This is a genomic window from Streptomyces sp. NPDC002790, from assembly GCF_040295505.1.
In the GTDB taxonomy this organism is placed as follows: Bacteria; Actinomycetota; Actinomycetes; order Streptomycetales; family Streptomycetaceae; genus Streptomyces.
Genome location: NZ_JBEOVM010000037.1, coordinates 1 through 55,349 on the forward strand (window position 1 = coordinate 1; position 55,349 = coordinate 55,349).

The 55,349-nt window shown below is 71.2% G+C and carries 51 protein-coding genes, 1 other RNA gene, 3 pseudogenes and 1 riboswitch (1 of these 56 running past the window's edge); of the genes and pseudogenes, 27 read left to right on the forward strand and 28 right to left on the reverse strand.

Features of this window, described 5'->3' with window-relative positions:
* Window positions 1-82 precede the first annotated feature (82 nt).
* The 3 genes from ABT004_RS18580 to ABT004_RS18590 are packed head-to-tail and all read right to left on the reverse strand — an operon-like array spanning window position 83 to window position 3,546.
* Window positions 83-1,060 carry a small ribosomal subunit Rsm22 family protein gene (locus ABT004_RS18580; protein ID WP_351337861.1) on the reverse strand — a complete coding sequence of 326 codons (978 nt, stop codon included), beginning with the start codon at window positions 1,058-1,060 and terminating at the stop codon, window positions 83-85.
* A 42-nt stretch (window positions 1,061-1,102) separates the two neighbouring features.
* Window positions 1,103-2,227 carry a serine hydrolase domain-containing protein gene (locus ABT004_RS18585; RefSeq protein WP_351337979.1) on the reverse strand — a complete coding sequence of 375 codons (1,125 nt, stop codon included), beginning with the start codon at window positions 2,225-2,227 and terminating at the stop codon, window positions 1,103-1,105.
* Window positions 2,224-3,546, reverse strand: a complete 1,323-nt coding sequence (locus tag ABT004_RS18590; protein WP_351337864.1) for a multidrug effflux MFS transporter — start codon at window positions 3,544-3,546, stop codon at window positions 2,224-2,226. Before ABT004_RS18590 ends, ABT004_RS18585 begins: the two co-directional genes overlap by 4 nt.
* 107 nt (window positions 3,547-3,653) lie before the next feature.
* Between ABT004_RS18590 and ABT004_RS18595 the strand changes: the two genes are divergently transcribed.
* A complete protein-coding gene (locus ABT004_RS18595) occupies window positions 3,654-4,649 on the forward strand; it encodes a Gfo/Idh/MocA family protein (RefSeq protein ID WP_351337867.1) in 996 nt (331 codons plus the stop codon).
* A 23-nt stretch (window positions 4,650-4,672) separates the two neighbouring features.
* Here the strand turns inward: ABT004_RS18595 and ABT004_RS18600 are convergent, their stop codons facing one another.
* Window positions 4,673-6,301 carry an alkaline phosphatase D family protein gene (locus tag ABT004_RS18600; RefSeq protein ID WP_351337870.1) on the reverse strand — a complete coding sequence of 543 codons (1,629 nt, stop codon included), beginning with the start codon at window positions 6,299-6,301 and terminating at the stop codon, window positions 4,673-4,675.
* Between the two features lie 109 nt (window positions 6,302-6,410).
* On the opposite strand from ABT004_RS18600, the gene ABT004_RS18605 reads away from it, so the two are divergent.
* The 5 genes from ABT004_RS18605 to ABT004_RS18625 all read left to right on the forward strand — a co-directional run bounded on the left by ABT004_RS18605 (window position 6,411) and on the right by ABT004_RS18625 (window position 9,898).
* The gene (locus ABT004_RS18605; RefSeq protein ID WP_351337873.1) at window positions 6,411-7,181 is read left to right on the forward strand and encodes an SDR family oxidoreductase; all 771 of its coding nucleotides are present in this window, start codon (window positions 6,411-6,413) and stop codon (window positions 7,179-7,181) included.
* 111 nt (window positions 7,182-7,292) lie between these two features.
* Complete coding sequence (locus ABT004_RS18610; protein ID WP_351337876.1) at window positions 7,293-7,856, forward strand: DoxX family protein; 564 nt, start codon at window positions 7,293-7,295, stop codon at window positions 7,854-7,856.
* A gap of 11 nt (window positions 7,857-7,867) precedes the next feature.
* The gene (locus ABT004_RS18615; RefSeq protein ID WP_351337878.1) at window positions 7,868-8,218 is read left to right on the forward strand and encodes a MazG-like family protein; all 351 of its coding nucleotides are present in this window, start codon (window positions 7,868-7,870) and stop codon (window positions 8,216-8,218) included.
* A 147-nt stretch (window positions 8,219-8,365) separates the two neighbouring features.
* A complete protein-coding gene (locus tag ABT004_RS18620; protein WP_351337881.1) occupies window positions 8,366-8,938 on the forward strand; it encodes an MOSC domain-containing protein in 573 nt (190 codons plus the stop codon).
* Window positions 8,939-8,992: 54 nt separating this feature from the next.
* Complete coding sequence (locus tag ABT004_RS18625; RefSeq protein WP_351337884.1) at window positions 8,993-9,898, forward strand: glycosyltransferase family 2 protein; 906 nt, start codon at window positions 8,993-8,995, stop codon at window positions 9,896-9,898.
* 28 nt (window positions 9,899-9,926) lie between these two features.
* Here the strand turns inward: ABT004_RS18625 and ABT004_RS36405 are convergent, their stop codons facing one another.
* The 3 genes and pseudogenes from ABT004_RS36405 to ABT004_RS18635 form a co-directional block, all read right to left on the reverse strand.
* The gene (locus ABT004_RS36405; RefSeq protein WP_502966959.1) at window positions 9,927-10,691 is read right to left on the reverse strand and encodes an HtaA domain-containing protein; all 765 of its coding nucleotides are present in this window, start codon (window positions 10,689-10,691) and stop codon (window positions 9,927-9,929) included.
* Between the two features lie 213 nt (window positions 10,692-10,904).
* A pseudogene (locus ABT004_RS36410) lies at window positions 10,905-11,468 on the reverse strand (HtaA domain-containing protein); the annotation flags it as partial.
* Between the two features lie 38 nt (window positions 11,469-11,506).
* Entirely contained in the window at window positions 11,507-12,916 is a 1,410-nt protein-coding gene (locus tag ABT004_RS18635; protein ID WP_351337889.1) for an HtaA domain-containing protein, read from the reverse strand.
* Window positions 12,917-13,071: 155 nt separating this feature from the next.
* Here ABT004_RS18635 and ABT004_RS18640 point away from each other — a divergent pair, with 155 nt between their 5' ends.
* From ABT004_RS18640 to ABT004_RS18650, 3 genes are read left to right on the forward strand one after another with little or no spacing between them, the layout of a single operon-like run.
* The gene (locus ABT004_RS18640; protein ID WP_351337890.1) at window positions 13,072-14,148 is read left to right on the forward strand and encodes a heme/hemin ABC transporter substrate-binding protein; all 1,077 of its coding nucleotides are present in this window, start codon (window positions 13,072-13,074) and stop codon (window positions 14,146-14,148) included.
* Between the two features lie 2 nt (window positions 14,149-14,150).
* Window positions 14,151-15,350: a FecCD family ABC transporter permease gene (locus ABT004_RS18645; RefSeq protein ID WP_351337893.1), complete on the forward strand. Its 1,200-nt coding sequence runs from the start codon at window positions 14,151-14,153 to the stop codon at window positions 15,348-15,350.
* Window positions 15,347-16,189, forward strand: a complete 843-nt coding sequence (locus tag ABT004_RS18650; protein ID WP_351337895.1) for a heme ABC transporter ATP-binding protein — start codon at window positions 15,347-15,349, stop codon at window positions 16,187-16,189. Before ABT004_RS18645 ends, ABT004_RS18650 begins: the two co-directional genes overlap by 4 nt.
* Window positions 16,190-16,210: 21 nt before the next feature.
* On the opposite strand, the gene ABT004_RS18655 is transcribed toward ABT004_RS18650, so the two are convergent.
* The gene (locus ABT004_RS18655) at window positions 16,211-17,620 is read right to left on the reverse strand and encodes an MFS transporter (protein WP_351337896.1); all 1,410 of its coding nucleotides are present in this window, start codon (window positions 17,618-17,620) and stop codon (window positions 16,211-16,213) included.
* 196 nt (window positions 17,621-17,816) lie between these two features.
* Window positions 17,817-18,245: pseudogene (locus tag ABT004_RS18660) on the reverse strand (hypothetical protein); the annotation flags it as partial.
* Between the two features lie 289 nt (window positions 18,246-18,534).
* Here ABT004_RS18660 and ABT004_RS18665 point away from each other — a divergent pair.
* Window positions 18,535-18,663: a DUF6408 family protein gene (locus tag ABT004_RS18665; RefSeq protein WP_351337898.1), complete on the forward strand. Its 129-nt coding sequence runs from the start codon at window positions 18,535-18,537 to the stop codon at window positions 18,661-18,663.
* Window positions 18,664-18,716: 53 nt separating this feature from the next.
* On the opposite strand, the gene ABT004_RS18670 is transcribed toward ABT004_RS18665, so the two are convergent.
* From ABT004_RS18670 to ABT004_RS18685, 4 genes are all read right to left on the reverse strand, one after another.
* Entirely contained in the window at window positions 18,717-20,834 is a 2,118-nt protein-coding gene (locus tag ABT004_RS18670; protein WP_351337982.1) for a DUF2075 domain-containing protein, read from the reverse strand.
* Window positions 20,835-21,011: 177 nt separating this feature from the next.
* Window positions 21,012-22,922: a DNA/RNA helicase domain-containing protein gene (locus ABT004_RS18675; RefSeq protein WP_351337900.1), complete on the reverse strand. Its 1,911-nt coding sequence runs from the start codon at window positions 22,920-22,922 to the stop codon at window positions 21,012-21,014.
* Window positions 22,923-23,464: 542 nt separating this feature from the next.
* Window positions 23,465-23,872, reverse strand: an RNA gene (rnpB, locus tag ABT004_RS18680) — RNase P RNA component class A.
* A 29-nt stretch (window positions 23,873-23,901) separates the two neighbouring features.
* Window positions 23,902-24,480 carry a Uma2 family endonuclease gene (locus ABT004_RS18685; protein ID WP_351337902.1) on the reverse strand — a complete coding sequence of 193 codons (579 nt, stop codon included), beginning with the start codon at window positions 24,478-24,480 and terminating at the stop codon, window positions 23,902-23,904.
* Window positions 24,481-24,721: 241 nt separating this feature from the next.
* Here ABT004_RS18685 and ABT004_RS18690 point away from each other — a divergent pair, with 241 nt between their 5' ends.
* A complete protein-coding gene (locus ABT004_RS18690; RefSeq protein WP_351337905.1) occupies window positions 24,722-25,486 on the forward strand; it encodes a MerR family transcriptional regulator in 765 nt (254 codons plus the stop codon).
* Window positions 25,483-26,265: a hypothetical protein gene (locus tag ABT004_RS18695; RefSeq protein WP_351337908.1), complete on the forward strand. Its 783-nt coding sequence runs from the start codon at window positions 25,483-25,485 to the stop codon at window positions 26,263-26,265. Before ABT004_RS18690 ends, ABT004_RS18695 begins: the two co-directional genes overlap by 4 nt.
* Here ABT004_RS18695 and ABT004_RS18700 read toward each other — a convergent pair.
* Window positions 26,252-27,697 carry an RNB domain-containing ribonuclease gene (locus ABT004_RS18700; RefSeq protein ID WP_351337910.1) on the reverse strand — a complete coding sequence of 482 codons (1,446 nt, stop codon included), beginning with the start codon at window positions 27,695-27,697 and terminating at the stop codon, window positions 26,252-26,254. The two genes, ABT004_RS18695 and ABT004_RS18700, sit on opposite strands and share 14 nt — an antisense overlap.
* Before the next feature lie 91 nt (window positions 27,698-27,788).
* On the opposite strand from ABT004_RS18700, the gene yaaA reads away from it, so the two are divergent.
* Window positions 27,789-28,571 (forward strand): peroxide stress protein YaaA, encoded by a 783-nt coding sequence (yaaA, locus tag ABT004_RS18705; protein ID WP_351337913.1) that lies wholly within the window; start codon window positions 27,789-27,791, stop codon window positions 28,569-28,571.
* A gap of 97 nt (window positions 28,572-28,668) precedes the next feature.
* Window positions 28,669-29,313 carry a bifunctional 4-hydroxy-2-oxoglutarate aldolase/2-dehydro-3-deoxy-phosphogluconate aldolase gene (eda, locus tag ABT004_RS18710; protein ID WP_351337916.1) on the forward strand — a complete coding sequence of 215 codons (645 nt, stop codon included), beginning with the start codon at window positions 28,669-28,671 and terminating at the stop codon, window positions 29,311-29,313.
* A gap of 10 nt (window positions 29,314-29,323) precedes the next feature.
* Here the strand turns inward: eda and ABT004_RS18715 are convergent.
* The 3 genes and pseudogenes from ABT004_RS18715 to ABT004_RS18725 form a co-directional block, all read right to left on the reverse strand.
* Window positions 29,324-30,055 (reverse strand): annotated as a pseudogene (locus ABT004_RS18715) (histidine phosphatase family protein); the annotation flags it as partial.
* Window positions 30,056-30,799 carry a zinc ribbon domain-containing protein gene (locus ABT004_RS18720; protein ID WP_351337985.1) on the reverse strand — a complete coding sequence of 248 codons (744 nt, stop codon included), beginning with the start codon at window positions 30,797-30,799 and terminating at the stop codon, window positions 30,056-30,058.
* Window positions 30,796-31,707, reverse strand: coding sequence for a Nif3-like dinuclear metal center hexameric protein (locus ABT004_RS18725; RefSeq protein ID WP_351337919.1), 912 nt, complete (start codon window positions 31,705-31,707; stop codon window positions 30,796-30,798). Before ABT004_RS18725 ends, ABT004_RS18720 begins: the two co-directional genes overlap by 4 nt.
* A 251-nt stretch (window positions 31,708-31,958) precedes the next feature.
* Here ABT004_RS18725 and ABT004_RS18730 point away from each other — a divergent pair, with 251 nt between their 5' ends.
* Both ABT004_RS18730 and ABT004_RS18735 read left to right on the forward strand, forming a co-directional pair.
* Window positions 31,959-33,128 carry a hypothetical protein gene (locus tag ABT004_RS18730; RefSeq protein ID WP_451192841.1) on the forward strand — a complete coding sequence of 390 codons (1,170 nt, stop codon included), beginning with the start codon at window positions 31,959-31,961 and terminating at the stop codon, window positions 33,126-33,128.
* Between the two features lie 55 nt (window positions 33,129-33,183).
* Window positions 33,184-33,354 carry a hypothetical protein gene (locus tag ABT004_RS18735; RefSeq protein ID WP_351337921.1) on the forward strand — a complete coding sequence of 57 codons (171 nt, stop codon included), beginning with the start codon at window positions 33,184-33,186 and terminating at the stop codon, window positions 33,352-33,354.
* A gap of 93 nt (window positions 33,355-33,447) precedes the next feature.
* On the opposite strand, the gene ABT004_RS18740 is transcribed toward ABT004_RS18735, so the two are convergent.
* From ABT004_RS18740 to chsH3, 3 genes are all read right to left on the reverse strand, one after another.
* The gene (locus ABT004_RS18740; RefSeq protein ID WP_351337922.1) at window positions 33,448-34,386 is read right to left on the reverse strand and encodes a 3-oxoacyl-ACP reductase; all 939 of its coding nucleotides are present in this window, start codon (window positions 34,384-34,386) and stop codon (window positions 33,448-33,450) included.
* Between the two features lie 257 nt (window positions 34,387-34,643).
* Window positions 34,644-35,720, reverse strand: coding sequence for a Zn-dependent alcohol dehydrogenase (locus tag ABT004_RS18745; protein WP_351337925.1), 1,077 nt, complete (start codon window positions 35,718-35,720; stop codon window positions 34,644-34,646).
* Between the two features lie 41 nt (window positions 35,721-35,761).
* The gene (gene chsH3, locus ABT004_RS18750; protein WP_351337928.1) at window positions 35,762-36,616 is read right to left on the reverse strand and encodes an enoyl-CoA hydratase ChsH3; all 855 of its coding nucleotides are present in this window, start codon (window positions 36,614-36,616) and stop codon (window positions 35,762-35,764) included.
* A 279-nt stretch (window positions 36,617-36,895) separates the two neighbouring features.
* On the opposite strand from chsH3, the gene ABT004_RS18755 reads away from it, so the two are divergent.
* From ABT004_RS18755 to ABT004_RS18770, 4 genes are read left to right on the forward strand one after another with little or no spacing between them, the layout of a single operon-like run.
* Window positions 36,896-37,798, forward strand: coding sequence for an ABC transporter ATP-binding protein (locus ABT004_RS18755; RefSeq protein WP_351337990.1), 903 nt, complete (start codon window positions 36,896-36,898; stop codon window positions 37,796-37,798).
* 1 nt (window position 37,799) lies between these two features.
* Complete coding sequence (locus ABT004_RS18760; protein ID WP_351337931.1) at window positions 37,800-38,516, forward strand: ABC transporter permease; 717 nt, start codon at window positions 37,800-37,802, stop codon at window positions 38,514-38,516.
* A gap of 22 nt (window positions 38,517-38,538) precedes the next feature.
* The gene (locus tag ABT004_RS18765; RefSeq protein ID WP_351337933.1) at window positions 38,539-39,813 is read left to right on the forward strand and encodes a sensor histidine kinase; all 1,275 of its coding nucleotides are present in this window, start codon (window positions 38,539-38,541) and stop codon (window positions 39,811-39,813) included.
* A gap of 46 nt (window positions 39,814-39,859) precedes the next feature.
* The gene (locus tag ABT004_RS18770) at window positions 39,860-40,492 is read left to right on the forward strand and encodes a response regulator transcription factor (protein ID WP_351337993.1); all 633 of its coding nucleotides are present in this window, start codon (window positions 39,860-39,862) and stop codon (window positions 40,490-40,492) included.
* A gap of 83 nt (window positions 40,493-40,575) precedes the next feature.
* On the opposite strand, the gene ABT004_RS18775 is transcribed toward ABT004_RS18770, so the two are convergent.
* The 4 genes from ABT004_RS18775 to ABT004_RS18790 form a co-directional block, all read right to left on the reverse strand.
* Window positions 40,576-42,027 carry an MFS transporter gene (locus ABT004_RS18775; RefSeq protein ID WP_351337935.1) on the reverse strand — a complete coding sequence of 484 codons (1,452 nt, stop codon included), beginning with the start codon at window positions 42,025-42,027 and terminating at the stop codon, window positions 40,576-40,578.
* 107 nt (window positions 42,028-42,134) lie between these two features.
* Window positions 42,135-43,349 carry a lipid-transfer protein gene (locus tag ABT004_RS18780; RefSeq protein ID WP_351337938.1) on the reverse strand — a complete coding sequence of 405 codons (1,215 nt, stop codon included), beginning with the start codon at window positions 43,347-43,349 and terminating at the stop codon, window positions 42,135-42,137.
* 52 nt (window positions 43,350-43,401) lie between these two features.
* Window positions 43,402-45,159: an acyl-CoA dehydrogenase family protein gene (locus ABT004_RS18785; protein ID WP_351337940.1), complete on the reverse strand. Its 1,758-nt coding sequence runs from the start codon at window positions 45,157-45,159 to the stop codon at window positions 43,402-43,404.
* 157 nt (window positions 45,160-45,316) lie between these two features.
* Complete coding sequence (locus ABT004_RS18790) at window positions 45,317-46,219, reverse strand: LysR substrate-binding domain-containing protein (protein WP_351337943.1); 903 nt, start codon at window positions 46,217-46,219, stop codon at window positions 45,317-45,319.
* A 79-nt stretch (window positions 46,220-46,298) separates the two neighbouring features.
* A riboswitch (guanidine-III (ykkC-III) riboswitch) is annotated at window positions 46,299-46,364 on the forward strand.
* Window positions 46,365-46,378: 14 nt separating this feature from the next.
* On the opposite strand from ABT004_RS18790, the gene ABT004_RS18795 reads away from it, so the two are divergent.
* Both ABT004_RS18795 and ABT004_RS18800 read left to right on the forward strand, forming a co-directional pair.
* Window positions 46,379-46,693 carry a DMT family transporter gene (locus ABT004_RS18795; RefSeq protein WP_351337946.1) on the forward strand — a complete coding sequence of 105 codons (315 nt, stop codon included), beginning with the start codon at window positions 46,379-46,381 and terminating at the stop codon, window positions 46,691-46,693.
* Between the two features lie 2 nt (window positions 46,694-46,695).
* Window positions 46,696-47,100 carry a DMT family transporter gene (locus ABT004_RS18800; protein ID WP_351337949.1) on the forward strand — a complete coding sequence of 135 codons (405 nt, stop codon included), beginning with the start codon at window positions 46,696-46,698 and terminating at the stop codon, window positions 47,098-47,100.
* Here ABT004_RS18800 and ABT004_RS18805 read toward each other — a convergent pair.
* Complete coding sequence (locus ABT004_RS18805) at window positions 47,057-49,237, reverse strand: acyl-CoA dehydrogenase family protein (RefSeq protein WP_351337952.1); 2,181 nt, start codon at window positions 49,235-49,237, stop codon at window positions 47,057-47,059. The genes ABT004_RS18800 and ABT004_RS18805 overlap by 44 nt on opposite strands.
* Before the next feature lie 310 nt (window positions 49,238-49,547).
* Between ABT004_RS18805 and ABT004_RS18810 the strand changes: the two genes are divergently transcribed.
* On the forward strand, window positions 49,548-51,281 hold the full coding sequence (locus tag ABT004_RS18810) for an MFS transporter (RefSeq protein ID WP_351337954.1): 1,734 nt from the start codon (window positions 49,548-49,550) through the stop codon (window positions 51,279-51,281).
* Between the two features lie 41 nt (window positions 51,282-51,322).
* On the opposite strand, the gene ABT004_RS18815 is transcribed toward ABT004_RS18810, so the two are convergent.
* A complete protein-coding gene (locus ABT004_RS18815; protein ID WP_351337957.1) occupies window positions 51,323-51,763 on the reverse strand; it encodes an ATP-binding protein in 441 nt (146 codons plus the stop codon).
* An 85-nt stretch (window positions 51,764-51,848) separates the two neighbouring features.
* Here ABT004_RS18815 and ABT004_RS18820 point away from each other — a divergent pair, with 85 nt between their 5' ends.
* Genes ABT004_RS18820 through ABT004_RS18830 form a run of 3 tightly spaced genes read left to right on the forward strand, consistent with a single transcriptional unit; the run spans window position 51,849 to window position 53,478 of the window.
* Complete coding sequence (locus ABT004_RS18820) at window positions 51,849-52,700, forward strand: helix-turn-helix domain-containing protein (RefSeq protein WP_351337960.1); 852 nt, start codon at window positions 51,849-51,851, stop codon at window positions 52,698-52,700.
* On the forward strand, window positions 52,660-52,932 hold the full coding sequence (locus ABT004_RS18825; RefSeq protein WP_351337961.1) for a DUF397 domain-containing protein: 273 nt from the start codon (window positions 52,660-52,662) through the stop codon (window positions 52,930-52,932). The genes ABT004_RS18820 and ABT004_RS18825 overlap by 41 nt, the downstream gene beginning before the upstream one ends.
* A gap of 48 nt (window positions 52,933-52,980) precedes the next feature.
* Entirely contained in the window at window positions 52,981-53,478 is a 498-nt protein-coding gene (locus ABT004_RS18830) for a GNAT family N-acetyltransferase (protein ID WP_351337964.1), read from the forward strand.
* A gap of 6 nt (window positions 53,479-53,484) precedes the next feature.
* Here ABT004_RS18830 and pepE read toward each other — a convergent pair whose 3' ends face one another.
* Window positions 53,485-54,210, reverse strand: coding sequence for a dipeptidase PepE (pepE, locus tag ABT004_RS18835; protein ID WP_351337966.1), 726 nt, complete (start codon window positions 54,208-54,210; stop codon window positions 53,485-53,487).
* Between the two features lie 46 nt (window positions 54,211-54,256).
* A complete protein-coding gene (locus ABT004_RS18840; RefSeq protein WP_351337969.1) occupies window positions 54,257-55,078 on the reverse strand; it encodes an IclR family transcriptional regulator in 822 nt (273 codons plus the stop codon).
* A 130-nt stretch (window positions 55,079-55,208) separates the two neighbouring features.
* Here ABT004_RS18840 and ABT004_RS18845 point away from each other — a divergent pair, with 130 nt between their 5' ends.
* Window positions 55,209-55,349: the beginning of a DUF1177 domain-containing protein gene (locus ABT004_RS18845; RefSeq protein ID WP_351337972.1), read on the forward strand. Its footprint extends 813 nt past the window's final position; only the first 141 of its 954 coding nucleotides appear in the window; the start codon lies at window positions 55,209-55,211; the stop codon falls past the right edge of the window.

Consider the following 55,349-nt stretch of genomic DNA (forward strand, 5'->3'; position numbering starts at 1 on the left):
GGGCCCGGGGGCGCCCCCCCGAGGCGCCGGCCCGGGAGCCGCCTGCTCAATCGCCGCAGGGGCTTGAAGAGGCCGCAGGGGCCTAAAAGGCGTCGCCCCACTCCGCCTTCCGGGCCTCGCGGTAAGCGGATCCGTGGCGCTTGGTCACCGTGATCCGGTCCAGGGCCCCCCGGGACTCGCAGAGGTCGAGGAGGACCTGGCCCTTGCGGAGTTGGGGTTTGCGGACGATTCGGGACGCGGCCGGGTCCGGCGCGAAGCGGGTCGCCGCGACGTAGGCGAACTTCTCGTCCTCGTACGCGAGGGAGCCGCCCTTGATCTGACGGTGCAGCGAGGACCGGGCGACCCGCGCCGAGAAGTGGCACCAGTCCGTGCCCGGCACGATGGGACAGGCGGCACTGTGCGGGCAGGGCGCCGCGACGTGGAACCCGGCCGCGATGAGCCGGTCCCGGGCCTCGATGACGCGCGCGTAGCCGTCAGGGGTGCCGGGCTCGATGATGACCACGGCGCCGGTGGCGGCCCGCGCGGCGGCGTCGACGACCACCGCGCGGTCCCCCTCGGTCAGCTCCTTGAGCACGTACGAGACGGTGACGAGGTCGGCCTCGGGGGTGTCGTGCGCGCCGATCCGTCCCCGTTCCCAGCGCACCGAGTCCGCCAAGTCACCCTGTGACGCGGCCAGTTCGCGGCCGAGGTCGAGCGCGGGCTGCGACCAGTCGACGACCGTCGTGGTCCGCTCCCCCGGCCACACGTCCCGCGCCGCCCACACGGCCGCGCCGGTGCCGCCCCCGATGTCCAGGTGCCCGGTCGGCCGCCAGTCGGCCGCGGCGTCCAGCGCGTGCAGCGCGGAGCGCACCGCCTCGAACGTGGCCGGCATCCGGTACGCCGCGTACGCCACGACGTCCGCCCGCTCGCGCAGGATCGGGGCGTCGGTCGGGGTGGTCCCCCGGTAGTTCGCGATGAGCCGCTCGACGGCCTTCGTCGCCTGCGTGGGCGGGAGGCCGTCGAGGAGCGCGGCGAGGGTGGACCGGAGGGTGTCGGAGGTCGACTGGAGGGGGGCGTTCACCCCGTGATTCTACGAAGTGGTGACGCCGGCTACGGGTCCGCCTCAGACCACGGCCCGCGCCACCCGGTTCGCCGCCGCGACCCGCGGACCGTTCGCCGGGCCCCGGCGGCGCGGGTGCACGGTGTTGGCGAGCAGGACCAGGAAGGTGTCGGTCGCCGGGTCCATCACCAGGGACGTTCCCGTGAAACCGGTGTGGCCCGCCGCGCCGCGCCCCGCCAGTTCGCCCATGAACCAGGACTGGTCGAGGCGGAACCCGAGGCCGGGCGGGGTCAGCATCAGGTCGACGAAGTCGGGGCCGAGGATGCGGGCCGTGCCGTAGGAGCCGCCGGTGAGGAGCGTGCGGCACAGGATGGCCAGGTCGTACGCCGTGGAGAAGAGGCCCGCGTGACCGGCCACGCCGCCGACCGCCCAGGCGTTCTCGTCGTGCACCTCGCCGCGCAGCATGCCCCGGTCGGCCTTGGCCCAGGGGCGGCGCTGGTCCTCGGTGGCGGCGGCGTCCGGGCACGGACCGTACGACGTGGCGGTCATGCCGAGGGGGCGGGTGATGCCCTCGCGGATCAGGACGTCGAGGGGGCGGTCCGTGATCCGTTCGAGGACGTGCTGGAGGAGCAGCATGTTCAGGTCGGAGTAGAGGTGGTCGCCCGGTGGGGAGGACGGCGCCTCCGCGCGCAGGAGGGCCAGGCGTGCGGTCGCGTCCGGGGCGTCGTACAGCGGGAGTTCGGGGCGCAGGCCCGAGGTGTGGGTGAGCAGTTCGCGGACCGTGATGCCGTGCCGGGCGGCGGCCGTGAACTCGGGGACGTAGGCGCCGACCTTCGCGTCGATGCCGAGTCTGCCGCGCTCGATCTGCTGCACGGCGGCGATCGAGGTGAAGATCTTGGTGAGCGAGGCCAGGTCGAAGGGGGTGTCCGCCGTCATCGGGACGCGGGCCTCGGCCGGCAGCTCGATTCCCGTGTCCGTCGCCTCGTCGTACGACGCGTAGCGCGCCGCCCAGCCGTGCGCCGCCTCCACCGCGATCACCGGGCCGCGCCCCGCGAGCGCGACGACCCCCGCGCACCAGGGCCGCGCGCCCTCGGGCAGCCGGCGCACGTCGGAGACGAGCCCGGCGAGGTGCTCGGCGTCGAGCCCTGCCCGCTCGGGGGTGTCGTGGCGCAGTCTCGGCGCGTTCAGCGCTGCTCACCCGCCGCACGCTGTTGCCAGGGGCGGCACAGGGTCACGAAGGCGAGCGCGGCGACGAGTCCGCAGACGAGCTGGACCAGCGCCATCGGGACGGCCGTGTGCTCGCCCGCGATGCCGACGAGCGGGGAGGCGATCGCGCCGATCAGGAACGAGGACGTGCCGAGCAGCGCGGACGCGGAGCCCGCCGCGTGCGGGGTGCGCATGAGGGCGAGGGCGTTGGTGTTGGGCGTGGTCAGGGCCATGCAGGCCATGAGGACGAAGAGGCCGGCGGCGACGGGGGCGAGGCCGAGTTCCTCGGGTGTCCCGAAGACGCCGGTCGCGGCGAGGAGGAGGAAGGCGGCGGCGAGGACGACCAGGGTGAGGCCGATGCCGAGCACCTTGTCGAGGTTGACCCGGCCGACGAGCACCTTGCCGTTGAGCTGGCCGACGGCGATCAGGCCGATCGAGTTGAGCCCGAAGAGGAGGCTGAACGTCTGCGGGGACGCCCCGTAGATCTCCTGGATCACGAACGGGCTGGCGCTCACGTACGCGAAGAGCGCCGCGAAGGCGAAGCCGCCGACGAGCGTGTAGCCGAGGAAGACGCGGTCGGCGAGCAGGCCTCGCATCGTGCGCAGCGCCTCCGCGGTGCCGCCGCTGTGCCGCCGCTCGGGTGCGAGGGTCTCCGGCAGGAACTTCCACACGACGGCGGTGAGCGCGATGCCGATGCCGGTCAGTACGACGAAGACGCCGCGCCAGTCGGTGAACCGCAGCACCTGGCCGCCGATCAGCGGCGCGATGATCGGGGCGATGCCGGAGATCAGCATGAGGGACGAGAAGAAGCGGGCCATCGCGACGCCGTCGTAGAGGTCGCGGACCACGGCGCGGGCGATCACGATGCCCGCCGAGCCGGCGAGGCCCTGCGCCAGCCGGAAGGCGATGAGCAGCGTGGCGTTCGGTGCGAAGGCGCAGATCGCGGTGGCCACGATGTAGATCAGCAGGCTGATGATCAGCGGTCGGCGCCGGCCCCACTTGTCGCTCATCGGGCCGACCACGAGCTGCCCGAGCGCCATGCCGGTCAGGCACGCGGTGAGGGTGAGCTGGGCGGTGGCGGCCGAGGTGTGCAGGGCCTCGGTGACCTCCGGCAGGGCCGGCAGGTACATGTCCATGGAGAGCGGCGGTACCGCGGTGAGGCCGCCGAGGATGAAGGTGACGAGGAGGCTCGCGCCGGCCCCGACCACCGCCTTGGGAACGGGCGTTGGGGTCGCGGCGTGGACCTCACCGGTCGCGTCCTCCCCCGTGGTGCTCCCGGTGGAACATCCGCTGTCCTTCATCCCGCTGCCCCTCGTTTCCCTTCGCCTCTCCCGGCCACCTGTGCGATTCCCTATGCTCTCAGCTCGGTGGTGCGGTCGAGACCAATTTCTGGAGTGGGTGGGACGCGGTGACAGAGCGGGTGCGTTGGGGAATCCTCGCGACGGGAGGGATCGCCGGGTCGTTCACGGCCGATCTGCTGGACCTGCCGGACGCCGAGGTGGTGGCGGTGGCCTCGCGCACGGAGGCCTCCGCGAAGGCGTTCGCGGAGCGCTTCGGGATCGAGCGGGCGTACGGCGACTGGGCCTCGCTCGCCGCGGACGAGGACGTGGATGTCGTGTACGTCGCGACGCCGCACGCCGCGCACCGGGAGGCGGCCGGGCTCTGTCTGGAGGCGGGGCGCGCGGTGCTGTGCGAGAAGGCGTTCGCGCTGAACGCGCGGGAGGCGGCGGAGCTGGTGACGCTCGCGCGCTCGCGGGGCGTGTTCCTGATGGAGGCCATGTGGATGTACTGCAATCCGCTGGTGCGGCGGATGAAGGCGCTCGTCGACGACGGGGCGATCGGTGAAGTCCGCACGGTGCAGGCCGACTTCGGCCTCGCGGGACCCTTCCCGCCCTCGCACCGGCTGCGTGATCCGGCGCAGGGCGGCGGCGCGCTCCTCGACCTCGGCGTGTACCCGGTGTCGTTCGCGCAGCTGCTGCTCGGGGAGCCCGCCGCCGTGACGGCGTCCGCGCAGCTCTCCGAGGAGGGCGTCGACCTCCAGACCGGGATGCTGCTCTCGTGGGACAACGGCGCCCACGCGCTGCTGCACTGCGCGCTCAACGCCGGTACGGGCGTGACCGCTTCGGTCACCGGGTCGGCCGGGCGGATCGACGTGCCGGGCGGGTTCTTCTGCCCGGAGCGGTTCGTGCTGCACCGGGACGGGCGGGATCCGGAGGAGTTCGTGGCGGCGCCGGAGGACGGGCCGCACGACTCCATGCGGCACGAGGCGATCGAGGTGATGCGGCGGGTCCGGGCGGGCGACACGGAGTCGCCGCTGGTGCCGCTGGAGGGTTCGCTCGCCGTGATGCGGACGCTCGACGCCGTCAGGGAACGGGTCGGCGTCCGCTATCCCGGCGAGGACTGAATCCCGGCAAGGACTGAGGCCGGCTACGCGGGCTTGAGGCCCGGCTCTCCCACGGCCGTCACGAACGAGGCCGCCGTGGTGAGGGCCGCCCCCGGCGTGGTCACCGCGGACACCGTCTTGAAGTCGGCGCGCGCCGCCTCCTGACCCAACTCCACGGTCACGTAGCCACGTTGACCGTTGTAGTGCTTCATGTGCGGGTTGCGGGCGAGGTACCCGGCCCAGTTGGCCGGCTTCGCGGAGCCGTCCTTGCCGCTGGTGATCGACGTCGTGACGATCTCGGTGCCGACGGTGCGCGAGCCCTGGTCGTCGGCGTCCCGCTTGATGTCCATGGCGTACGAGACGTGGACGTCGCCGGTGAGGACCATCAGGTTCTCGACGCGGGCGGCATCGGCGCCCTTGAGGATCCGCTCGCGGGAGGCCGGGTAGCCGTCCCAGGAGTCCATGGAGAGCGTGCCGTCACCCGCGGGGTTGGCGCGGCGCGCGAACGTGACCTGCTGCGGCACCACGTTCCACAGCGCCCGCGAGTCGCGCCAGCCGTCGGTCAGCCAACGCTCCTGGGTGGCGCCGGGCAGCGTCTGCGAGGCGGCCTCGGACTCGGGCGTCGGCGCCTTCCAGCCGTCGCCGTTGGCCTGGTCGGTGCGGTACTGGCGGGTGTCGAGGATGTCGAACTGGGCGAGCCGGCCCCAGTGCAGGCGCCGGTAGAGCCGCATGTCGGGGCCGCTCGGGGTCTGGGGGCGGCGCAGCGGCTGGTTCTCCCAGTACGCGCGGTACGCGGAGGCGCGGCGCAGCAGGAACTCCTCGGGCGGGTTGCCGTTCTCGTCGGTGTCGCCCGCGTAGTTGTTCTCGGTCTCGTGGTCGTCCCAGGTGACGACGAAGGGGTGCGCGGCGTGCGCGGCGCGCAGGTTCTCGTCGGACTTGTAGAGGGCGTACCGCAGCCGGTAGTCCTCCAGCGTCATGGTCTCCCGGTTGAAGACGTCGGGCAGGACGCGGTCGGTGTAGTTCCGGGCGCCGCCGACGGAGGTGACGGCGTACTCGTAGAGATAGTCGCCGAGGTGGAAGACGACGTCGACATCGTCCTGCGCCAGGTGCTTGTACGCGGTGTAGTACCCGTCGTGGTACGCCTGGCAGGAGACGGCGGCGAGGGTGAGCGCTCCCGTACGCGCGTTGGTGGCGGGCGCGGTGCGGGTGCGGCCGGTCCCGCTCACCCAACTCCCCACGCGGAAGCGGTAGTAGTACACGCGCCCGGAGGCGAGCTTGTCGACCTCGACGTGCACGGTGTGGTTGTACTCGGGGTGCGCGGTGGCGGTGCCACGCCTCGCGACGCGCCGGAACTTCTCGTCGAACGCCAGCTCCCAGGCCACCTCGACGCGGGCGGCGGGCAGCCCGCTGCCGGTCTCGTACGGGGACGGGGCGAGCCGCGTCCACAGCAGCACGGAGTCGGGGAGCGGGTCGCCGGAGGCGAGGCCGAGGGTGAAGGGGTCGCTCTTGATCTTCCGGGCGTCGAGCTCGGCGGCGGCCGCGGTGCCCGCGGTCGGCAGGTTGGTCGCGAAGGCGAGCGCGGCGGCGGCGCCGGTGACGGTGAGGAAACGTCTGCGGCCCAAGTGCTGGGCGGCGACGCGGAGTTCGGCTGCGTGCTGCGGCATGTGAGGCATGAAGCGTTATTGCAGTGGCACGGGACGACCGTGGACTGTCACGTACACAACAGCCACATGGCGGATCGATGATCTCCGCGTGGCCCGGCGACCCGTACGCTGCGGCCTCATGAACGCTTCGCAAACGGACACCGCTTCGCGCACCGCCGTCGTCACCGGCGCGGGTTCCGGCATCGGCCGGGCCGTCGCCCTCGAACTGCTGCGGGCGGGCTGGCGGGTGGCGCTCGCGGGCCGCCGCACGGAGACGCTGGAGGCGACCGCGAACCTCGCGCCGGACGGCGACTCCCTCGTGGTCCGCGCGGACGTGTCGGACGCCGAGGCTGTGGCGGCACTCTTCGCCGCCGTCCGGGACCGTTTCGGCCGCCTCGACCTGCTGTTCAACAACGCGGGGACGTTCGGCCCCGGCGGCGTGGGCATCGAGGACCTGGAGTACGACGCGTGGCGCCACGTCGTCGACGTCAACCTCAACGGGGCGTTCCTGTGCGCCCAGGCGGCGTTCCGGCAGATGAAGGAGCAGGACCCGCACGGCGGACGGATCATCAACAACGGCTCCATCTCGGCGCACGCGCCGCGCCCGCGCTCGATCGCGTACACGACGACGAAGCACGCCCTGACGGGCCTGACGAAGTCGCTCTCCCTGGACGGCCGCCCCTACCGGATCGCCTGCGGCCAGATCGACATCGGCAACGCGGCGACCGACATGACGGAGGTCATGCAGCGGGGCATCCCGCAGGCGAACGGGGAACTGGCGGCAGAGCCGGTGATGGACGTCGCGGACGTGGGGCGCACGGTGCGGCACATGGCGGAGCTGCCGCTGGAGGCGAACGTCCAGTTCGCGACGGTGCTGGCGACGAACATGCCGTACATCGGTCGGGGCTGACGGCACACGGTCGACCGTGCGGCTTGATCAACTGGAGATCAACTGCACTAGGGTCACTCGAACGGGTCCGCGCACCGCGTGCGGGCCGGACGAGTGCCGGACGGTGAAGTCATGACCTGCTCACGTTTTCGTACATCTCGTAAATCCTGCTCCGGGCGCCTGGATCTGGGGCTGCTCGCGCTGCGCGTCGGCACCGGTGGGGTGCTCGCCGTGCACGGAGCGCAGAAACTCCTCGGCTGGTTCGGTGGCGGCGGGGTGTCCGGCACGGCCGCCGGCATGGAGGCCATGGGGTACCACCCGCCCAAGGCGAGCGCCGTCGCCGCCGGGCTCGGCGAGGCGGGCGGTGGGGTGTTGCTCGCGCTCGGGCTCGCGACGCCGGTGGGCGGGGCGGCCGCGGCCGGGACCATGGCCGGTGCGGCCGCGGTGCACGCGCCGAACGGCTTCTTCGCGCAGGGCGGCGGCTACGAGTACCCGGCGTTCCTCGGCTTCGCCGCGGCGGGCCTCGCGGTGACCGGCGCGGGCCGCTACTCCCTCGACCACGCGCTCGAGCACCGCCTCGACCGGCACTGGATGGTGCCGGCGGCGCTCGTCGGGGCGGGCGCGGCGGCGATGGCGGTGGTGGCGTCCCGCAACAAGCAGGTGGCCGCGCGGCAGAACGAGAAGGACGAGGAATAACCTCGTCACCCGTGACGACGAACACCGACACTGCCGACAATGACCTGTGGGAGACGATCGACCGGCTGCGTGCCTGGCTCGACGCCAACAACGCCCGACCGCCCCAAGAGGCCCTCCTCCTGCGGATGCTGAAGCTCGCGGAGGAGGTCGGCGAGGTCTCCGAGGCGGTGATCGGCGCGGTCGGCCAGAACCCGCGCAAGGGCGTGAGCCACTCGTGGGCCGACGTCGAGTCCGAACTCTGCGACGTCGTCGTCACGGCCCTGGTCGCCCTCGGCACACTGACCCCGAACCCCCGGGACACGCTGCACGCGCACGTGACAAGGGTGGCGGAACGCTCCCAATCAAGCCCCTGCGGCGATTGAGCAGATCTTTTAAGCCCCTGCGGCGATTGAGCAGGCGGCTCCCGGGCCGAACCCCGGGCTCCGCCCCGGACCCCGGGCTCCGCCCCGGACCCCGCTGCTCAATCGCCGCAGGGGCTTGATTGGTTACGCTGGCGTGGATCATTGGCCATGGATCACAGGGGGCACCACGTGGACAACGGCATCGTCACTGCGGTCAGTAGCAACCACACGTACTCCTTCACCAAGCCGAACCGGAAGAGCATCACGCTGCTCGCAGGGCTCGGCGTCGAGGGCGACGTGCACGCGGGCGTCACCGTCAAGCACCGGTCCCGCGTCGCCAAGGATCCGACGCAGCCCAACCTCCGCCAAGTGCACCTGATGCACGAGGAGTTGTTCACGGAGCTCGCCGACGCGGGGCACACCGTGCGGCCCGGCGAACTCGGCGAGAACGTCACCACGCGCGGCATCGACCTCCTCGCCCTGCCCACCGGCACCCTGCTGCACTTCGGCGAGAGCGGCGCCGTCGTCGAGGTCACGGGGCTGCGCAACCCCTGTGCCCAGATCGACGGCTTCCAAGGCGGGCTGCTCAAGCGGGTCGTGGGCCGGGACCCGGAAACCGGCGAACTGGTCCGGAAGGCCGGGGTCATGGGCGTCGTACGGGAGGGTGGCGAGGTCGGGCCGGGTGACAGGGTCCGGGTGGAGCTGCCCGCCGAGCCGTTCCAGGCGCTGGAGAAGGTGTAGGCACTCCCGCCCGCGCGGTCAGGGCGCACAACGTGAACGGCTAACATCGCCGCCATGACTGACAGGCACCGCAGCACCGAACTCCCGCGCCTGGGTGTGGCCATCGTCACCATGGGCAACCGGCCCAAGGACGTGGCCGCCCTCCTGGATTCGGTGGCCAAGCAGGATGCGGTGCCGGCCCGCGTCGTCATGATCGGCAACGGGACGCCGCTGCCCGCGTACCCCGGCTACCCGTTCGAGGTCACGACGGTCGAGCTGGACGAGAACCTCGGCTGCCCCGGCGGCCGCAACGTCGCCCTCGCCCGGCTCCGCGAGTTCGGGGACGTGGACGTGGCCGTGGAGCTGGACGACGACGGGCTGCTCGTCGACGCCGACGTGTTCTCGACCATTCAGAAGCTGTACGCGGCCGACCCCGAACTCGGCGTCGTCGGCTTCCGCATCGCCGACGAGCTCGGCGAGACCCAGCGCCGCCACGTGCCGAGGCTGCGCGCGAAGGACCCGATGAAGCGCGGGCTCGTGACCGCGTTCCTCGGTGGCGGTCACGCGTTCTCGATGGACATGCTCGACGAGACCGGTGACTGGCCCGCCGAGTTCTTCTTCACGCACGAGGAGACCGATCTCGCGTGGCGGGCGCTGGATGCGGGGTGGAAGGTGCTGTACGAGCCGGCCCTGCTGCTCCAGCACCCCAAGACGTCCCCGGCCCGGCACGCCGTCTACCACCGGATGACCGCCCGGAACCGGGTGTGGCTGGCCCGCCGCCGCCTCCCCCTCCCGCTGATCCCGCTGTACCTCGCGGTGTGGACCGGCATCACCCTGCTGCGTACGAGGTCGCTCGGCGGCCTGCGCGCCTGGGCGGGCGGCTTCGCCGAGGGCGTGCGCGCGTCCGCAGGTGAGCGGCGCCCGATGCGCTGGCGGACCGTGTGGCGGATGACGCGGCTCGGCCGCCCGCCGCTGATCTGACCAGCGGCGGACGGCCGGGCGCGAACGGTCAGGACCGCGTACGCCGCCTGCGCGTGGCGTACACCGTGCCCGCACCGGCCGCGGCGATCAACGCGGCGGCCGCGGCGAGCGGTCCGGCCGGGACGGCGGCGCCGGTCGCGGCGAGGGAGCCTGTTCCGCCGCCCGTGGTCGAGCCGGTGCCGATGCCGCCGGTCCCGCCCGTGGTGCCCGAAGCGCCGCCGCTCGTACCGCCGTTGGACCCCGTCGGCAGCTCGGCGTTCTCGTCGAGGGAGACGGCCGCGGTGACCGGGTCGAGCGCGGCGCCCGCCTCGTAGAAGCCGCCGAAGGCCTTGGCCCCGCCGGCGGTGAGGGTGGCGGCGGCGCCGTCCAGTTCGACGACGTCGTCCTGCGCGGTGAGGTCGCCGGAGCCGAGCTTCAGGGTGGCCACGGTCAGGCCGTCGTACGTGGAGACCTTGCCGGTCTCCTGGTCCTTGCTGGAGACGTCGGCGACGAGCTCGCCACTGCCGCCCTTCGCCGTCACCCGCAGCTCACTGAACTGCAGGTCGAGGGCGTACTCGTCGCCCTCCTCGTGGCCGAGGAAGCGGACCTTGCCGGCGAACTTCGCGTCCAGCGACTTGGCATCGGCGTCGTAGCTGCCGCTCGCGTCACCGAACCGGTAGCCCGAGCCGTTCTTGCCCGCGCCGCCGGAGAGTTCGACCTTGCCCTTGGCGATGGGTCCTGTGATGTACGTACGGAAGGACTCCTTGACGCCCCAGTCCAGGTTGCCGTCGACGACCGCGCCGGAGGCGGCCACCTCGGGGGCGCTCGTCGCGGACGCGCTCGGCTTGCCGGTCGGGGTCGCGGTCTTCGTGGGCTTCGGCCCCGCGGTGGCCGTGTCGGTCGGGGAGGGTGATTGCGTCGGGGGCTTCGTCGGCTCGGGCGAGGTCGGGGAGGAGGCCGCGGTGACCGTCAGCGTCGCCGGATCGAGGGCGGCGCCCGCCTCGTACATGCCGTTGAACGCCTTGGCACCGTCGGCGGTCAGCGTGGCCGGGATGCCCTTGAAGGTCATGGCGCCGCCCGCGCCCTGGCCGGGCTTGACGGCGGACAGGTCGAGCGTGGCGAACTCGATGTCGTTCTGGGTACTGCCGTTGAGCGTGACGTCGGCGTCGATGTGGCCGGTCGTCCCGGTGGTCACCACCTTTACGTCGGCGACCTTGATGTCGAAGCCGTGCGCGGTGGAGGCGAAGCGGACGGCGCCCTTGAACGTCGTGTCCGTGCCGTGCGTCGCCGTGTCGTACGTGCCCGTGCCGCCGCCGAAGGTGAAGGCGCCGTTGTCGGCTGCCTGCGTGGCCCCGTCACTGGCCTCGATCTTCCCGAGGGCGATGCCGGTGACGTACTTGCGGAAGGACTCCTTGATGCCCCAGTCGAGCGTGCCGTCCTTCAACTCAACGCTGGGTGCGGCCTGTTCGGCGGCGAAGGCGGGCAGGCTCAGCGCGCCGCCGCCGAGCACGACGGCGGTGGCGGTGGCGGTGGCGGTGGCGGCGGCGAGGGCTATCGGGTGTCTGGTGATCGCGTTTTCGGTGCGGGACATCTGCTTCTTTCCTCAACTCTTCGAGTGGGAGCGCCCGTTCAGGGACGCGGGGAACGGCGCGAGCGAAGGACCAGGAATCCGGCGCCCGCGAGCACGAGGGCGACGACGGCGACGATCCCGGAGACCGCGCCACCGGACAGTCCCGAACTGTCCGCTGCCGAGGCAGACTTGACCTTGGGGGCCGCGGAGCTCTTGTCGGGGCTCGGCGTGGCGGAGCTGCCGAGGTCCGGCAGCGCGGGCAGTTCGGCGTCGGCGTCGAGCGCGACCGCCAGGGAGACCGGGTCCATCGCGGCCCCCTTGCGGTACATGCCGCCGAAGGCCTTCGCCCCGGCGGCGGTGAGCTTCGCCGGAGCCTCGTCGACCCGTACGAGCCCGTCCTTCGCGGCGAGTTCGTCGACGTCGAAGGTGACGACCGCGGTGTCCTTACGGGTCCGGCCCTCGCCGGTGACGTCGGCACGCAACGTCCCCTTGCCGTCGGCCACGTCGACGGACACGTCCGCGAACTTCAGGTCGAGCCCGTGCTCGCCGGTGAACCGCACGGACCCGGTGAACCCGGCCTCCAGGGTCCGCTTCTTCTTGTCGTACGACCCTTCGCCCTTGGGGAAGCGGAACAGCGCGCCGCCGTCCTGCGCCCCGTCGGCGAGCTTCCACTCGCCCTGGGCGATGCCCCCGGTGACGTACTCGCGGAAGGTACGGCGCACGCCCCAGTCGACGGCTCCGTCCCGGACGGTGCCGGAGTCGGCCTCCTTGGTCTTCTTGGTGGCCGTGGCGGAGGGGGACGGCGAGGTCGTCTTCTTGCCGGCCTCGACCTTTGGCTCCACGTCGGCGGACAGGCTGACCGGGTCGAGCGCGGTGCCCGCCGTGTAGTAGCCGGCGAAGGCCTTGGCGCCCTGCGAAGTGAGCGTGGCGGGAACGTTGTTGAGGGTGACGGCATTGCCGTCGCCCTTCATGTCGATCCCACCCAGGGAGAGGGAGGCGAAGGGCACCTGACGGGACGACGTGACCGTCCCGGTGCCCTTCGCCCTGCTCACGACATCGACGTAGAGCGTCCCGCCGCCGCCCGCGACGCGGACGCTCGGGTTGCTGATCGTCATGTCGAGTTCGTGCGAACCGTCGGCCTTCTTGTGCCCGACGAAGTGCACGCCGCCGGAGAACGAGGAGGTGAAGGTGCCGGTCGAACCGTCGTAGCCGCCGCTGGCCGAGTGGAAGCGGAACCGGCTCGCGCCGATGGTCGCCGCTCCCCCGGTCAGGGTGTAACTCCCCTTCGCGATGGGCCCCGTGATGTAGCTCTGGAAGGACGACTTCACGCCCCAGTCGAGTCGGCCGCCCTGCACGGTGCGGGTCGCGGCGTGCGCTCCGGGGGCGGGCAGCAGGGCCGCGAGCAGCGCCGTGAACAGGCCGGCGAGCAGGGTGACGGCAAGGACGCGTATCGGTGCGCGTCGGGACATGACGATTCCTCCGGGACTCCAGCACTCCAGCACCAGACGTCACCAGACCCTGGCGACTTAGGTAAGGCTAACCTAAACTATGATCGCTTCCGCCAACAGCCCCTCTGCTTAGTCCCGCTGCTCAGCCCCTCCCCTTACGACAGGACGGTCCCCGCGTGCCGACGCCAGCCGCTCCCGCTCAACCCGCCACGCGACGGGCCGGTGTGCTGACCGCCGTACTCGTCGCCGTCCTCGCGCTGTTCGCCACGGCCTGCGGCGGCGGCTCCACGAAATCGGCCGGAGCCGGATCCGTGGACGACACCAAGACGGCCGCGACCTCGAACCGCCTCGAACCGCTCGCCTCGACGCCGAATCCGGAGCTGCCCGCCACGGTCGCCTCGGCAGGCGGCGAGAAGGTCACGGTGAAGCGGGCCGACCGGATCGTTCCGCTGTCGGGCAGCCTCAGCGAGATCGCCTTCACCCTCGGGCTGGGTGAGCGGGTCGTGGCGCGGGACATCACGGCCACGTTCGACCAGGCGAAGAAGCTTCCGGTGGTCACCCGCAACCACGACGTCTCCGCGGAGAACGTGCTCTCGCTCAAGCCGGACCTGGTGCTCGCCGAGACGACCTCGGGCCCCGAGGAGGCGATGGAGCAGATCCGCGACGCGGGCGTCCCGGTGGTCGTGATCGACCCGGCGAAGGGCCTCGACGACGTCGGCACCCGCATCCAGGCGGTCGCGGACACGCTCGGAGTCCCGTCTGCCGGGCGGGAGTTGACGCAGCGGTCGGAGGACCGGATCGCGGCGGTACAGAAGGACATCCCGACGAGGACGGAGAGCAAGGGCGACAAGCCGCGCGTCGCCTTCCTCTATCTGCGCGGCTCGGCCTCCGTCTACCTCATCGGCGGCAAGGAGTCCGGCGCGGTCTCGCTGCTCCGAGCGGCGGGCGCGGTCGACGCGGGCGCGACCTCGGGACTGAAGAAGGACTTCACCGCGATCACCAGCGAGGCCCTGGCGAAGGCCGCGCCGGACGCGATCCTCGTCATGACCAAGGGACTCGAATCCGTCGGCGGCATCGACGGCCTGGTGAAGATTCCCGGCGTCGCCGAGACCCCGGCAGGCGTCGACCGCAGGGTGGTCTCCGTCGACGACGGCGTACTGCTGAACTACGGCCCACGCACGGACCAGGTCCTGCGCTCGATCGTGGACCAGCTGTACGGCGATGCCTCCGGCGCGGCGAAGGCGGGTTCCTGACCATGACGACCCCTCAGCCCTCGACGCCGCACCGGTCACCGGTGGACGAGCCCACAGCCGCCCATCCCGCCCACCTGCCGGATCAGGGCATCACGCCCGACGGCCCCGACGGGACACGCCCCCGCGCGGCCGGTGCGACGCGGCCCGCGGGCACTGTCCCGGTCACCAAGGCGCGCCGCGGCGCCGCCTGGCCGCTGACCGTCGGTCTCGCCCTGGCGCTGGTGGTGCTCGCCCTGGCCTCGGCCGGGATCGGGGCGTACGAGATCGCGCCCGGCGACATCCTCGGGTCCGTGCAGCACCGGCTCGGTCTCGGTGGTGCCGCGCTCGACCGGGTCGGGGAATCGGTGCTGTGGAACGTGCGCCTGCCCCGCGTCGTCCTCGCCCTCCTCGTCGGCGCCTCGCTCGGCTGCGCGGGTGCGCTCATGCAGGGCGTGTTCGGCAACCCGCTCGCCGAGCCCGGCGTCATCGGCATCTCGTCGGGCGCGGCGGTCGGCGCGGTCGCCTGCATCGCGCTCGGCCTCAACTTCTTCGGTACGTGGACCATCACGGCCTGCGCCTTCGTGTCGGGCCTCGCGACGGTCCTGATCGTCTACGTGATGTCCCGCTCGGGCGGCCGCACGGAGGTCGTCACGCTGATCCTCACGGGTATCGCCGTGAACGCCTTCGCGGGCGCGCTGATCGGCCTGTTCCTCTCCTACGCCGATGCCGCCGCCGTCAACCAGATCACGTTCTGGCAGCTCGGCTCGCTGGCCCAGGCGACGTGGCCGAAGGTGCTCGCGGTGCTGCCCTGCGCGGCCGTCGGCCTGCTCGTAGCGCCTCTGTACGCAAGGAAGCTGGACCTGCTGTCGCTCGGCGAACGCCCGGCCCGCCACCTGGGCGTCGACGTCGAGAAGCTCCGGATCACGCTGATCCTCGTCATCGCACTGCTCACGGCGGCGGCCGTGGCGGTCTCCGGCGTCATCGGCTTCGTGGGCCTGGTCGTCCCGCACCTGCTGCGCATGCTCGCGGGCCCAGGCCATCGCTTCCTGGTCCCGGGCAGTGCGCTCGGCGGCGCCGCCGTCCTGGTCGCGGCCGACCTCGCCGCCCGCACGGTGGCCGCCCCCGCCGAACTCCCCATCGGGGTGCTCACCGCGCTGACCGGCAGCCCGTTCTTCTTCTGGCTGCTGCGCCGCACCCGCCGTAAGCAAGGAGGCTGGGCATGAAGGCCCTTTGGAGCACGCTGCTGCGGGGCCCGCGGCACCACGCACCGCCCGAGCGGTACGCCGCCGGGGACACGGTCGCCGAGGCGCGCGCCCTGCACGTGAGCCTGGGCGGCAGGCCGGTCCTGACCGGCGTCGACCTGGACGTGCGGGCGGGCGAGGTACTGGTCCTGGTCGGCCCCAACGGGGCGGGGAAGTCAACCCTGTTGGCGGCGCTTGCCTCCGACCTGCCCGCCGCCTCCGGCGAGCTGCGCGTCCACGGGCGCCCGGCCGACGCCTGGACACCGGCCGAACTCGCCCTGCGCCGCTCCCTGTTGCCCCAGTCGGCGACGCTCTCCTTCCCGTTCCCAGTGGCCGACGTCGTCCGGATGGGCCGGGCGCCGTGGGCGGGCACGGAGCGCGAGGACGAGGACGACGCGGCGGTCGCGGCGGCCCTCGCGGCGACGGAGACCGCGGCCTTCACCGCCCGCCCCTTCTCGGCGCTGTCCGGCGGCGAACGGGCCCGCGTGGCCCTGGCCCGGGTCCTCGCCCAGTCGACGGGGCTGCTGCTCCTGGACGAGCCGACGGCCGCGCTCGACCTGCGCCACCAGGAGCTGGTCCTGCGGGTGTGCCGCGAACGGGCCGCAGCGGGCGACGCGGTGGTCGTCGTCCTGCACGACCTGGGCCTGGCCGCCGCGCACGCCGACCGGGTGGCGGTGCTGCACGACGGGCGCATCACGGCGGTCGGCCCGCCGGCGGAGGTCCTCGACGGGCCCCTGCTCAGCGACGTGTACCGGCACCCGGTCGAGGTGCTGCCGCATCCGCGTACCGGGGCGCCCCTGGTGGTGCCGGTACGGCCGTGACCGGTTGCATGACAGCGGCCCTCAGATCGACTCCAGGCTCCGCCCCGTCGTACGTGGCCCAAGGATCCGTACGTTCAGGCACAGGATCAGCATCAGCACGCCGGACCCGATGAACACCGCGTTCGCGCCCAGGTCCTCGAGCACGTCGATCGCGATGAACGGCAGCACCACCGACGTGAGCCGGGACAGCGAGTACGCGATGCCGATGGCGCTGGAACGCATGCCCGTCGGGAAGATCTCCGTCTGGTAGACGTGGAAGGCGTTCGAGAAGACGTTGGAGCACACGGTGAGCAGGAAGCCCGCCCCCACGATCAGCCAGGACGCCTCCGCGAACCCGAAGACCAGGCCGAACGCGGCGATCCCGAGCGCCGACAGGATGATGAGTGTGCGGCGCTCGATCCGGTCGATCAGCGGCACGGACAGTGCCGAGCCCACCGGGTAGCCGAGGTAGCTGAGGGCCGCGTACGTCAGGGATTCCGTGACGGTGTGGCCCTTGGCCTGGAGGACGACGGGGGCGAGGGAGCCGAAGCCGTAGTAGCCGACGGTCTGGAGGATCTGGAAGATCCACCACATCACCGTGCGGCGGGCGTAGGGGTGTTTGAACATCTGGCCGAGCGGCACCTTTTGGGCGTCCGGTGTTGCGGTTGCGGGGCTCTGCCCCGGGCCCCGCGCCTCAATCGCCGGCGGGGCTTGAGATGGCGGGGCTTGTGACTCGATCCCCCGTACCACCTCTTCCGCCTCGGCCGTCCGCCCCCGCGAGACCAGCCACCGCGGTGACTCCGGTAGGCGGGTGCGCAGGAGTTGGATGAAGGCGGCGCCGAGTGCGCCGCCGACGAGCAGCCAGCGCCAGCCGTCCACCCCGAACAGCTCGTGCTTGGCGACGAGTCGCGCGCCGAGCAGCGCCGCGACGGGCACGCCGACGAAGCCGAGGGTGTACGCCCAGGCGATGTAGCGGCCGCGCACCTTGCGCGGCAGGAACTCGGCCAAGTACGTGTCGACGAGCACCAGTTCGGCGCCGAGGCCGAGACCGGCGAGGAAGCGGAGAACGGAGAGCTGGGTCGCGTCCTGGGCAAAGGCGCAGGCCAGCGAGAACAGCGAGTAGAGCCCCAGGTTGACCAGGAACATCTTCCGCCGCCCGAACCGGTCGGCGAGCACGGACAGCACGTTCGCGCCGACGAACATGCCGAGGAACCCGGAGGCGATCAGCCACGACTTCTCGGTGCCCGACAGCTGCCAGGACTCGGCGAGCGCCGCGGCGAGCACGCCACCGAGGAACACCTCGTAGAGGTCGAAGAAGGCTCCGATGCCGACGATCGCGGTCAGCCGCTTGTGCCACGGACCGACGGGCAGCCGGTCGAGCCTGCTGACCGGGTCCGTCGTGTCGTTCAAGTCCGGGGTGGCGGCTGCCCCCGTGACGCCCTGCTCACTCATGCTCGCAGACGTTAGCTGTAAACGGCAGCTAAATGAAGACCTGGATTCCGCTTCCGGCCTGGCGTAATGGGGACGTCGGCGACTCAGAATGGTCGTGTCCGTCTCGCGTCGTCAGGTTGGCAGATCGCCCCGTCCACAAACTGCCCGGGATTCGGGCCTTGAAGTGACAGCGTAGTTGGGGGCGGATGCCCTGCCCGGTGTCGTCGCGCTCGTCGCCGGGTTCCCCCGTAGCGGTGGCCGCCTGCGCCAGTGCGGTGAGGGAGTCCTCGACGACCCCGAGGAGTTCCAGGAACTCGTCCACGCTGGACAGACGTTGACCGGGCCTGTACGCGGTGGCGGCCTGCACCAAGTCGTCCACGCCCTCCGACAGACCGTCCACCAGAGAGTTGGGACGCAGTCCCTCGCCCGCCTCCAGGCGGGCCAGCACCTCAGCCTGGCCGACGGCCGGAGCCTTTCCGGTTAGCAGGAGGTACGTGAGGGCGCCGAGTCCGTACACATCGAGGTGGGCCGGGTGGCTCTGGGAGGAGTCGGTGCTGCGCTGGGTGGCGATCTGCCAGTCGGAGATCCGCAGGTTCGGGGTGAGCCAGGCGGTCTCCTCCCCCACGACCCGGCCCTTCTTGCCGCGCGGCCGAGGATGTCCAGCTTGTCGCCGTACTGGATCAGGTACTCGTCCCGCTTCAGAGTGAGCCTCACTTACACCTTCAGGTCCCAAAACGATCTGCACCAACTGGCGCGTGCACTAACGTGGTTACCTGCTGCGCACCTTCCCGGAGGGTACGTCGGCGGTGTTCCAGGTGCCGTTCCTCGGTGCTGAGCGACGAGTGGTCTCCATCGCGTTCCGTACGCGGTGTGACTGCGGATGCCCGGTAGGGCGATCCCTGCCATTCCCAGCTCACGCTCAGGAGTGGAAACCGATGAACCCCGTTGAGTACAAGCCTGCACGTCGTCACCTGATTCGTCAGATTCTGGCCGACGTCACGGTGGGAGTCGTCACCAATCTGTTGGTGGCGGCCCTGATCGCGGCAGCACGCCTGGTCTTCTGACCGGCAAGTGGCGGGCCCGGGAGAGCCCGCCACTCCAAGCACTGGTCGCCGCTTCAGAAAAGACGCATCTCTCCGGGCAGGGTGTCCTTCTTCTGACGGTTCCTGCGTCGGCGCTGTCCTCGGCCGGGACGGGGCAAATGCGGCTGGCGAGCCTGCTCCGGCAAGTTCTCCCAGGTGGGTCGCAGACCGTGGATCTGGGCCTCGCCGACGAGCTTCTTCAGGTGGTCCCGGGTCTCCTTGTCCGTGGAGTAGAGCACGGTCGCCCGGCTCGCCCGGGTCATCAGCACGTGGTACGCGTGCCGAACGAGACGGGCGAACTCGTCGTCGTCTACGCTCTTCGGCTTCACCTTGGGATCGAACGACCCGGGAACGCCGACTCGTTTGACGCCCGCCTCCTTGTCGGCCCGCTCCTTGCCCCGGCGGAACACCCAGCGGTCACCCCGGCGCACCATGTCGTCGCCCATGATCACGCCGCACCAGTCCCACTCCAGTCCCTGCGCGGTGTACACACAGCCGATCTGGCCGAGGCCGTTCTCGTGCACGGACCAAATCTTGGAAGGGGGGACGGTCTTGTTCTCGCAGAAGGACTCGCTGAACGCGTTCCACGGCCGGTGCCACTCGCCGATCCGGACGTCGGGCTCGAGCCGCTTCTCCTCGCCCAGGGGTTTGGTCCAGGGCCAGCAGTATCCGGCGACCATGCGCGCGGATGCTCCCGCCACGGCCTCCGAGCGGATGATCCGTTCGAGTTCCTCCGGACTGTCCACGACCTCGACGTGCATCAGCCCGTCCGGCGTCCACTCCTCCGGCTCCGCGTCCGACACCCCAAGCGCCCCACGCACCCAGCGGATATAGGCGTCGCTGCCGCCGCACCGAAACTGTTCCCGCAGGCGGTAACGGACCAACTGCGCGTCGTAGCGTCGTGCCGCGTCCTCCACGAGAGCGACGGTGCCGACCTCATGCGGGCGCACGGACTGCCCCTCGTCGAGGAAGAAGACCGTCAGCCGGGAGGCGTCGAGGAGTTCATCCACCTGCGGTTTGGTTCCATAGTCCGCGCGATCCCAGAAGCGGTTGGTGGAGCGGTCGCGCAAGCGGTGGGCCTCGTCGCAGATCAGTACGTTCAGAGGCGGATCGGGTGGGGTGACGAAGTTACTGAAGTAGGTGAAGCTCTCCTTGAACTCCCGGTCGCCATAGCCGACATGCTCCTGGAGGGCGCCGTTGAATGCCCTGCTGCCGCTCGCGTACTTGACCGTACGCCCCTCCGCCTCCAGCTCGGCCTTGAGTTGGAGGCCGATGGCGCTCTTGCCGGTTCCGGCCCCTCCTGTGACGAGGAAGACCACCCTTCGCTCGTCGGGGAGGAGCGCGGGCCGCCGGGGATCGGGCAGCACTTTGGCAGCAGTGTCGAGGATCTGATCCGCGACCTTCTTCTGACGGCCGCGAAGGGTGAAGACCGTGTCCTCCCCGCTGGAGCGGATCATGGCGTCGAGCAGTGGGGTGTTACGCAGCCCCATACCCCGCAACAGGTTCTCGGCCGCAGTCTGGGCACCGTCGGCGGCGAAGCTGTTACGCAGGTCCGACAGCAGTTGGGCACGGCGATCACTCGTATAGACGCGGGCGTAAGAACCGGTCGGCGCGTCCACGCCGACCAGCGGAAGCACCGAGAGGTCGGTGGCGTTGTGCAGATAGGCGAAGCCGCCACACTCGAATTGCAGTCCTTGCAGCGGCCCTCTGAAACCGGTGAACGCCTCGTAGTATTCGCGCAGTTGCAGCGCGGGATGCTTCTTGGGCCCCATGCCGGGGACGTGTACCAGTTCCCCAGTGGCTCGCTCCACCCGGGTCACCGTCGACCAGCGTTTCAGCTCGACGAGTTGGACGGACAGTGCATCCTCTTCGGGATGACGGCCTACGAGGACGACATCGATGAGGCGCGGGTCTCCGGCGCGATCGGTCTCGTCGAGCGTGGCCGCGCACTCGACGACCATCTCGACGTTACCTCGGTCGGCAGCTACCAGTTCCTCGGCAAGATGCACCAGGCTCTCTGCCCAAGCGGACCGTTCGGTCAGCGAAGCGTCGGTGTTGAGGAAGTGCTTCCACCTCGCGGCGAGGTGAGGCACCATGCGGCGTCTTGAGTTCAGGTTCAGCAGATCCCGCGCCGCCAGTTTCAGCAGGAGCATGGACACGAGGTGGATCCCCCAGGGCACGAGTGACTCGTGCGGATGGGGGCATGTCCACCTGGGAAGCCCGTCGGGCCGCAATGATGTTTTGGATCTTAGGGAAGTGACGTCCCGTCCAGACACATATGAAACAGAGGTCGGCTGGAAGCACGGACATCATGGCTGAATACCACGCGCTCAACGCGACACAAGTGGCTCCTCCGTCGCGGCCGGCTGTGACTCCAGGCGGGATGACACCAGGTCACGCAGCCTCTGTCTGGTCTCCGGATCGGTCGAGTAGACGATGGTGCCCACCATGCCACGCGTCAGCAGCACCTTGTACGTGTTCCGAATGAGCCGGTCCACATCGGTGTCCGACGTGGACTTCTTGAAGACCGGGTCCTTTGAGGCAGCGCGGTCGGTGACCCAGTGGTCACCCCGCCAGACCAGGTCCGGGCCGATGATGACGCCGGACCAGTCGTACTCGAACCCCTGGGCGGTGTAGACACAGCCGATCTGCCCGAAGCCCGCAGGGTCGGTGGCCCACAACGCGGACGGTGGCGCGCCGGAGACCGACCGGTCCCCCCGCAGGTTCCAGGGCCGGGCCCAGCCACCGATGACGACGTCGAGGGGCAGTGGACAGCCGGGCTTGGGCTCGGGCGACCATCGCCAGCAGTAGCCTGCGGACATCCGGGCACCATGGTTCTCGGCACGGCGGGCATCGAGGAACGCCTCCAGTTCTTCAGGACTGTCGGCGACCAGCAACTGCATGCGGCCGTCGGGCTCCCACCCGATCGGCCCGCCGGGCTCAAGCCCAAGGAGCCGGACCACCCAGCGCAGGTAGGCGTCGCTGCCTCCGCAGCGGAACTGGCTGTCCAGGGGGATGACATGGCAGTCGATGCCGCGTCTGGCCGCGGCCTCACGAATTTCGTCAACGGTTCCCATCTCACCGGGACGCACCACTTGGTGCTCGTCGAGGAAGAAGACCGGTACGTGGGCGACGTCGATGAGTTCGTCGATCTGCGCCCTGCCGGTCCGCAGTGCCGCGCGGGTGTAGCGGTTGGCGGACGTCTCACGGATACGGTGCGCCTCGTCACAGATCAGAGCACCCAGGCTGTTCTTCTCCGTGGCCATGAAGCTGTTGAAGTACTTGAAGAGATCCTGGACTTCCCGCTTCCGGGAGCCGGCCACCTTGCGCATCGTCTTGGTGAACGACTGGGAGCCGGTCGCGTGGACCGCGGCCACGCCCCTCCGGTACAGCTCGCCGAGCAGTTGGAGCGCGATCACGCTCTTTCCGGTTCCGGGGCCACCGGTGACGATGACGACTTCCTTGCGGTCGGCGCGCTTCGCCCTCTCCACCGCGTTGAGCACCATGCGGTAGGCGACCTGCTGCTCGTCGAGGAGGACGAACTGCTGTCGCTCCCGAACTTCCTGGGCTGCCACGGACATCAGCTGCTTCGACGGCACGGTGGCGCCCGCGAGCAGTTCGTCCGCCGCACGAGCTCCGGCGTGCTCATTGCTCAGCTTCGACCGGAGGTGGTCCAGGAACGCTCCTCGGCTCTCCCCGGTGAAGAGCAGCCCCCGCGCGTCACGTTCGATTTCCCGCAGCCCCGCCACCCCGAACTCGGTGGCGTTGTGCAAGAAGGCGACTCCCTGGATCCGGTCGCTGTGCTCAGACACCGCGCCGTTGAAGTTGACCAGGTAGTCGCAGTATCGCCGCACCTGCTCGATCGGATTGAGCACGGGGTGCGCGTAGGCGTCAACGTGGCACAAGGTGGGATCATCTTCATGCGGAGCCGCCTGGCTCCACTGCTTCAGCTCCACCACGACGTAGGACGGCTCCTGCGTAACCGGGTGCAAGCCGGCGAGGACGACGTCGGCACGCTTGCTGTTCAGCGGTAGCGCGTACTCAAGCATGACCTCGACGTCGCCCAGGCCGGCGTCGTCGAGCGCGGCGGTCAATAGAGGGATGCTGCGCTCCCAGGAACGCGTCTCCGAGGCTCCGGGCCTATAGCCATGCATATGGACGAACTGCTCGGTGAGATGCAGGAAAAGCGAACCGTCAAGTGCCATGACGGCGACCGTTTTCGCGGACGCGCGGAACAGCAAGGACTTCCCCCAGGCAGCACGAAGAGACTCGTGCGGGTGGGGGCATATCCTTCGAGACTCCACCAAGGTGGAACGGAAGCCCGTCGGGCCGCGTTGACGATGTGTCCGAGGGTACCTGGCGGGACTGGCAGTACTACCGGTGGTCGGAGTGGCGGCGGATGTCGGGCCCGATCTCCACTACGGGCGCGCCAACACATTGGCTCCGACGCATCAGGTCCCTCCGACTCGATCAAGTCCCGCGTTGCACGCCCGGCCGTTCGTCGACCACGCTGCTCAGCACGAGCTGCCGTGACGCCGGGATCGGGCAGCTCCACGCGGCACCGCTCGTGAACAAGTGACGGTCCCAGGGATACGCGGGGCAGTGCGTGCTGTTTTCCCGGCACCAAGACCGCCCCCACGCAGGCTCCGATCCGGAAACGCGTGGCTGCTTTCGCTGCCGTGAGGTCCGGTTTGAATCGGTGCGGCCCCGGGCGAGGCGACGGCCGCAAGTCCACGAGCAAGGGCACCAGACCTGTGCCTTAACCGACCAGAAGGCGGAGCGGCAGACGAGTCGGGCTGTACGCCGGGTTCTGTGCCCCGGGACCTCGCGGTCGTCGGGGCGACGGCCATCCATCTACGACCGGCGTTGCCACCGGCCTCCTGCGGTCTACCCGCGAACATCGGGCGGGCAGCCCTCGATCGTCCGCGCAGGACCGTCTCCGAAGAGGCGGTCCCTCTTGACCTTGCTCCAGGTGGGGTTTACCTAGCCGCCTGAGTCGCCTCAGGCGCTGGTGGTCTCTTACACCACCGTTTCACCCTTACCCAGCGCCTGAGCGCTGGGCGGTCTGTTTTCTGTGGCACTGTCCCGCGGGTCACCCCGGGTGGCCGTTAGCCACCACCTTGCCCTGTGGAGCCCGGACGTTCCTCGGGAGACCCCCGAAGGGATCCCACGCGGCCGCCCGCCCGGCTCGTCTGCCGTGCGGCCAGTCTACCTGGCCGATCAGACGAACTCGGCCGTCTCCAGGTCGAAGGCGAACGGCTCGGGCAGCGCGAGGGCCTTGCCGAAGGGGAGCGTGCAGGACTGGCGGTAGTCGCCCTTCGACGGGTCACTGTGGAGGGTCACGGAGGACTTGTCGCGGTCGATGAGCAGGTAGAGCGGGATGGCGCCCTGGGCGTAACAGCGCCGCTTCGCCTCGCGGTCCTGCTGCGGCTTCGACGAGGTCACCTCGACCGCCATCGCGACGCCCTCGCAGGGCATCCAGGAGTCGGCGCCGCGGAAGAGACGACGCTCGGTGGGCGCGAAGGTGCCGTCGGGGATCAGATGGTTTCTCGGGCAGTCTCCGCCGCTGGGCAGTTTCAGCCCCTTGTTCCCGGAGAAGTCCATATCGGTCCGCGAGCGCCTGATCACCTGCTTCAGGATCAGGTTGATGTAGTCCTCATGATCCCCGTCCGGCGGTGGTGTCACGACAATCTCCCCCTGGATCAGTTCCGCCCGGAAGCCCTCCGGGGTGTCGAGGGAGAGGAAACCCTCCAGCAGGACCTCTTCCTGCGTGAGCGGCTCGTGCGCGAGAGCGGGCATGCCATCACGTCCCTTCTTCGGTCGTTCGCCAGACTGGGACATGGGTGATCAGCCGTCCCTCGGATCGGGAGTCGTTCCCTCGATCGTGGCACAGGGTCATGGAATCGGTCAGGGTTCGGCCGTGCGTCGGCCGTGGCTACTCGGGTGCGGGGGTCGGGCCCGGACTCCTCCAAGAGCGCGCCGGCCCCTCGCGGCGCCGTCCGCTTGACCCTGCCGTAGCGTCAAGGTTTCTACTGAAGGCATGCGGATCGGAGAGCTGGCCCGGATCGTCGGTGTCACCACACGCGCCATCAGGCACTATCACCACCTCGGGCTGCTGCCCGAGCCCGAGCGGCTGGGCAACGGGTACCGGGAGTACGGGCTGCGGCATGCCATCGAGCTCGCCCGGATCCGGCGACTGACCGAGCTGGGGCTCGGGCTGCCGGAGGTGCGGGACGTGCTCGCGGAGGACGCGGGGCGCGATCTCGTGGAGGTGCTCGCCGAGCTGGACGCCGATCTGGCCCGGCAGGAGGCGGCCATCCATGAGCGGCGGGAGCGGCTGCGGGGTCTCCTCACGGAGGCCGAGCGGGGGCGACTGCCCACCGAGGGACCGGTGTCGCCCGAACTCGCCGCGTTCTTCAACGAGTTGGGTGACGTCGACGTCGAGTCGCCGATGGCCGCCAAGGACCGCGAGGTGCTCGCGCTCATCGACACGACCGCCCCGCCCGAGGCCCGCGAGCAGCTGATGGCGGCGCTGCTGCCCGCCTTCTCCGCACCGGGCGCCGTGGCCGCGGCCCACGAGGTCTACGCCCGGCTCGACGCCCTCGCCGACGCCGGCCCGGACGACCCGCGGGTGGCGGAGGCGGCGCGGGCGCTGGCCGCGTGCATGCCGGCCGAGCTGCCGGTCGGCGAGGCGCTCGCGGAGGGGAACACCCTGCTCGACACCTTCCTCGCCGACTTCTCCCCCGCCCAGGCCGAGGCCGTCCGGCTCGCGATGCGGATGGCCGCCGAGGGCGGTGCGCCGTGACGGGCCTGCGTACGACGTTGCGCGCCCTCGCCTATACGGCCCTGGCGGCCGAACTGGTCGTCACCGGATGCCTGTTGGTGGGTACGCGGCCGCCCCGCGTCGTCGAGGCGGCGGTCGTGGTCGTCATCGTCGTCGAGGTCTGCGGGCTCGCCGTGCTGTACCGGCGCGGCGGCCGGGACGCCGTGCGGGAGGTCGTGCCCGCCAAGGCCCGCCGGCTCGTCGGGCACGAGTTGCGGGTGCTCGGGAGTTACTGGCTGTGGGTGACGCGGCGCCGCGATGGCGTCCCGGCGGGGGCGAGCGCCTTCGCGTACGCGCGGGGGCAGGCCGTGATGATGTACGCCTTCGCGTTCGTGTGCCTCGTCGAGACCGTCGCGATGTGGGCTCTGCTGCACGACTGGCCGCTGCTGCACCGCGTCGTGCTCGTCCTCGACGTCTACACGGTGGTGTGGGTGCTCGGCCTGCACGCCGCGGCCGTGACCCGGCCGCACGTCGTGACCGCCGACACCCTGCGGGTACGCCGCGGCGCCCTGGTCGACCTGCGGATACCGCTGGAGCGGATCGGGGCCGTACGCCGCGAGAACAAGTACACGCACCAGCCCACGGAGGGCGAGCTGAACCTGGACGTCGGCGCCCAGACCAGCATAACCATCGAACTGGCCGCTCCCGTACGGCACTTCACGTTCCTCGGCCGCCCGTTGGATGTCAGCCTGGTGCGGTTGCACGCGGAGGATCCCGACGGGCTCGCGCGCACCCTGGAGCAGCGGCTCACGCCGGCGTGAACAGCACCTTCGTCGAGCCGGGGTCCGCCTGCGCGAGCCGGACCCGCAGCCGCTCCCCCAGCGGCAGCGCGGACGCGCCGCCCTCGACCCGGGCGACGACGGCGGGCTCGGTCAACTGGACGGTCCCGGAGGCCTGTTCGCGGTCCTTCACGTCCACCACCACCGCGTCGAAGACCTCGCCGACCCGGTGCTCGAGGAGCGCCGCCTCGACGATGTCGACGCACTCGCGCTCCACGGAGTTGGCGCGCCGGGTACCCTCCGCCATCTCCTTGGGGAGGTCTTCCAGAGCCGTCAACACCCATTCGGGAACGCCCCGTTCGGCGGATGCGGCCAGGCAGAGTTCGGACGCGTAGCGGTCGACGAGGCGGCGCAGCGGGGCCGTGCAGTGGGTGTAGGGCGCGGCGACGGCGGCGTGCGTGGCGAGGGCCGGGGTCTCGCCACCACGGAACGCCGTGTAGCCCGCGCCGCGCAGCAGCGTCGTGCACTCCTGGAGGAACGCGGCGTGGTGCGGGATCCGCGGGTCGAGGGAGCGGACCAGGTCGGAGTACGACACGTGGTGCGGCCACTCGATGTGCAGGGCCTTCGCGGTGCGGCGCAGCCGGCCGACCGCGCCGTCCGGTGCGGCGGGCAGCGTGCGCAGGATGCCGGTGCCCGCGGCGAGCATCAGGTCGGCGGCGGCCATGCCGGTCAGGAGGGAGATCTGGGCGTTCCACGAGTCGGCGGGGAGCGGGGCCCGGTAGGCGAGTTCGTACGCGGTGGCGCTCGCGACGATCTCCTGCTCGGGCACGTCGAGCGAGATGCCACCGCGCTCGACCTCCAACCGCTCGCGCAGCGACCCGATGTCCTTGAGCAGGGCGACCGACTCCTCGGCGGTCCCGTCGTCGATGGCCTTCTGCACGCCCGCGTAGTCGAGCTTGGCGCGGCTGCGGACGAGGGCACGGACGACGTCGGTGGTCTCGGCGCGCCCGTCCGCGTCGAGGTCGATCGTCCACAGGACGGCCGGGCAGGTCTGGTCCGGCAGCAGGCTCGCGGCGCCCTCGCTGAGCACGGTGGGGTGCAGCGGGACCTTCTCGTCGGGGAAGTAGAGGGTGGTGACGCGGCGGTGCGCCTCGGCGTCGAGGACGCCGCCCGGTGTGACGTACGCGGCGACGTCGGCGATCGCGTACCGCACGCGGTAGCCGCCGCCGGGGCGCCGGGACAGGTGCATGGCCTGGTCGAGGTCGGTCGACGTGGGCGGGTCGATCGTGAAGAAGGGGATCGCCGTCTCGTCCCGGTCGGGCAGCCACGGCGGATCGGCGGCGACGCGCTCCGCCTCCGCGAGCACATCGGCCGGGAACTCCTCGGGTACGTCCAGCTTCGTACGCAGTTCGCGCAGCACGGCGCCGAGCGGCTCCCGCGCCGCGCCGGTCACACGGAGGTGGCGACGGGGCATGCCACGAGCGTAGAAGGCGGTGGCCGGGTTGGCACGCCGTAGGCTGGGGCGTCGATCGACAGTTGTTCCGTACGTGCTTGAGGAGTGCCCCGTGCTTGTGCTGTTGCCGCCGTCGGAGGGTAAGGCCGCTTCCGGACGCGGGGCGCCGCTGAAGCCGGAGGGCCTCTCGTTGCAGGGGCTCGCCGGGGCGCGGGCGGCCGTCCTGGACGAGCTGGTGGAGCTGTGCGCGGCCGACGAGGAGAAGGCGCGCGAGGTGCTCGGCCTGAGCGAGGGGCTGCGCGGCGAGATCGCCAAGAACACGGAGCTGCGCACGGCGGGCGCGCGCCCGGCCGGCGAGATCTACACCGGCGTCCTGTACGACGCCCTGGACCTGGCCTCCCTCGACGCGGCGGCGAAGAAGCGGGCGGCCAGGTCGCTGCTCGTGTTCTCGGGACTGTGGGGCGCGGTCGGTGTCGCCGACAGGATCCCCTCCTACCGCTGCTCGATGGGCGTGAAGCTGCCGGGACTCGGCGCGCTCGGGGCGTACTGGCGGGGGCCCATGGCCGAGGTGATGCCACAGGCCGCCGGAGACGGGCTCGTACTGGACCTGCGGTCGTCGGCGTACGCGAGCGCGTGGAAGCCGAAGGGGGACGTGGCCGAGCGGACCGCGACGGTGCGCGTGCTGCACGCGCCGACCCGCAAGGTCGTCTCCCACTTCAACAAGGCGACCAAGGGACGGATCGTCCGGTCGCTGCTGACGGCGGGGTCCGCGCCGGCCGGTCCCGCCGAGCTCGTCGACGTACTGCGGGACCTCGGGTACGTCGTGGAGGTCGAGGAGCCCGCGAAGGCCGGTCGGCCGTGGAACCTGGACGTGCTGGTGGACGAGGTCCACTAGAGGCCCTGAAAAGATAGAGGCGCTAAGAAGACCAGCCGGATTGCAGCATGCGCAACGACCTTTGCGCATGTTGCTGCGGGCGGGGCAGGATGGGGCCATGACCTCGACTGCCGCCGCCTCTGCCGGCTCCGCCTCCGTGCTGGATCTCGCCCCTGTCGTCCCCGTCGTCGTGGTGGAGGACGTCGCCGACGCGGTGCCGCTCGCGCGGGCGCTCGTCGCGGGCGGCCTCCCCGCTATCGAGGTGACCCTGCGTACGCCCGCCGCGCTCGACGCGATCCGGGCGATCGCCGCCGAGGTCCCGGACGCCGTCGTCGGCGCGGGCACCGTGATCTCGCCCGCGAACGTCGCCGACTCGGTGGCCGCGGGCTCCCGCTTCCTGGTCAGCCCCGGCTGGACGGACACGCTGCTCGACGCGATGAAGGAGTCGGGCGTGCCGTTCCTGCCCGGCGTCTCCACGACGTCGGAGGTCGTGGCGCTGATCGAGCGCGGCGTGCACGAGATGAAGTTCTTCCCGGCGGAGGCCGCGGGCGGCGCCCCCTACCTGAAGGCGCTCTCCGGTCCGCTGCCGCAGGCTCGGTTCTGCCCCACGGGCGGCGTCTCGCCCGCGAACGCGCCCACCTACCTGGCGCTGAAGAACGTCGGCTGCGTGGGCGGCAGTTGGATGCTCCCCGCCGACGCGATCGCGGCGAAGGACTGGGACCGGGTCGAGGCCCTGGCCCGCGAGGCGTCCTCGCTGCGTTGAGCCGGCTGAACTATGTGAGGTGCGCTGTCTCGTTGAGGCAGCGCACGCTCGCGTTCCCGTCCGCGTAGTACGCGACCGTGGTGAGGGACGCCGCCGCGAGCTCCATGCGGAACATCGCCTCGGCCGGGGCGCCGAGCGCGAGCCGCACCAGCGTCTTGATCGGCGTCACATGGCTGACCAGCACGGCGGTACGCCCCCGGTACGCGGCGGTCAGCCGGTCCCGCGCCTCGGCGACCCGCTCCGCGACCTCCGCGAAACTCTCGCCGCCACCGGTCGGGGCGGCGTCGGACGAGGCGAGCCAGGCGTTCAGGTCGTCCGGGTAGCGGGCGCCGGCCTCCTTGAACGTGAGCCCCTCCCACGCCCCGAAGTGCGTCTCGCGCAGCCCTTCGTCGACCTCCACGCCGAGCCCGAGCCGCCCGGCGACGACCTCGGCGGTCTCGCGGCACCGCTTCAGCGGCGATGCCACGACGACGTCGACGTCACCGCGCGCGACCAGGGCCGCGGCGGCGTCCGACGCCTGCCGACGACCGGTGTCGGAGAGCGCGGGGTCGCCGCCCCCACTCCCCGAGAACCGCTTCTCGGGCGTGAGGGCGGTCTCCCCGTGCCGGAGCAGGAGGAAGGTGGCGGGTGACCCGAGGTCCGGGGGTGTCACGTGTCTCCCTTGCGGCAGGCCCAACGGCGTTGCGGTCTCGGGGCTCTGCCCCGGACCCCGCGCCTCAATCGCCGGCGAGGCTGAGTGGTCCTAAAGCCCCGACTCGGACGTCCGAACCAGGATCCGCCGACAGTTCTCGCAACGAACGACCTCATCCGCCGCAGCCGCCCGAACCTCGTTCAGCTCCGTGATGTTGAGCTCGAGCCGGCACCCCTCACAACGCCGCTGGAACAGCTTCGCCGCCCCGACCCCGCCCTCCTTCTCGCGAAGCTTGTCGTACAGCTTCAGCAGGTCCGCCGGGATCGTCCCGGCGACGACCGCACGCTCCTTGGCGGCGGCGGAGACGTCGGCGTCGATGGCGGCATCCGCCGCGTCGCGCCGCGAGGTCGCGTCGTCGGCCTTGGCCTGCACCGAGGAGAGCCGCTCGGCCAGCTCGCCCGCGCGCTCCTGCGCGGACTCGCGGCGCTCCATGACCTCGAGGACGACGTCCTCCAGGTCGCCCTGGCGCTTGGCCAGCGAGGTGATCTCGCGCTGCAGGTTCTCCAGGTCCTTGGGGGACGTGACCGCGCCGGAGTCGAGGCGCTTCTGGTCGCGGGCGGCGCGCTGGCGGACCTGGTCGACGTCCTGCTCGGCCTTGGTCTGCTCGCGGGCGCAGTCGCTCTCCTCGGTCGTCGAGGCGACGTGCAGGTCGCGCAGCTGCGTGAGGTCCTTGGTCAGCGACTCGATCTCGTCGTGCTCGGGCAGCGACCGCTTCTTGTGCGCGAGCTGCTGGAGGCGGGTGTCGAGGTCCTGGAGATCGAGAAGACGGATCTGATCGGCGGGCGCGGCGTTCAGTTGGGGGCTCCAAAAGTAGATACAGGCGAGTCAGAAGGGGTGCGCGTAGCGCTCGCTGAAGGGGTGGTGGCGGGCGACGGGCGGGTGGACGCCGCGTGGGCCGTCCAGGGATCGGTGACCGTCTTCGAGACGTGGACCCGCAGGCGCCATCCCTCGCGGTCGGAGACCTCTTCGAGCTGAGCCGCGGCCAGCTCGCACCAGGGCCACTCGGTGGCCCAGTGCGCCGCGTCGAGCAGCGCGAGAGGGGTGGTCTCGCGGGCCTCGCTCACCGGGTGGTGGCGCAGGTCCGCGGTAAGGAAAGCATCGACGCCCGCCGCACGCACATCGTCGAAGAGGCTGTCGCCGGAGCCACCGCTCACGGCGATCGTACGCACCGTCGCGTCGAGGTCCCCCGCCACGCGGATGCCCTGCGCGGTGGCCGGCAGCCGGTCGGCGGCGCGGCCCGCGAGCTCGCGCAGCGTCAGCGGGTGCTCAAGATCGCAGACCCGGCCGAGGCCACGACGGCCGGCGGGGTCGGTGGGGTCCGGGACCAGGGGGCGGACGACGCGGACGCCGAGCGCGCCCGCGAGGGCGTCGGAGACGCCGGGGTCGGCCTTGTCGGCGTTGGTGTGCGCGACGTGCAGGGCGATGTCGTTCTTGATCAGCGTGTGGACGGCGCGGCCCTTGAACGTGGAGGCCGCCACCGTCGTCGTACCGCGCAGGTAGAGGGGGTGGTGCGTGACCAGCAGGTCCGCGCCGAGCTTCACCGCCTCGTCGACGATGTCCTGGACGGGGTCGACCGCGAAGAGCACCCGGCCGACCTCGGCGTCCGGATCACCGGCGACCGTGCCCACCGCGTCCCATCCCTCGGCGAGGGCCGGGGGCCAGAGGGCTTCGAGGGCGGCGGTTACTTCAGACAGACGGGGCACGCAGACAGGTTACCCGCGCCGCCCGCCCCACCCCCAAGCCCGGCCTTTCCCGTAAGGGGCGCAGGAGAGCACAGAGGACCCACCGTTCACAGCCAATTCGGGGCATGGCCCACCTTTCGTGTGAAACGGCGGGCGCGAGGTGCCACGGAGGTACGTGCGAAAACTAGCGTCGGCCCGGACAAGCGGAGGTGAACGATCCGTAATGGATCCCCTTCTTTGAGGGGGTCTCCACGAAGGAGGCTGGAACACCCATGACGGCCCTGGCCACGGAACCCACGCCGGATACACCGGAAATGCCGAAAATGCCGCCACGACCGCCGCACACCAGATGTGTGGTCACGATGGACGCGACGTACGCGGCGCGGCTCGCGCGGCACGGCGCGAGCCCCGACGCCCGGTTCCCCGAGCGCTGGACCCTGGACGGACCCGAGCCGTACGCGGTCCCGCTGCCGGGACCACAGCCGGAGGAGCCCGGCACCGCCGTGCTGCCCCTGACCGACGGCCGGGTGCTGATCCAGCGCGCGGCGGCAAAACGCCAGATGTTCTCGCTGCTCTACCCGACGGGTCCGGGCACGGGCGAGGTGCCGCTCGGGTCCGTGGAGTGCGCGGAGCTCACCCTGCTGCCGCCGACTCCGGACGGGCGCTGTGCCTACGCGTTGGCGGCCGGCGCGGAGTCGACCGCGGTGTGGCAGGTGGCGGGCGCGGGCTCCGGGCCCGAGCTGCTCGCCGAGGTGCCGGGGCGCTGCTCGGGCGGGGTCTGGCTGTCCCGCGAGGCCCGGCTGCTCGCGCTCGACCGCGCACCGTCGGACGCGGACGGCGGCGGCCCGGTGAAGACGGTGGTGGTGGATCTGGACCGGGGCGGCGAGGTCTCCCCGCTCCTTCAGGTCGCCGAGGACAGCGAGGACCGGCTGCTCCTCGCCGATCTCGACAGCGGCCTCATCCTGCTCCGCTCGGACGCCCCGACGCCGGGTGAACTCCGGCTCGGCTGGGGCGTGTTGGGCAGTACGCTGCCGATCCGGTTCCCGGAGTCGCTGCGCCTCGCCGACTGCGAGCTGACACCCTTCGCCATCCAGCCGGGCCAGCCGCTGATGCCGGAGGGCTGCGCGGTGGCGCTGCACGTGGCGAGCACCGAGGGCGGCTCCCCGTGGCTCGGCCTGTGGCGGCCCGCCGAGAGCCGGATGCACCAGGTCGCGGCGCCCGGCGGCTGGCTTCCGGGCAGCGGGTTCCTCTCGCGCGAGGGGGTGCTCTCCCTGCCGTACGTCAGCGAGGAGGTGCCGTGCGGTCTGGCGAGGTTCCAGGCACCCGAACCCCGCGCGGGGCAGCGGGAGCCGGAGGAGGAATCCGCCCCGCCCGAGCCCACCGCGACACGCCCCGTGCCGTTGGCGCAGGCGCCCCTCGGTGGCCGTACCACGGACCGTTAGACTCTCCCGGCTGCAACTGAAGGATCTTGTACGTGTTTACGGGGTGAATGTTCCGATGGTGGAAGGCAACGGCACGAATGTCGAGTTCGACGCGGAGGCGACGCGCCACGCGCGGGTCGGTTCGGGTCGGCACCGCGGCGAGGTGTCCTCGCCGCCCATGGCGGGCGGCGACCAGGAGTCGAGGCCGCGCGGGCGGCACCGTGGGGCGCGCGCCGACGAGGCGTAACGCTCGACACTCGATGTGAGGAAACGTATCTCTGAGGGGCCCGGCAGAAGCCGGGCCCCTCAGTCGTGTCGTGTCGATGGCGGTCGGCCGGGCTCAGCCGTGCTTGAGGCCGAGCACCTCCGCCGCCGCGAACGTCTCGTTCGGGGGCCGGTCCTTGTAGTGCGGGGTGAGCAGCGCGTCGAGCTCGTCGAACGTGAACGCGCCCTTGGCCGTGTCGAACTTCGCCTGCACCCTCGGCCGGTCGACGACCGCGACCATGCCGCCGTGCACCACCAGCAGTTGGCCGTTGATGTTCCCTGCGGCGGGCGCGGCGAGGTAGCCGACGAGCGGGGCGACGTGTTCGGGCGCGAGCGGGTCGAGCCCGTCCTCCGGCTCGGCGAACCCGGCGAAGACGTCCTCCGTCATACGGGTGCGGGCCCTCGGGCAGATGACGTTCGCGGTGACGCCGTACTTGGCGAGGGCGAGCGCGGTGGAGGTGGTGAGCCCCACGATGCCGCCCTTGGCTGCGGCGTAGTTGGGCTGGCCGGCCGAGCCCGCGAGGAAGGCCTCGGACGAGGTGTTGATGATGCGCCCGTAGACCGGGGCGCCTGCCGCCTTCGAGGCCTCGCGCCAGTGGCGGGCCGCGAAGTGGCTGGTGTTGTAGTGGCCCTTGAGGTGGACGTGGATGACCGAGTCCCACTCCTCCTCGGTCATCGAGAAGATCATGCGGTCGCGGAGGATGCCGGCGTTGTTGACGAGGATGTCGAGTTGGCCGTACGTGTCGATGGCCAACTGGACGAGTTCGCGGGCCTGTTGGTGGTCGGCGACGTCGCCGGTGTGGGCGGTGGCGGTTCCGCCCGTGGCCTCGATCTCCGCGACGACCTGTTCCGCGGGGCCGGTCGTGGCCTCGCCGGAGCCGTCGCGGCCGGGTTGGCCGAAGTCGTTGACGACGACGTTTGCGCCCAGGCGGGCGAGTTCGAGGGCTTCGGCGCGGCCGAGGCCGCGGCCGGCGCCGGTGACGATGGCCGTGCGGCCGGTGAGCGGCGTGGACATACGGTTCTGCTTCCTCTCGGGGGTGTTTGCGCCGCGACGGCGTTGCGGACACGGGGCTCCGCCCCGGACCCCGCTGCTCAATCGCCGCAGGGGCTTGATTTACCCACTCGCCGCTCATGGGCTGAAAAGATCTGCTCAATCGCCGCAGGGGCTTGATCTATCAAGCCCCGCCGGCGATTGAGGCGATCTTTTAAGCCCCGCCGGCGTTTGAGGCGCGGGGTCCGGGGCGGAGCCCCGCGCCCGCAACGCCGGTGCGGCTACAGCTCGATACAGGTCCGCAGGGCGACACCCGTGCGCATTTGGTCGAGGGCCTCGTTGATCTCCGACAGTGGGACCCGGTGCGTGATCAGGGACTCCAGGTCGATGCGTCCCGCCCGCCACAGGGCGATCGCCCGCTCGTAGGACCGCAGGACGTCACCGCCCCCGTACATCGACGGCAGGATCTTCTTCTCGTCGAAGAACAGCTCGAACATGTTGAGCTGAAGAAAGTCGTCCATGGCCCCGGCGCCGACCACGCAGAGCGTGCCGCCGCGGCGCGTCGTCTCGTACGCCGTGCGGGCGGTGGCGGACTTGCCGACGACCTCGAAGACGTAGTCGAAGCCCTCGCCCGCCGTGATGTTCTGCTTGGCGTCGGCCAGTTCGTCCGGTGAGATCGCCTGCGTCGCACCGAACTTGAGGGCCGATTCGCGCCGCGATTCCACCGGGTCCACGGCGACGATCTGCGCCGCGCCCTTGAGCCGCGCGCCCTGGATCGCGGAGATGCCGACGCCGCCGCAGCCGATGACGGCGACGGACGAACCCGCCTGTACGTCCGCCGTGTTGATCGCGGCGCCGAGCCCGGTGGTGACGCCGCAGCCGATGAGCGCCGCGATGTCGAAGGGCACGTCGTCGGGGATCGGTACGGCGCAGGCCGCGTTGACCACGACCTCCTCGGTGAAGGTGCCGGTCCCGGCGAAACCGAAGACGTCCCCGCCGGGGCGCTTGAAGTTGGGGGTGCCCGCGTTCATGAATCCGGCGAGACAGAGCTCGGTCTGGCCGCGCTTGCAGGCGGGGCAGGTGCCACAGGCGGGCAGCCAGCACATCAGGACTCGTTGACCGGGCGTCAGGTTCGTTACTCCGTCGCCGACTTCGACGATCTCGCCCGCGCCCTCGTGGCCGGGGATGAACGGGGCCGGCTGCGGCAGCACCCCGTTCATCGCGGAGACGTCGGAGTGGCACAGGCCGGTGGCGCGCAGCCGGACCCGCACCTTGCCCGGCCCGAAGCCGACCGCCTCGACGTCGTCCAGTACCTCGAGTTTGTCCTGGCCTATCTCGTGCAGTACGGCTGCTCGCATGGCGTGCGGCTCCTTCGCGATCGATCTGCCTGCTGGTTGCGTCAGTTGTGGTCGACGAGTGTGTCCGCGAGCACCGGAGCGTCCTCGCGCTCCACCGCGGTGACCGTCACCTGCACCCTCCCCGGCTGCTCCCACATACGGATGCGCAGCGTCTCGCCGGGGAAGACGATCCCGGCGAAGCGGGTGCTGTAGCGGGTGATGCGGGAGACGTCGCCGCCGAGGGCCGTGTCCGCGACCGCCTTCAGGGTCATGCCGTAGCTGCACAGGCCGTGCAGGATCGGCTTGTCGAAGCCGGCCAGCTTGGCGAACTCCGGGTCGGCGTGCAGCGGGTTCCAGTCGCCGGAGAGCCGGTAGAGGAGGGCCTGGTCCTCACGGATGGTCCGTTCGACGGTGCGGTCGGGTTCGCGGGAGGGGACTTCCAGGCGCTCGGAAGGGCCGCGGTCGCCGCCGAATCCGCCCTCTCCGCGTACGAAGATCTGGGAGTCGGCCGTCCACAACGGGCCGTCCGCGTCGGCGACTTCGCTGCGCAGCACGAGCACGGCCGCCTTGGTCTTGTCGTACACGGCGGCGACGCGTGAGGTGGTGGTCGCCTTTCCCTTGACCGGGATGGGGCGGTGCAGCTCGATGGTCTGGCCGCCGTGCAGCACGTGCGCGAGGTTCACGTCGATGCCGGGCGCGGACAGGCCGCCGACGACACCCATGCCCGCGCCCGCGACGGTCGCGAAGCTGGGCAGGACGTGCAGTTTCGACTCGAGCGTGTAGCGCAGCTCGTCGGGGTCGGTGGCGGGGCGGCCCGCGCCGAGACCCAGGTGGTAGAGCTGAATATCCTTGTGGTCCCAGGTGATCTCGGCGGACCTGGGCTCTGCGGCTACGGCCTTCGCGGCGTCGATGGGCATGCGCTGGCGCTCCTAGGGCTGGTCGAAGACCTCGGTGCGACCGTCCGCACCGTCGGCCGCACCGAGGTCGTCACGGGCCGGGTAGAACCTGTTCCAATTCACCCGGCGACCCATGTATAGCCAAGAGCGCATGTCTTGGGAAGGGCCGCGCCGCACCTTTCTGACGGAACGTCAGAAAGTGTGGGCCGTGAACGACAGTGACATTTGTACCGGCGAGGTACGGACAATCGCATCTGCCGCCGCTCGCCCCGGATCCGTAGCGTCATCGCCATGAAGACGATGAAGGCGGCGGCAGTGTCCTTCGCGGGGGCCGTCAAGACGTTCGGTGACATACGGGCCGTGGCCGGGCTCGACCTGGAGATCGCGGCAGGCGAGACCGTGGCACTGCTCGGCCGCAACGGCGCCGGGAAGTCCACCTCCCTCGCCCTGCTGCTCGGCCTGGACGAGCCCGACGAGGGGCACGTGGAGCTGTTCGGCACGGCGCCGCAGGACGCGGTCCGGGCCGGGCGGGTGGGCGCGATGCTGCAGGAGGGGCGGGCCGTGCCCCGGGTCACGGTCGCCGAGCTGGTCGGGTTCGTGGCCGGGCGGTACCCGGAGCCCATGGACACGGCGGAGGCGCTGCGGCTCGCCGGGATCGAGGAGCTCGCCGGGCGCCGGGTCGACAAGCTGTCGGGCGGGCAGACGCAGCGGGTGCGGTTCGCCGTGGCGCTCGCGGGCAACCCGGCGCTGCTCGTGCTCGACGAACCGACCGCGGCCCTCGACGTCGAGGCGCGGCACGCGTTCTGGACCTCGATGCGGGCGTACGCGCGGCGCGGCCACACGGTGCTGTTCTCCACGCACTACCTGGAGGAGGCCGATGCCAACGCCGACCGGATCGTGGTGATCGACCGGGGCCGGGTCGTCGCCGACGGCAGCGGCGACGAGCTGCGCAGGGCGGGCGGCGGTAGCCTCGTCTCCTTCGACCTGGCGGGGCGCGGCACGGAAGGGCTCTCACTGCTGCCGGGCGTCGTGTCCGTGGAGGTCCGCGGCGACCGGGCCCGGCTGCGTACCGAGGACTCGGACGCGACCGTCATGGCGCTCGCCGGCCTGGACGCCGTACGCAATCTGGAGGTCGCCCCGGCCTCCCTCGACGACGCCTTCATGGCGCTGACCGCGGACCCCCGCGACCTGGAGCGTGTGTGAGATGCGGGACTATCTGCTGCTTGAAGTGCGGCGCACACTGCGCGACGGCCGGTTCGTGATCGGCACGGTCGCGATGCCGGTGATGATGTACCTCTTGTTCACCAACATCGGCTCTGACGCCGGAAGTTGGAAGACCGCGTCGATGATCGGGATGGCTGCCTACGGTGCGGTGGGCGCGGCCATGAACACGGCGGCCGGAGTCGCCGAGGACCGGGCGATCGGCTGGCTGCGGCAGCTGCGGGTCACGCCGATGACCCCGCGCCAGGGGGTCGTCGGACGGGCCCTGACCGGCGCGGTGACGGTCCTCCCCGCCATCACGGCGGTGCTGCTCGCGGGAGCCCTGGTCAACGGGGTGCGGCTCGACGCCTGGAAGTGGCCGGTCATCGCGCTGCTGCTGTGGCTGGGCTCGCTGCCGTTCACGATGCTCGGGCTCGGCAACGGCTACCGGCTGACCTCGCAGGCCATGGGCGGCATGAACATGCTCTGCTACCTCGGGCTCGCGGTGCTCGGCGGGCTGTGGTTCCCGGTGGCACTGTTCCCCGGCTGGTTGCAGACGGTCTCCTCGTACACGCCGACCAATCGCTTCGCGCAGCTCGGCACGGCGGTCGCCGACGGACACGCGCCGTCGCTCGCGGCTCTCGCGGTGCTGTCCGCCTGGCTGCTCGCCTTCGGTTCGTACGCTGTGGTCTCGTACCGCAAGGCCGCGCGCACCATCTGACCTTCAAAGACGGAGACCGGACATGTCCTGGTGGAGCAACGTCAACTGTCAGTTCCGCGAGCTGCGTGCGGCGCAGGCCGAGTGGAAGGCCGAGAACGAGCGGGTAAAGGCGGAGCGGCGGGCGCGCGGCGAGCACGGCAGGCTGCCCGAGGAACTGGGCCCGCCACCCACCGGGTTCGCGCTGCTGCCGTGGCTGCTCATGGGCATGGGCGCGCTGTCGAACATCTTCCAGGGCAAGGACACCAACCCCTGGCTCGGCGGACTCGGCCTCCTCACCTTCAACTCCCTCTACATCTATGTGGTGTTCAGGGCATTTCGCAAGGAGACCCGCAACGCGACGTCGACGCGGGTCGTGCTGGCCGTGATGACGCTGCTGACCTGTGCGCTCGTCGGTGGTTTCGGCGGCAGCTGGATCGCGTTCTTCCCGCTGCTCGGGCTCGCGGCAGGTGCGGTCCTGCGCGGCCCGCACCTCGGCAGGGCCGGGCTCGGTCTGAGCGCGCTCGCGGGCGTCGTCTCCGGGCTGAAGGAGGGCTGGGACGCGGTGGGGGCCGTGTACGGCACGTTCCTGTCGATGATGGTGACTGCGGCGATCCTCTCGCTGTCCGAGGCCGTACGTGAACTGCGCTCCGCCCGCGAGGAGTTGGCGCGCCGGGCGGTCGAGGAGGAACGGCTCCGCTTCTCCCGGGACCTGCACGACCTGCTCGGGCACACGCTCTCGGTGATCGTCGTGAAGTCGGAGGCGGCCCGCCGGGTCGCGCCGCGCAGTATGGAAGCGGCGCTGGAGCAGATCACCGACATCGAGGCGGTCGGCCGGCAGGCACTCACCGAGATCCGGGAGGCGGTGAGTGGCTACCGCGAGGGCAGTCTCGCCACGGAGCTGGACCGGGCGCGGTCCGCGCTCACGGCCGCCGCCATCGAACCCGTCGTCCGCCAGTCGGGCCCGCCCGTGTCCGCGCAGACGGAGGCGCTGCTCGGCTGGGTGGTGCGGGAGGCGGTGACGAACACGGTGCGCCACAGCTCGGCCACCACCTGCACGATCAGCGTCGAGGGGGCGGCGGAGCGGGTACTGCTGCGGGTCACGGACGACGGGGTGGGCGCGGCCGCCGCGCCGCCCGTCACCGGCGTGGGCGGCACCGGGCTGAAGGGACTCACCGAACGGCTCGCCACCGCGGGCGGCTCCCTGACGGCGCAGCCCCTCGCACGCGGCGGCTTCGAGGTACGGGCCCAGCTCCCCGTCGCGGACCTGGAGCCGGCGGCGGCCGCCCCGACGGACGCCGGTCTCGCCCGGCACGGATAAGGCGCCACGGGCGGGTCCGCGCCGTACGCTCACCCCTGTGACGGAGATGCCGCAGGACCAACGCCCGGCCAAGAGCATCCGCGTGCTCCTCGCGGAGGACCAGGGGATGATGCGGGGCGCGCTCGCGCTGCTGCTCGGTCTCGAGCCGGACCTGGAGGTCGTCGCCCAGATCGCGGCCGGCGACACCATCGTCGACACGGCGCTCACGTGCCGGCCCGATGTGGCGCTGCTCGACATCGAACTGCCCGGCCGCAGCGGGCTCGACGCCGCGGCGGAGCTGCGCGAGCAGGTGCCGGACTGCCGGGTGCTGATCCTCACCACGTTCGGGCGGCCCGGGTATCTGCGGCGCGCGATGGAGGCAGGGGCGGCGGGGTTCCTCGTCAAGGACGGGCCGGTCGAGGAGCTTGCCGAGTCGATCCGCAAGGTGCTGCGGGGGGAGACGGTGGTCGACCCGGCGCTTGCCGCTGCCGCGTTGTCGGCGGGGCCGAGTCCGCTCACCGTGCGTGAGGCGGATGCCCTGCGGGCGGCTGCGGACGGGGTGACCGTCGCGGATATCGCCGCGCGGCTGCATCTGTCGGAGTCGACCGTGCGGAATTACCTGTCGGCGGCTATTGGGAAGGCGGGGGTGCGGAATCGGGCGGAGGCGCTGCGGGTCGCCTCCGAGCGTGGGTGGCTGTGAGGGGGGTGCGGTTGCGGGGCTCCGCCCCGGACCCCGCTGCTCAATCGCCGCAGGGGCTTAATAGTGGGGCTCAATCGGCATGATCAGCTTGATTTTGCAGGCCGCATGCCCACCAGCAGCACCACCGCCGCCACCACCAGGATTCCCGACCCCACCGCGAATGATCCCGCGTAGCCGCGGGTCAGTGCGGCAGGGGCCACCGAACCCGCGGAGCGGGACGTCGCCACTGTGGAGAGGATGGCCAGGCCCAGGGAACCGCCCAGGGTGCGGGACGTGTTGACGAGGCCGGAGACCAGGCCCGCGTGGCCCGGCGCGGCGCCCGATGTCGCCAGTGAGGCCAGCGGGGTCATCGCGCATCCTGCGCCCGCCATCATCACGATTCCGGGCAGCATGATCGTGGTGACGTACGCGCCGTCCGCGCTCATCGTCGACTGCCACAGGAATCCGGCCGCAGTCACGAGCACGCCCACCACCGCCACGTTCCGCGCCCCGTAGCGGGGCATCAGGCGCGGTGCGAACTTCGAGCCCAACACCACCGCCAGCGAGCTCGGCACCAGCGCGAGGCCCGCCTCGATCGGCGTGTAGCCGAGCACGTTCTGCGCGTACAGCGTCATGAAGAACCACATGGCGAACGAGCCCATGCCGCACACGAACATCGCCGCGTTCGCGACCGCCACCGAGCGCACCTTGAACAGACCGAGAGGCATCAGCGGGAGCCGGGTGCACGCCTCCACCAGCAAGAACGCGACGATCAGCAGGAGCGCGATGCCCAGCGGCACCAGCGTCGCCGCGTCGCCCCAGCCCCGCTCCTCCGTCTGCACGATGCCGTACGCGAGGACCGCCGTGCCCGCCGTCACGAGGACCGCGCCGGGCAGGTCGAGCCGGCGTTCGCCGCCCGCGCGGGACTCCTTGATCCAGCGGGCCGCCGCCGCGAGGACGACCGCGCCCAGCGGAACGTTGATGAGCAGCACCCAGCGCCAGTTCAGGCCCTCCGTGAGGACGCCGCCGACGAGTCCGCCGGCCGCGCCGCCGCCCGCGCCGACCGCCGTCCACGTCGCGATGGCCCGCGCCCTTGCGGCCCCTTCCGGGACGGCGGAGGTGAGGATCGTCAGGGTGGACGGTGCGAGGACCGCCGCTCCGAGGCCCTGCACGGCGCGCGCCGCGAGCAGCTGCCAGCCCTCCTGCGCGAGCCCGCCGGCGAGCGAGGCCAGCGTGAACAGGCCGAGCCCGACCAGGAACATCCGCTTGCGGCCGAAGAGGTCGCCGGCCCGGCCACCGAGGAGCATGAAGCCCGCGAACGCGATCGAGTAGGCGTTCACCACCCACTGCAGCCCGCTCGCGCTGAGCCCGAGGTCGGTGCGCATCGACGGCAGCGCCACGTTCACCACGGACACGTCGAGGACGACGAGGAACTGTCCGGCGCAGGCCACAGCCACCACCAGCCAGGCGGGCGGGGCGGCGGCCGCACGGCCACGGGAACGTATCGCGTCGTCGGAGGCCGCTTCGGGAGCGGCGTCGGGGGGAGTCTGGGCCATGCGTGTCATGGTCTCAGTCGCCCGGCACCCCGTACATCCGGATTTCGCCGCACCCAGGGTAGGCCCCCGGACCTAGGGCCTGGGGCCTGGGGCCTGGGGCCTGGGGGTCACCCGCGTCGCAGCATCGTCACCACCGCCGCGCCGCCGAGGCCGATGTTGTGGGCGAGGCCGACCCGGGCGTCCGGGACCTGGCGCGGCCCCGCCTCGCCCCTCAACTGCCAGGTCAGCTCGGCGGCTTGGGCGATGCCGGTGGCGCCCAGCGGGTGGCCCTTGGAGATGAGGCCGCCGGAGGGATTCACCACCCACTTACCGCCGTACGTCGTCGCGCCCGACTCGACGAGCTTGCCGGACTCGCCCTCGGCGCACATGCCGAGCGCCTCGTACGTGAGGAGTTCGTTGATGGAGAAGCAGTCGTGCAGTTCGACGACGTCCACGTCCTCGATGCCGACCCCGGAGGCCTCGAAGACCTGCCGCCCGGCCTCCCGCGACATCGGCTGACCGACCACGTCGATGCACGATCCGGACGCGAAGGACTCGTCGGTGTCCGTGGTCATCGACTGGGCCGCGATCTCGATCGCCTTGTCGCCGAGGCCTCGTTCCTCGACGAAGCGTTCGGAGACGACGACCGCCGCTGCCGCGCCGTCCGAGGTGGGCGAGCACTGGAGCTTCGTCAGCGGCGTGTGAATGGTCTTGGCGGCGAGGATCTCGTCGACCGTGTACGCGTCCTGGAACTGGGCGTACGGGTTGTTCACCGAGTGCCGGTGGTTCTTGGCGCCCACCGCCGCCAACTGGGCCTCCGTCGTGCCGTACCGCTCCATGTGCTCGCGGGCGGCGTCGCCGAAGATCTGGGCGGTGGGCGGGCTCATCTCGAAGCCGTGGCGGGCCGCCATGATCCCGTAGTGGCGGGCGACGGGGGATGTCTTGCCGAATCCATCAGCGGCTCCGCCGCGGGCCCCTCCGTCGGCCCCTCCCCCGAGCGCGCCGCGCTGCATCTTCTCGAAGCCGAGCGCGAGCACGCAGTCGCTGATCCCGCCCTCGACGAACTGGCGGGCCATCATCAGCGCGGTCGAACCCGTCGCGCAGTTGTTGTTGACGTTGTAGACCGGTATGCCGGTCAACCCCAGTTCGTACGCGGCGCGTTGGCCCGCCGTCGACGCCTGGAAACAGTAGCCGACGGGGGTCTGCTGGACGTCCGCGTAGGAGATCCCGGCGTCGTCGAGGGCCGTGGTGCCAGCCTCCTTCACCATGTCCCAGTACTGCCAGTCCTTGGTCTCGGGCTTCTCGAACCTGGTCATGCCGACGCCGACGATGTACGACTTCATGGCTGCGCACCCCTCCTGCCGCTACCCACTGCCTGTATTAGCTGACGGTTCGTCAGATAGTGGCAGGGCGAGCCGTCCGACGGAAGGGCCCAGAGGCCCGGATCTCGGCGAGCGGGACCTGGCCGCCGTCGGCCAGCGCGGCGAAGTGGTCCAGGGCGGTGCGGGGCGGCGCGTCCGGATCGTCGGCGAGCGCCGTGTACGTACGCGCGACGAGCAGCGCGCGGCCGTCACCGCTCGTACGGGCCTCGTGCTCGGCCTGCTCGTACAGGAGCGCCTCCATGACGGCGCGGGTGAGCTCGTCGGCGTAGCGGCCGATGCGCATCTCCTGTTCGTCCGCCGGGAGTTCAAGGAGTGCGTCGCCCTTCTCCCGGAGGAGCTCCCATCGGTCGTCGAGCAAGGTGTGTGCTCGGAAAAATGTCGCACTGACAGGTGTCAGTGCGACATTTTTCCGAGCAGGCACCCCTTCCGGCGCCACATGCGGGCTCCCGTACGTGTCGGCGAGGGTGTGGTGGGCGTTCTGGCGGCGCATGCAGCGCAGCACGTCGAGGGCGATGACGTTCGATGAGCCCTCCCAGATGGAGCCGAGGTGGGCGTCGCGGACGAGCCGCGGGTTGACCCAGTCCTCGATGTAGCCGTTGCCGCCGCGGATCTCCATGGCCTCGCCGGTGACGGTGCGGGCGCGCTTGCACAGGGTGTGCTTGGCGAGGGGGGTGAGGACGCGGACGAGCGCGCGGGCGCCGGGATCCCCTTCGTCGGCGGCGGTCAGCCGGGCCGCGGCCTCGATGACCAGGTGCAGCGCGGCCTCCGTGTCGAGGATCATCGGGAGCAGCGTGGCCCGCATCAGCGGCTGGTCGAAGAGGGACTTGCCGAAGACGTGGCGCTCGCGGGTGTGGTCGACGGACTCGCGGACGGCGCGGCGCATCAGGGCCGTGGCACGCATGGCGTTGGAGAGGCGGGAGACGTTGAGCATCTCGGCCATCTGCCGGAATCCGTGGGTGAGTTGGCCGACGGGGGTCGCGTACGCCGCTTCCAGGGTGACCTCGCCGCTGGCGATGGAGCGAGACCCCAGCTTGTCCTTGAGGCGGTCGATGCGCAGGGCGTTGCGGCTGCCGTCGGGGCGCAGTCGCGGCACGAGGAACATGCCGAGGCCGCGCGTGCCTTCGCCCTGGCCCGGAACGCGGGCGAGGGTGAGGACGACATCGGCGGACGGGTTCGAGGCGAACCACTTCTTGCCGGTGAGGGTCCAGTGGCCGCCCCGGTCGGTGGCAACGGTCTCCGTCAGGCCGACGTCCGTTCCGCCCTGCTTCTCCGTCATGAACATCGCGCCGGTGGACCGGAGTTCGGGGTCGGTGGAGGAGAGGGCCGCGATCTCGTCGGCGTACCGCTCGGGGTCGAAGAGGCGCAGGATGCGGGCGGCGGAGTCGGTCATGGACAGCGGGCAGGCCATGCCGAACTCGGACTGTACGTAGAGGTAGGACAGGGCGTACTTGACGGTGTGCGGGACCTTGGTGGGCCAGCCGAGAACGCCGGGCCTGTGGGACATCGCGGCGAGGCCGAAGCGTTCGTAGGCGATGGCCGCCGCTGCGTCGTGGGCGGGATGGAAGGTGACCTCGTCGATCCGGGTGCCGTCGGGGGCGTACTGGACGAGCTTCGGCGGATTGGCGTCGGCGAGCGCGGCGTGGCGGTCGAGTTCGCCCCCCGCCAGTTCGCCGAGTTCGGCGAGGAGGGGTTCGACGCGGGCGCGGTCCTCGGCGGACAGGACACGGTCGAGGAGGGGACGCAGGGCGGGGTCACGGTCGGCATGGTTCATGGGGCCCCCAGGTCAGGGTGGACGATCCGGCCCCGCCGACGTTTGAGGCGCGGGCCCGGGGCAGAGCCCCGTCGCGATACGCGGATCACTCTGCCCCTGCGCATTAGGTACTGTCCAAGACCAATTCCGGGGCGAACTGAGCGGCGATCGCGCGCAATCAGCTCCCTGGCTCCGGCGTCGGCAGCACGTCCCGCGCCACCCGCAGCACCGCCTGCAACGCCGCCGAAGGGTTGCCGCTGCGCCAGCCGAGCGCGATCGGCAGGACCGGCGCCTCTCCCCCGGCCAGCGGCCTGAACACCACATGTTCCAGGTGGATGTCGCGCGCCGACTCGACGACGACCGCGACGCCGACGCCCGCGCCGACGAGCGCCAGCATGGTGTACGCGTCCGGGGCCTCCTGCGCGATCCGGGGCGCGAACCCGGCGTCGTGGCACGCCTGCGTCATGGCGTCCCGCACCGCGGACTCGCGGGAGAGCGGGAAGGTGACGACGGGTTCGTCGGCGAGCGCGCGCACGGGGATCTCGGCGTGGTCCGCGAGCGGGTGGCTGTCGGGCAGGGCGAGGACGAGGCGCTCCATGCGGACGACGCGGGCGGTGATGCCGCGCCGCACCGGCAGTGCCACGAAGCCGATGTCGAGGGTGCCGTCGGTGATCCGGCGCAGCGCCTCGCCGCTGTAGGTCTGCCCCTCCAGCACCAGCTCGATGCCGGGCAGTCGGGAGGTGACGGCGCGGGTGAGCAGGGGCAGCGCCGCGTAGCTGCTGGCCCCGGCGAAGCCGACCGATACCCGGCCGACCTCGCCCAGGTGCGCGGCCCGCACCGTCCGGTGCACGGCGGCGGCGTCCGCGAGCAGTTTCCGGGCCGGCTCGACGAGCGCCTGCCCCGCGGAAGTGAGGCGGACGGTGCGGGTGGTGCGGTCGAAGAGCTTCACGCCCAGATCGCGTTCGAGCAGCTTGATCTGCTGGCTGAGCGGCGACTGGGCGATGTGCAGGCGCTCGGCGGCGCGGCCGAAGTGCAGCTCCTCGGCGACGGCCACGAATCCGGTGAGGTGTTTCAGCTCCACGGGGCGACCCTACGGGCCGGGCGCTCGCAGCCCCCTTTACCTGGCGTTTGCCCCTTCGCACGAAGCTTGCTATACAGAAATCAAGCCCTCATCAAGGGCTCGCGGACGAGGGAGCAGTACCCGCTGAGCGACAAGACTGCCTTGGAAGGTGAGTCCGTCGTGCCGTGGGTTGTTCTGATTCTCTCCGGGGTCCTCGAGGCGGTGTGGGCCTCCGCGCTGGGCGCGTCCCACGGCCTGAAGCGCCCCGTCCCCACCGTGATCTTCATCGTCGCCCTGACCGGCTCCATGGCAGGCCTGGCCCATGCCATGCACGAGCTGCCGACCGGCACCTCGTACGCCGTGTGGGTCGGCATCGGCGCCGTACTGACCGCCCTGTACGCGATCGTGCGCGGCCAGGAGAAGGCGACACCCGCGAAGAGCCTGCTGCTGGTCGGCCTGATCGGCTGCGTCGTGGGCCTGAAGGCGGTGAGCTGACCATGGCATGGGGAATCCTCGTCCTCAGCGGCGTCTTCGAGGCCGTCTGGGCCACCGCGCTCGGGCACTCCAAGAACTTCTCCGAAACCGGCCCGACGATCATCTTCGTCGTCGGACTGATCATCTCGATGTCCGGCCTCGCCTACGCGATGAAGAAGATCCCGATCAGCGTCGCCTACGCGGTGTGGATCGGCATCGGGGCCGCACTGACCGTGACCTACGCGATGGTGACGGGCGACGAGGCGGCCAAGCCGCTGAAGGTCGTCTTCCTCGCCGGGATCATCCTCTGCGTGGTCGGCCTGAAGTTCGTGAAGACCGTTCCGGGCAAGAACGCCCACCCGGAGCTGTCATCGGCCGACGACGTCAGTCACGGGGCAGACCAAGAATCCGCTCCGCCACGACGTTGAGCTGCACCTGAGTCGTCCCGCCCGCGATCGTCAGGCAGCGGGACAGCAGAAAGCCGTGGAGGGCCCGCTCTCCTGGGCCCTCGCGCAACGCGCCTGCCGGGCCCAGGAGTTCGAGGGCGAGTTCCGCGACCTTCTGCTGGTGCGGGGTCTGCACCAGCTTCCTGACCGAGGCGCCCGCTCCCGGTTCCGCGCCCGCGACCTGGAGCATGGTCGTACGCAGGCCGATACAGCCGAGCGCGTGCGCCTCCGCGGCGAGCGCGCCGATCCTCGCCCGGTACGCGCCGTCCAGGTCACCGGACCGCGCGAGCAGCGCCTCCAGACCCGTGTCGAACGTCAACTGGTCGGCCATGTGCACCCGTTCATTGCCGAGCGTGTGCCGGGCGACCCGCCAGCCGTCGTCGACCTCACCGACCACGGCGTCCGCCGGCAGCACGACGTCATCGAAGTACACCTCGTTGAAGAGGGAGTCCCCGGTGATCTCGCGCAACGGCCGGATGTCGATGCCGTCGGTGTTCTTCATGTCGAGGACGAAGTAGGTGAGGCCCTTGTGCTTGGGCGCGTCCGGGTCGGTCCGGGCGAGCAGGATGCCGTGGTCCGCCCACTGCGCGGCGCTCGTCCACACCTTCTGCCCGTTGATCCGCCACCGCCCGTCGGGCATCCGCTCCGCCCGCGTACGCAGCGAGGCGAGGTCGGATCCGGCCCCCGGCTCCGAGAACAGCTGGCACCACAGCGTCTCGCCGCGCAGGGTCGCCGGGAGATGGCGGTCGCGCTGCTCCTGGGTGCCGTAGGAGATGAGGGAGGGCACGACCCACGTGGCGATGCCGAGGTCGCTGAGCTTCACCCCGGCCGCCTTCAACTCCTGCTGCACGGCGAGCTGTTGGACGGGCCCGGCGCCGAGCCCGTACGGGGGCGGAAGGTGCGGCGCCGCGTAGCCGGTGGGTGCGAGGGCACGGCGTGCGGCCTTCGGGTCGAGTCCTCGCGCCCCCTCGATGACGCTTCGGGCCGCGTCCCGGTGCGCGTCCGCCTCGGCGGGCAGCTCGAATCGCAGCTCGCGACGCACGCCGGATTCGGCGAGCCGTACGGCGCGCAGCCGGTGCGCGTCCCCCGCGCCGAGCAGTTGGCGGGCGACGACGGCTCGGCGCAGATAGAGGTGGGCGTCGTGCTCCCAGGTGAAACCGATGCCGCCGAGGACCTGGATGCAGTCCTTGGCGCAGGTGTACGCGGCGTCGAGCGCGGTTCCCGCGGCGAGCGCGGCGACGAGCCCGCGCACATCGCCGGGGCTGTCGTCCTCCAGGGCCCGCGCGGCGTCCCACGTGAGCGCGGCGGCCTGTTCCACCCGCACCAGCATGTCGGCGCACAGGTGCTTGACGCCCTGGAACTGCCCGATGGGCCGCCCGAACTGCTCGCGCACCTTGGCGTGTTCAGCCGCGGCGTGCAGCGCCCAGGCCGCGGTGCCGCAGGCGTCGGCGGCGAGCAGTACGCAGGCGAGGTCGCGTACGACGGTGGCGCCGAGGCTCGTCAGGATCCGGTCGGTGGGGACGGCCACTCCGCTCGCCGTGACCTCCGCGGTGGGCCGGGTGGGGTCCCCGCTCTCGTGCGCGCGGACGGTGAGCCCGGGGCTCTCGGCGTCGACGGCGAACCACACCACGCCCTCGGCGCTCTCCGCCGCGAGTACCAGCAGATCGGCGTCGGCGCCGGTGAGGACGGGCGGCGCTGCCCCGTCGAGCACGAGTCCGTCGGGGCCCGCGACGGCGCTGAGCCCGCCGGGCCCGAACGCGACCGCGCCGATCCGCTCCCCTTCGGCGAGGGCACGGGTGAGCTCGCGCCGTCCGGCCCTGCGCAGCACTTCGGCGGCGAGCACGCTGCCGGCGAACGGCCCGGGCAGCGCCGCGCGCCCCGCCTCTTCCACGACCACCGCGAGATCGAGGAGGGTCCCGCCCCCGCCGCCGTACGACTCGGGGAGGTGCACCCCGAGGAGGCCCTGCCCGGCGAGACCGTCCCAGTGGGAGGGGCGGTGGCCGGGGGCGGCCGGGGCGTCGAGCAGCTTGCGCACCTCGTCGGGCGGTACGGCGCGCGCGATCCAACCGCGCACGGCGTCCGCGAGTTCCCGCTGTTCCTGCGTGATGGCGATGCCCATGCGGCGCACGGTAGAACACGTTCCAGTAGACCGGAAGACCAAATCTGACACTGGGTCAGGAACTTCGGAGACGACCGTTCACCGAGCGGTGACGTAATGAAGAGGTAAAGGATCCCGCTCGTACGACGAACGTCGGAATAGTCGCCCCAGCCAACCGGTTCGACATACACACAACCTGCCGCAAGACCGCCCGCACACCACCGCATACCGACCGCACAGCGCGCGCCCCGACCCCGGCGGCGCGCGTTCGCCGTCCCAAGAGTCACGTCTCAGTACGTGGACCGAGACCGCCTTCCGGAGGCCTTCCTTCATGTCCCAGCCGACGACTCAAGCCCGCCCTTCAGGCGGCGTCGTCCCCGTCCTCGCCTTCGCCGGCATCACCGTGGCGGTCATGCAGACGCTGCTCGTGCCGGTGATCAAGGACCTGCCCGAGCTGCTGAACACCGCCCCCTCCAACGCGACCTGGGTCATGACCTCGACCCTTCTCGCGGGCGCCGTCGCGACCCCCATCATGGGCCGCCTCGGTGACCTGGCCGGCAAGCGCCGGATGCTGCTCACCAGCCTCGCCATCATGGTGCTCGGCTCCCTGGTCTGCGGCTTCACGGACAACCTGCTCGTCATGATCGTGGGCCGCGCGCTGCAGGGCTTCGCCATGGGCGCCATTCCGCTCGGCATCGGCCTGATGCGCGACATGCTGCCGCGCGAGAAGCTCGGCTCGGCGATGGCCCTGATGTCCTCGTCCATCGGCGTCGGCGGCGGACTCGCCCTCCCGGTGGCGGCGCTCGTCGCCCAGCACGCCGACTGGCACGCGCTGTTCTTCGGCGCGGCGGGTCTCGGCGTCGTCGCGATCGCCCTCACCCTCTTCTTCGTCCCGGAGAGCCCGCTGCGCGCGCAGGGCTCCTTCGACATCGTGGGCGCCTTCGGCCTCACCCTCGGCCTGATCCTCTTCCTCCTGCCCATCACCAAGGGCAGCGACTGGGGCTGGAGTTCGGGCACGACGCTCGGCCTGTTCGCCGCCGCGCTCGTCGTCCTCCTCGCCTGGGGCGCGATGGAACTGCGCCTGAAGGCCCCGCTGGTCGACCTGCGCACGACGGCCCGCCGTGAGGTCCTGCTCACGAACCTCGCCTCGATCATGGTCGGCGTCGCCTTCTACGCGATCTCGCTCGTCCTCCCCCAGCTGCTCCAGCTGCCGTCCGCCACGGGCTACGGCCTCGGCCAGTCGATGGTCGTCGCGGGCCTGTGCGTCGCGCCGCTCGGCCTGACGATGATGCTGATGGCGCCCCTCTACGCCCGGCTGTCCGCCCAGTTCGGCCCGAAGGTCACCCTGCTGCTCGGCCTGCTGATCATCGCGATCGGCTACGGCGCGGGCCTCGGCCTGATGAGCGCCGCCTGGCAGACCATCATCATCTCGGTCCTGATCGGCGCGGGCATCGGCCTCGCCTACTCCTCGCTGCCGGCCCTGATCATCGGCGCGGTGGACGCGTCCGAGACGGGTGCGGCCACCGGCCTCAACACCCTGATGCGCTCCATCGGTACGTCGGTGTCCTCCGCGGTCATCGGCATGGTCCTGGCCAACACGGCGAACCAGGTGCACGGCGCCGCCGTCCCGACGATGCACGGCTTCCGCGTCTCCTTCCTCATCGCCACGGCCGCGGTCGCGGTCGGCGTGCTGCTCGCGTTCGGCCTGCCGGGCCGCAAGAAGCCCACGGTCCAGCTCCGCGCCAGCAGCGAGGAGGACACGGTCCTGGAACGCGTGGAGGAGGCCCTCGCCGCCCGGTTCCACGGCCGCGTCCTCGACCCGGCGGGCCTTCCCGTGCCCCGCGCCAAGGTCACCCTGATCGACCGCCGCGGCCGCCAGGCGGGCTCGGCCCTCACGGACACGGAGGGCGGCTACGCCCTCGACGTCCCGGCGGGCGGCTCCTACGTCCTCGCGACCACCGCCTCCGGCCACGCCCCGCGCGCCTCGGCCGCCACCCACCACGGCGAGAACCGTCCGGTGCGGGTGGACCTGGCGCTGGAGGCGCTGGCGGAGTCGGTGCGGTAGGCGGGGCGCCGGGCCGACGGGCAGCTTCGGCGGAGGGCGCGTCACGCGGGTGCGTGGCGCGCCCTCTTCGCGTGGCACTCGAACCAGACGGTCTTCCCGCCCCGGGGCGCCCGGTGCGGCACCACGCCCCACCGGTCGACCACGGCCGCCACGATGGCAAGACCCCGGCCCGACTCGGCGCATTCACGGCGGTCCCGCGGTTCGGGCAGCACGGGGTGGGCGTCTGCCACCTCGACCCGCACCCCGGCGTCCGCCCGCATCATCCGCACGGTGCAGCTCCGTCCCGGCACATGGCGGACGACGTTGGCGATCAGCTCGGTCAGCGCGAGTTCGGCGTCGTCGGCGAGCTCCCCCAGCTCCCACACCTCGAGGTGGATCCGCAGGATGCGGCGCAGGTGCCGGGCGCTGTGCTCACCCACGGTGAGGCCGAAACCGTAGAACTCGGCAAGTCCCGCGTCCGGGGCGTCAGTTGCGTGATTCATGTCACCAGCGTGGGACGGTTCGATTACTCTCGGCTACGTCGTGATCGAAACGCCGCGAGGCGTTGCACGTCTGGGGTGACCGCCCGTGCCGAACATCCGCCGTGACCTCGACCCCGGCGCCTCGCCGCTCGACTACTACGGGTTCGAACTGCGTCGCCGAAGAGAGGACGCGGGCCTGAAGCTGGGCCAGTTGGGCGACTGCGTCTTCTGTACGGGGTCGTTGATCGGCCAGATCGAGTGCGCCAAGAAGGTGCCGACGCGTGACTTCAGCGAGCGGGTGGACGCGGCGCTGGGCACGGACGGCTTCTTCTCGGGCCTGGTGGGCCTGGTCCTGCGAAGCCAACTTCCGACCTGGTTTCAGGCGTACGCCGAGATGGAGGCGCGGGCCACGTACATCTCCACGTTCCAGTGCCAGCTGGTGTATGGGCTGTTGCAGACGGAGGAGTACGCGCGGGCCGTCTTGGCCACGGGGCGGCCCGCCAAGCTTGACGAGTTGCTCGCGGCGCGAATGGAGCGCCAGCGCATCCTGCGGCGCGAGCAGCCGCCGCTGGGCCTGGTGATCCTCGACGAGGCGGTGCTGCACCGCCCGGTGGGCGGCAGGGCGGCGATGCGAAAACAACTGCACCATCTGTTGGACGTCCAGCGTGAACGGTTGGCGCAGCTCCAGGTGTTGCCGTTCCGGGTTGGCGAACACGCAAGCCTGGCGGGATCGTTCACGTTGCTCCGATTCGACGAGGACCCCGACCTCGTCTACACCGAGGATTTCGTGCAGGGGCACATGACCGCCAACCCGGAAACCATTCGGGAAGCGACCCTTCGTTACGCTAGCTTGCAGGCCACCGCCCTCTCCGTGGAGGAATCGGCGGCACTGATCAAGCTCGTACTGGAGGACCGTTATGGGCAGCACCCGGGACCTGGCCAACGCCCAGTGGCGTAAGTCCAGTTACAGCGGCAACACGGGGGGCGAGTGCATCGAGTGCGCCCCTCTGGACGGCGCCGTCTGGCGCAAGTCCAGCTACAGCGGCACCACTGGCGACTGCCTGGAGTGCGCCACCGGCACCGGAACCGTCGCCATCCGCGACTCCAAGGACCCGGACCTCAACCACCTCCGGATCACGCCAAGCGCATTCCGCGCCTTCGTGGCGGGCGTCGTCGGCGGACGGGTCTAGCGGAAACTCGGGGGACACGCCGGAGGCACCCCGCTAATCTCACCGCCCATGAGCTGGCTGCCGCACGACTTCGTCCACCCCACCCACACACCCGTTCCCGGAACCGCCCTCCACCTGCGGCCGATCCGGGAAGCGGACGCCGCGATCGACTACCCCGCCGTGATGGGCTCGCGCGAGCGCCTGTGGGAGATCTTCGGCCCGGCGTGGGGCTGGCCCGCGGAGACCATGACGTACGAGGCGGACCGCGTCGACCTGCTGCGGCACGAGAAGGAGATCGCGGCCCACCAGTCGTTCAACTACGCCCTGCTGAACGCGGAGGAGACCGCACTCCTCGGCTGCGTCTACATCGACCCGCCCGAGCGCACCGGCGCCGACGGGGAGATCTCGTGGTGGGTGGTCGACGACCTCGCCGGGGGCGCCGAGGAGCGGGCGCTCGACGCGTTCGTGCCGGAGTGGATCGCCGCCGAGTGGCCGTTCCGCCAGCCGCGCCTCATCGGCCGCGACATCAGCTGGCAGGAGTGGCTGAAGCTGCCGGAAGTCCCGTAGGAGCCGTCAGCACCCCACGTCGAACCGCGCCTCCACACCCAGAAGTTCGGACACGTCGGAGCCCGCCGCCAGCTCCTGCGGCTCCGCACCCCGCCGGAACAGCCGCGCCTGGTGCGCGCCCGCCACCGACGCCCGGTCCCCGGAAACCCGCAGCCACGAGCCCTCCCGCAGGCCGAGCACCGGCACGTCGTTCTCCTCCAGGAACTCGGTGAGGCGCTGCTCGCGGGTCTCGCCCTTGTGGGTGGAGGACGGGTCCGGGTCCAGGTAGTGCGGGTTGATCTGGAACGGGACCAGGCCCAGCGTCTCGAAGGACGGCGGCTGCACGATCGGCATGTCGTTGGTCGTACGGAGGGTGGGCGCGGCCATGTTGGTGCCGGCGCTGGCGCCCATGTACGGCAGGCCCGCACGGACCGCCCCCGTCACGGCCTCCCGCAGGCCCGTGCGGTACAGCGCGCTCAGCAGCCGGAACGAGTTGCCGCCGCCGATGAACACCGCGTCCCCCGCGGCGAGTTGGGCGAGCGGATCGCCGCCCTCGTGCACGCCCCGCACCTCGATCCCCGCCCCCTCCAGCGCACCGCGCACCTTCGCCGTGTACGCGTCGTGGTCGGCGAGCGCGTACGGCACGAACGCGAGGCGGGCCCGCGCCGGCAGGAAGCCGGTGACGGTGTCCAGCGCGTGCTCCAGGTAACCCTGGCCGTGCTGGGTGGAGTTGGAGAGCAGCAGAAGGTTCACGACGGGGTCGCTCCGATCAACGTAATCAACAGGCTGTGCACAAAGGTCAGTTGGTGGCCGCGCGGGTGCGGCGCGCGGGCTGCGGCGGGTGCGTCAGGCGCCGCTCCAGGAGGTGGGCGGCCTTGCGCAGGGCGTCGAGACGGTCGCCGGGACCGTCGGGGAAGCGCTCCTTCGCGGCGCCGAGACTGAGGCTCCCGTAGGGCTCGCGACCGAGGAAGACGGGCACGGCGACCGTACCGATCCCGGCGTCGTACTCGCCGACCGTCCACGCGTACCCCTGGGCGCGGACCGCGAGGAACTCGCGCTCCAGCTCGTCCGCGTCGGTCACCGTGCGCTCGGTGAAGCGGGCCATGGGGCGGCCGCGGAACAGCCGGTGGCGCTGCTCGTCGGGCAGGAACGCGTAGTACGACTTGCTCGTCGCGCCCGCGTGCGCCGGGTACAGCTCGCCCACCAACGGGTAGTAGCGCAGGGGCCCTTCCTCGCCCTCGACCGCCGCGACGCAGCGCATGTGGAAGCTGTCGGGCAGACAGAACAGGACCGTGTCACCGGTCGCCGCCCGCAACTCCTCCAGGACCGGACCCGCCAGCAGCTCAAGGGATCCCGAGCGCTCCCACAGCCTGCCCAGCCTGAGTACGGCGGGCCCGATCCGATAGCGCCGGGTCACAGGGTCCGAGACGAGGAAGCCGCGCCCGGCCAGGGTCGAGAGCAGCCGCTGCGCGACCGACGTGTCCCAGCCGAACTCGGTGGCGACCTCCGTCACTCCCCAGTCCGGCCGCGTCCGCTCGAACGCGAGCAGCACGAGGAGGGCCCGGTCGACGGTCTGTAGCGCGCCGGCCGGGGTCTTCCGGTCGAGCGGGATCTCCGGCACGCCATCTCACCATCCAGACCTGTATTGCAAATAACGGGAAATGCTTGCCGACAACGCTATCCGATCCCGAATCTGCTGTCAGTACCGGTGTAAATCGCGACCGGGCACGGAGCAGCGAGAGGGACCCCGCATGTTGAAGTACGTCCTCGATGTCGTCGATCTGCTGGACGACCCCGACGCCGACGGCAAGCGCGCCGTCGCGTATCTCGACTCTGTCGCGGGCCCGGAGGGCTCCGGAGCCGAGGTGACCACGGTCGACGGCGAGCGCGGG

Excerpts from the sequence above, each read along its gene's own strand:
- ABT004_RS18590 (WP_351337864.1), bottom strand. The coding sequence starts at position 3,546 with ATGAAGGACAGCGGATGTTCCACCGGGAGCACCACGGGGGAGGACGCG.
- ABT004_RS18600 (WP_351337870.1), bottom strand. The coding sequence starts at position 6,301 with ATGCCTCACATGCCGCAGCACGCAGCCGAACTCCGCGTCGCCGCCCAG.
- ABT004_RS18605 (WP_351337873.1), top strand. The coding sequence starts at position 6,411 with ATGAACGCTTCGCAAACGGACACCGCTTCGCGCACCGCCGTCGTCACC.
- ABT004_RS18610 (WP_351337876.1), top strand. The coding sequence starts at position 7,293 with ATGACCTGCTCACGTTTTCGTACATCTCGTAAATCCTGCTCCGGGCGC.
- ABT004_RS18620 (WP_351337881.1), top strand. The coding sequence starts at position 8,366 with ATGGATCACAGGGGGCACCACGTGGACAACGGCATCGTCACTGCGGTC.
- ABT004_RS18625 (WP_351337884.1), top strand. The coding sequence starts at position 8,993 with ATGACTGACAGGCACCGCAGCACCGAACTCCCGCGCCTGGGTGTGGCC.
- ABT004_RS18635 (WP_351337889.1), bottom strand. The coding sequence starts at position 12,916 with ATGTCCCGACGCGCACCGATACGCGTCCTTGCCGTCACCCTGCTCGCC.
- ABT004_RS18645 (WP_351337893.1), top strand. The coding sequence starts at position 14,151 with ATGACGACCCCTCAGCCCTCGACGCCGCACCGGTCACCGGTGGACGAG.
- ABT004_RS18650 (WP_351337895.1), top strand. The coding sequence starts at position 15,347 with ATGAAGGCCCTTTGGAGCACGCTGCTGCGGGGCCCGCGGCACCACGCA.
- ABT004_RS18655 (WP_351337896.1), bottom strand. The coding sequence starts at position 17,620 with ATGAGTGAGCAGGGCGTCACGGGGGCAGCCGCCACCCCGGACTTGAAC.
- ABT004_RS18665 (WP_351337898.1), top strand. The coding sequence starts at position 18,535 with ATGAACCCCGTTGAGTACAAGCCTGCACGTCGTCACCTGATTCGTCAG.
- ABT004_RS18670 (WP_351337982.1), bottom strand. The coding sequence starts at position 20,834 with ATGCTCCTGCTGAAACTGGCGGCGCGGGATCTGCTGAACCTGAACTCA.
- ABT004_RS18685 (WP_351337902.1), bottom strand. The coding sequence starts at position 24,480 with ATGCCCGCTCTCGCGCACGAGCCGCTCACGCAGGAAGAGGTCCTGCTG.
- ABT004_RS18690 (WP_351337905.1), top strand. The coding sequence starts at position 24,722 with ATGCGGATCGGAGAGCTGGCCCGGATCGTCGGTGTCACCACACGCGCC.
- ABT004_RS18700 (WP_351337910.1), bottom strand. The coding sequence starts at position 27,697 with ATGCCCCGTCGCCACCTCCGTGTGACCGGCGCGGCGCGGGAGCCGCTC.
- eda (WP_351337916.1), top strand. The coding sequence starts at position 28,669 with ATGACCTCGACTGCCGCCGCCTCTGCCGGCTCCGCCTCCGTGCTGGAT.
- ABT004_RS18730 (WP_451192841.1), top strand. The coding sequence starts at position 31,959 with ATGACGGCCCTGGCCACGGAACCCACGCCGGATACACCGGAAATGCCG.
- ABT004_RS18735 (WP_351337921.1), top strand. The coding sequence starts at position 33,184 with ATGGTGGAAGGCAACGGCACGAATGTCGAGTTCGACGCGGAGGCGACG.
- ABT004_RS18740 (WP_351337922.1), bottom strand. The coding sequence starts at position 34,386 with ATGTCCACGCCGCTCACCGGCCGCACGGCCATCGTCACCGGCGCCGGC.
- ABT004_RS18745 (WP_351337925.1), bottom strand. The coding sequence starts at position 35,720 with ATGCGAGCAGCCGTACTGCACGAGATAGGCCAGGACAAACTCGAGGTA.
- chsH3 (WP_351337928.1), bottom strand. The coding sequence starts at position 36,616 with ATGCCCATCGACGCCGCGAAGGCCGTAGCCGCAGAGCCCAGGTCCGCC.
- ABT004_RS18755 (WP_351337990.1), top strand. The coding sequence starts at position 36,896 with ATGAAGGCGGCGGCAGTGTCCTTCGCGGGGGCCGTCAAGACGTTCGGT.
- ABT004_RS18760 (WP_351337931.1), top strand. The coding sequence starts at position 37,800 with ATGCGGGACTATCTGCTGCTTGAAGTGCGGCGCACACTGCGCGACGGC.
- ABT004_RS18765 (WP_351337933.1), top strand. The coding sequence starts at position 38,539 with ATGTCCTGGTGGAGCAACGTCAACTGTCAGTTCCGCGAGCTGCGTGCG.
- ABT004_RS18770 (WP_351337993.1), top strand. The coding sequence starts at position 39,860 with ATGCCGCAGGACCAACGCCCGGCCAAGAGCATCCGCGTGCTCCTCGCG.
- ABT004_RS18775 (WP_351337935.1), bottom strand. The coding sequence starts at position 42,027 with ATGGCCCAGACTCCCCCCGACGCCGCTCCCGAAGCGGCCTCCGACGAC.
- ABT004_RS18780 (WP_351337938.1), bottom strand. The coding sequence starts at position 43,349 with ATGAAGTCGTACATCGTCGGCGTCGGCATGACCAGGTTCGAGAAGCCC.
- ABT004_RS18785 (WP_351337940.1), bottom strand. The coding sequence starts at position 45,159 with ATGAACCATGCCGACCGTGACCCCGCCCTGCGTCCCCTCCTCGACCGT.
- ABT004_RS18800 (WP_351337949.1), top strand. The coding sequence starts at position 46,696 with ATGGCATGGGGAATCCTCGTCCTCAGCGGCGTCTTCGAGGCCGTCTGG.
- ABT004_RS18805 (WP_351337952.1), bottom strand. The coding sequence starts at position 49,237 with ATGGGCATCGCCATCACGCAGGAACAGCGGGAACTCGCGGACGCCGTG.
- ABT004_RS18810 (WP_351337954.1), top strand. The coding sequence starts at position 49,548 with ATGTCCCAGCCGACGACTCAAGCCCGCCCTTCAGGCGGCGTCGTCCCC.
- ABT004_RS18815 (WP_351337957.1), bottom strand. The coding sequence starts at position 51,763 with ATGAATCACGCAACTGACGCCCCGGACGCGGGACTTGCCGAGTTCTAC.
- ABT004_RS18825 (WP_351337961.1), top strand. The coding sequence starts at position 52,660 with ATGGGCAGCACCCGGGACCTGGCCAACGCCCAGTGGCGTAAGTCCAGT.
- ABT004_RS18830 (WP_351337964.1), top strand. The coding sequence starts at position 52,981 with ATGAGCTGGCTGCCGCACGACTTCGTCCACCCCACCCACACACCCGTT.